Source organism: Desulfogranum marinum (assembly GCF_016918565.1).
GTDB classification, from domain to species: Bacteria; Desulfobacterota; Desulfobulbia; order Desulfobulbales; family Desulfobulbaceae; genus Desulfogranum; species Desulfogranum marinum.
In genome coordinates this window covers 1-57,671 of the sequence record NZ_JAFFQD010000032.1, presented here as the reverse complement: position 1 = coordinate 57,671, position 57,671 = coordinate 1, and the positions used below count along the sequence as shown (strand labels likewise).

At 45.4% G+C, this 57,671-nt stretch carries 43 protein-coding genes and 3 pseudogenes (1 of these 46 running past the window's edge); 15 read left to right on the top strand and 31 right to left on the bottom strand.

Translation table 11 applies throughout. The annotated features are described in order from the left end of the window. The 3 genes from JWH17_RS16590 to JWH17_RS16580 all read right to left on the bottom strand — a co-directional run. Positions 1-1,531 carry the 5' portion of a chemotaxis protein CheB gene (locus JWH17_RS16590; protein WP_205223757.1) on the bottom strand. 1,466 nt of this gene lie to the left of the window's left edge, so the window shows 1,531 of its 2,997 coding nt (coding positions 1-1,531); it begins with the start codon at positions 1,529-1,531; its stop codon lies beyond the left edge, outside the window. Between the two features lie 1,352 nt (positions 1,532-2,883). Further along, on the bottom strand, positions 2,884-5,202 hold the full coding sequence (cysS, locus tag JWH17_RS16585) for a cysteine--tRNA ligase (RefSeq protein WP_205223755.1): 2,319 nt from the start codon (positions 5,200-5,202) through the stop codon (positions 2,884-2,886). 220 nt (positions 5,203-5,422) lie between these two features. After that, positions 5,423-5,875 carry a DciA family protein gene (locus tag JWH17_RS16580; RefSeq protein ID WP_205223753.1) on the bottom strand — a complete coding sequence of 151 codons (453 nt, stop codon included), beginning with the start codon at positions 5,873-5,875 and terminating at the stop codon, positions 5,423-5,425. Between the two features lie 184 nt (positions 5,876-6,059). Here JWH17_RS16580 and JWH17_RS16575 point away from each other — a divergent pair. Further along, positions 6,060-6,290, top strand: a pseudogene (locus JWH17_RS16575) (aldehyde dehydrogenase family protein); the annotation flags it as partial. 400 nt (positions 6,291-6,690) lie between these two features. Here the strand turns inward: JWH17_RS16575 and JWH17_RS16570 are convergent. The 4 genes from JWH17_RS16570 to JWH17_RS16555 all read right to left on the bottom strand — a co-directional run bounded on the left by JWH17_RS16570 (position 6,691) and on the right by JWH17_RS16555 (position 12,621). Next, positions 6,691-7,908, bottom strand: a complete 1,218-nt coding sequence (locus JWH17_RS16570) for a glycosyltransferase family 2 protein (protein WP_205223752.1) — start codon at positions 7,906-7,908, stop codon at positions 6,691-6,693. A gap of 76 nt (positions 7,909-7,984) precedes the next feature. Further along, positions 7,985-9,400, bottom strand: coding sequence for a TackOD1 domain-containing metal-binding protein (locus tag JWH17_RS16565; RefSeq protein ID WP_205223750.1), 1,416 nt, complete (start codon positions 9,398-9,400; stop codon positions 7,985-7,987). Further along, the gene (locus tag JWH17_RS24410) at positions 9,397-10,212 is read right to left on the bottom strand and encodes an HlyD family secretion protein (RefSeq protein ID WP_205223749.1); all 816 of its coding nucleotides are present in this window, start codon (positions 10,210-10,212) and stop codon (positions 9,397-9,399) included. Before JWH17_RS24410 ends, JWH17_RS16565 begins: the two co-directional genes overlap by 4 nt. A gap of 303 nt (positions 10,213-10,515) precedes the next feature. After that, positions 10,516-12,621 (bottom strand): hypothetical protein, encoded by a 2,106-nt coding sequence (locus JWH17_RS16555; RefSeq protein ID WP_205223748.1) that lies wholly within the window; start codon positions 12,619-12,621, stop codon positions 10,516-10,518. A gap of 848 nt (positions 12,622-13,469) precedes the next feature. Here JWH17_RS16555 and JWH17_RS16550 point away from each other — a divergent pair. After that, positions 13,470-14,243: a PEP-CTERM sorting domain-containing protein gene (locus JWH17_RS16550; protein ID WP_205223747.1), complete on the top strand. Its 774-nt coding sequence runs from the start codon at positions 13,470-13,472 to the stop codon at positions 14,241-14,243. Positions 14,244-14,549: 306 nt separating this feature from the next. On the opposite strand, the gene glnA is transcribed toward JWH17_RS16550, so the two are convergent. From glnA to JWH17_RS16530, 4 genes are all read right to left on the bottom strand, one after another. Continuing rightward, positions 14,550-15,878, bottom strand: a complete 1,329-nt coding sequence (gene glnA, locus JWH17_RS16545) for a type I glutamate--ammonia ligase (RefSeq protein WP_205223746.1) — start codon at positions 15,876-15,878, stop codon at positions 14,550-14,552. A 252-nt stretch (positions 15,879-16,130) separates the two neighbouring features. Then, entirely contained in the window at positions 16,131-18,719 is a 2,589-nt protein-coding gene (gene glnD, locus JWH17_RS16540) for a [protein-PII] uridylyltransferase (RefSeq protein ID WP_232371146.1), read from the bottom strand. Then, entirely contained in the window at positions 18,716-19,054 is a 339-nt protein-coding gene (locus JWH17_RS16535) for a P-II family nitrogen regulator (protein WP_205223745.1), read from the bottom strand. Before JWH17_RS16535 ends, glnD begins: the two co-directional genes overlap by 4 nt. A 70-nt stretch (positions 19,055-19,124) precedes the next feature. Next, on the bottom strand, positions 19,125-20,345 hold the full coding sequence (locus tag JWH17_RS16530; protein WP_232371145.1) for an ammonium transporter: 1,221 nt from the start codon (positions 20,343-20,345) through the stop codon (positions 19,125-19,127). 601 nt (positions 20,346-20,946) lie between these two features. Here JWH17_RS16530 and JWH17_RS16525 point away from each other — a divergent pair. Further along, positions 20,947-21,336 (top strand): PilZ domain-containing protein, encoded by a 390-nt coding sequence (locus JWH17_RS16525; RefSeq protein ID WP_205223744.1) that lies wholly within the window; start codon positions 20,947-20,949, stop codon positions 21,334-21,336. A gap of 64 nt (positions 21,337-21,400) precedes the next feature. Here the strand turns inward: JWH17_RS16525 and JWH17_RS16520 are convergent, their stop codons facing one another. Further along, complete coding sequence (locus JWH17_RS16520; RefSeq protein WP_332468425.1) at positions 21,401-22,801, bottom strand: mannose-1-phosphate guanylyltransferase/mannose-6-phosphate isomerase; 1,401 nt, start codon at positions 22,799-22,801, stop codon at positions 21,401-21,403. A gap of 38 nt (positions 22,802-22,839) precedes the next feature. Then, the gene (locus tag JWH17_RS16515; RefSeq protein ID WP_232371144.1) at positions 22,840-24,213 is read right to left on the bottom strand and encodes a phosphohexomutase domain-containing protein; all 1,374 of its coding nucleotides are present in this window, start codon (positions 24,211-24,213) and stop codon (positions 22,840-22,842) included. A gap of 438 nt (positions 24,214-24,651) precedes the next feature. Here JWH17_RS16515 and rfbA point away from each other — a divergent pair, with 438 nt between their 5' ends. Next, on the top strand, positions 24,652-25,524 hold the full coding sequence (rfbA, locus tag JWH17_RS16510; protein ID WP_205223742.1) for a glucose-1-phosphate thymidylyltransferase RfbA: 873 nt from the start codon (positions 24,652-24,654) through the stop codon (positions 25,522-25,524). A gap of 11 nt (positions 25,525-25,535) precedes the next feature. After that, positions 25,536-26,420 carry a dTDP-4-dehydrorhamnose reductase gene (rfbD, locus tag JWH17_RS16505; RefSeq protein WP_205223741.1) on the top strand — a complete coding sequence of 295 codons (885 nt, stop codon included), beginning with the start codon at positions 25,536-25,538 and terminating at the stop codon, positions 26,418-26,420. A gap of 1 nt (position 26,421) precedes the next feature. Here the strand turns inward: rfbD and JWH17_RS16500 are convergent, their stop codons facing one another. Beyond that, a complete protein-coding gene (locus tag JWH17_RS16500; RefSeq protein ID WP_205223740.1) occupies positions 26,422-27,006 on the bottom strand; it encodes a CvpA family protein in 585 nt (194 codons plus the stop codon). A 493-nt stretch (positions 27,007-27,499) separates the two neighbouring features. Between JWH17_RS16500 and JWH17_RS16495 the strand changes: the two genes are divergently transcribed. Both JWH17_RS16495 and mutM read left to right on the top strand, forming a co-directional pair. Continuing rightward, positions 27,500-28,264 (top strand): 4'-phosphopantetheinyl transferase family protein, encoded by a 765-nt coding sequence (locus JWH17_RS16495; RefSeq protein ID WP_205223739.1) that lies wholly within the window; start codon positions 27,500-27,502, stop codon positions 28,262-28,264. After that, a complete protein-coding gene (gene mutM / locus JWH17_RS16490) occupies positions 28,257-29,129 on the top strand; it encodes a bifunctional DNA-formamidopyrimidine glycosylase/DNA-(apurinic or apyrimidinic site) lyase (protein WP_205223738.1) in 873 nt (290 codons plus the stop codon). Before JWH17_RS16495 ends, mutM begins: the two co-directional genes overlap by 8 nt. A gap of 331 nt (positions 29,130-29,460) precedes the next feature. Here the strand turns inward: mutM and JWH17_RS16485 are convergent, their stop codons facing one another. The 7 genes from JWH17_RS16485 to JWH17_RS16455 all read right to left on the bottom strand — a co-directional run bounded on the left by JWH17_RS16485 (position 29,461) and on the right by JWH17_RS16455 (position 36,602). Continuing rightward, complete coding sequence (locus JWH17_RS16485; protein ID WP_205223737.1) at positions 29,461-30,813, bottom strand: sigma 54-interacting transcriptional regulator; 1,353 nt, start codon at positions 30,811-30,813, stop codon at positions 29,461-29,463. A gap of 30 nt (positions 30,814-30,843) precedes the next feature. After that, entirely contained in the window at positions 30,844-31,437 is a 594-nt protein-coding gene (locus tag JWH17_RS16480; protein WP_205223736.1) for a hypothetical protein, read from the bottom strand. Then, complete coding sequence (locus JWH17_RS24405; RefSeq protein ID WP_205223735.1) at positions 31,434-32,885, bottom strand: sensor histidine kinase; 1,452 nt, start codon at positions 32,883-32,885, stop codon at positions 31,434-31,436. The genes JWH17_RS16480 and JWH17_RS24405 overlap by 4 nt, the downstream gene beginning before the upstream one ends. 296 nt (positions 32,886-33,181) lie before the next feature. Next, positions 33,182-34,120 (bottom strand): VanZ family protein, encoded by a 939-nt coding sequence (locus tag JWH17_RS16470; protein WP_205223734.1) that lies wholly within the window; start codon positions 34,118-34,120, stop codon positions 33,182-33,184. Between the two features lie 32 nt (positions 34,121-34,152). Next, a complete protein-coding gene (locus tag JWH17_RS16465; RefSeq protein WP_205223733.1) occupies positions 34,153-35,859 on the bottom strand; it encodes a bifunctional sulfate adenylyltransferase/adenylylsulfate kinase in 1,707 nt (568 codons plus the stop codon). Positions 35,860-36,083: 224 nt separating this feature from the next. Beyond that, on the bottom strand, positions 36,084-36,347 hold the full coding sequence (locus JWH17_RS24675) for a type II toxin-antitoxin system RelE family toxin (RefSeq protein ID WP_205223732.1): 264 nt from the start codon (positions 36,345-36,347) through the stop codon (positions 36,084-36,086). 3 nt (positions 36,348-36,350) lie between these two features. Next, entirely contained in the window at positions 36,351-36,602 is a 252-nt protein-coding gene (locus JWH17_RS16455; protein ID WP_205223731.1) for a type II toxin-antitoxin system Phd/YefM family antitoxin, read from the bottom strand. A 344-nt stretch (positions 36,603-36,946) separates the two neighbouring features. Here JWH17_RS16455 and JWH17_RS16450 point away from each other — a divergent pair, with 344 nt between their 5' ends. The 6 genes from JWH17_RS16450 to JWH17_RS16425 all read left to right on the top strand — a co-directional run bounded on the left by JWH17_RS16450 (position 36,947) and on the right by JWH17_RS16425 (position 45,440). Further along, a complete protein-coding gene (locus JWH17_RS16450; protein WP_205223730.1) occupies positions 36,947-37,201 on the top strand; it encodes a ComEA family DNA-binding protein in 255 nt (84 codons plus the stop codon). Between the two features lie 678 nt (positions 37,202-37,879). Next, on the top strand, positions 37,880-39,145 hold the full coding sequence (locus JWH17_RS16445) for a hypothetical protein (protein ID WP_205223729.1): 1,266 nt from the start codon (positions 37,880-37,882) through the stop codon (positions 39,143-39,145). A gap of 226 nt (positions 39,146-39,371) precedes the next feature. Continuing rightward, positions 39,372-40,160 (top strand): cyclic di-GMP-binding domain-containing protein, MshE-related, encoded by a 789-nt coding sequence (locus JWH17_RS16440; protein ID WP_205223728.1) that lies wholly within the window; start codon positions 39,372-39,374, stop codon positions 40,158-40,160. A gap of 210 nt (positions 40,161-40,370) precedes the next feature. Continuing rightward, positions 40,371-43,049, top strand: coding sequence for a PKD domain-containing protein (locus JWH17_RS16435; RefSeq protein ID WP_205223727.1), 2,679 nt, complete (start codon positions 40,371-40,373; stop codon positions 43,047-43,049). Between the two features lie 37 nt (positions 43,050-43,086). Continuing rightward, complete coding sequence (locus tag JWH17_RS16430; RefSeq protein ID WP_205223726.1) at positions 43,087-43,995, top strand: PKD domain-containing protein; 909 nt, start codon at positions 43,087-43,089, stop codon at positions 43,993-43,995. Then, complete coding sequence (locus JWH17_RS16425) at positions 43,986-45,440, top strand: hypothetical protein (RefSeq protein WP_205223725.1); 1,455 nt, start codon at positions 43,986-43,988, stop codon at positions 45,438-45,440. Before JWH17_RS16430 ends, JWH17_RS16425 begins: the two co-directional genes overlap by 10 nt. A gap of 99 nt (positions 45,441-45,539) precedes the next feature. Here the strand turns inward: JWH17_RS16425 and JWH17_RS16420 are convergent, their stop codons facing one another. From JWH17_RS16420 to JWH17_RS16400, 5 genes are all read right to left on the bottom strand, one after another. Then, the gene (locus JWH17_RS16420; protein WP_205223724.1) at positions 45,540-45,731 is read right to left on the bottom strand and encodes a hypothetical protein; all 192 of its coding nucleotides are present in this window, start codon (positions 45,729-45,731) and stop codon (positions 45,540-45,542) included. Further along, positions 45,728-45,901, bottom strand: coding sequence for a hypothetical protein (locus JWH17_RS16415; RefSeq protein ID WP_205223723.1), 174 nt, complete (start codon positions 45,899-45,901; stop codon positions 45,728-45,730). Before JWH17_RS16415 ends, JWH17_RS16420 begins: the two co-directional genes overlap by 4 nt. Before the next feature lie 212 nt (positions 45,902-46,113). Next, on the bottom strand, positions 46,114-46,770 hold the full coding sequence (locus JWH17_RS16410) for a hypothetical protein (protein ID WP_205223722.1): 657 nt from the start codon (positions 46,768-46,770) through the stop codon (positions 46,114-46,116). 39 nt (positions 46,771-46,809) lie between these two features. Further along, positions 46,810-48,630, bottom strand: a complete 1,821-nt coding sequence (locus JWH17_RS23870; RefSeq protein ID WP_232371143.1) for an IS1634 family transposase — start codon at positions 48,628-48,630, stop codon at positions 46,810-46,812. A 354-nt stretch (positions 48,631-48,984) separates the two neighbouring features. Then, positions 48,985-50,105, bottom strand: a protein-coding gene (locus JWH17_RS16400) for an IS3 family transposase (protein WP_438941067.1) whose coding sequence is annotated in 2 segments (ribosomal slippage) — positions 48,985-49,839 and positions 49,842-50,105 — 1,119 coding nt in all. Because the reading frame shifts where the segments join, the coding sequence is not laid out codon by codon here. Between the two features lie 191 nt (positions 50,106-50,296). Between JWH17_RS16400 and JWH17_RS16395 the strand changes: the two genes are divergently transcribed. Then, the gene (locus tag JWH17_RS16395) at positions 50,297-50,500 is read left to right on the top strand and encodes a hypothetical protein (RefSeq protein WP_205223720.1); all 204 of its coding nucleotides are present in this window, start codon (positions 50,297-50,299) and stop codon (positions 50,498-50,500) included. Between the two features lie 424 nt (positions 50,501-50,924). On the opposite strand, the gene JWH17_RS16390 is transcribed toward JWH17_RS16395, so the two are convergent. Beyond that, entirely contained in the window at positions 50,925-51,845 is a 921-nt protein-coding gene (locus JWH17_RS16390) for a sulfotransferase (protein ID WP_205223719.1), read from the bottom strand. Between the two features lie 140 nt (positions 51,846-51,985). Here JWH17_RS16390 and JWH17_RS16385 point away from each other — a divergent pair. Then, positions 51,986-53,101: pseudogene (locus tag JWH17_RS16385) on the top strand (IS4 family transposase). A gap of 35 nt (positions 53,102-53,136) precedes the next feature. Here JWH17_RS16385 and JWH17_RS16380 read toward each other — a convergent pair. The 4 genes and pseudogenes from JWH17_RS16380 to JWH17_RS16365 form a co-directional block, all read right to left on the bottom strand. Further along, on the bottom strand, positions 53,137-54,321 hold the full coding sequence (locus JWH17_RS16380; protein WP_205223718.1) for a glycosyltransferase family 4 protein: 1,185 nt from the start codon (positions 54,319-54,321) through the stop codon (positions 53,137-53,139). 906 nt (positions 54,322-55,227) lie between these two features. Beyond that, positions 55,228-56,241: a glycosyltransferase family 4 protein gene (locus tag JWH17_RS16375; RefSeq protein ID WP_205223717.1), complete on the bottom strand. Its 1,014-nt coding sequence runs from the start codon at positions 56,239-56,241 to the stop codon at positions 55,228-55,230. After that, positions 56,226-56,975: a class I SAM-dependent methyltransferase gene (locus JWH17_RS16370; protein ID WP_205223716.1), complete on the bottom strand. Its 750-nt coding sequence runs from the start codon at positions 56,973-56,975 to the stop codon at positions 56,226-56,228. Before JWH17_RS16370 ends, JWH17_RS16375 begins: the two co-directional genes overlap by 16 nt. Before the next feature lie 452 nt (positions 56,976-57,427). Continuing rightward, a pseudogene (locus JWH17_RS16365) lies at positions 57,428-57,671 on the bottom strand (ISNCY-like element ISDol1 family transposase); the annotation flags it as partial.

Genomic DNA, 57,671 nt, shown 5'->3' with positions numbered 1-57,671 from the left:
GCGGTACAGCCTGGGGTGAATTTGCAGAGGCGATCGGCGTAAAGAATTTCCATTTTTTATCGAGGCAGGTGAATAAATTACTGGCATAACCGGTTGTTTCTGAAGACCCAAGAAAAAGAATGCCATCTTTTTTTAGACTGTAGTGAAAGATGGGGAAAAGTAGTTTCTGCAGATCCTGAGTAAAATATATTAAAAGATTTCTGCAGCAAAGCATGTCCAATCTGGTAAACGGTGGATCTTTGATAATATTTTGCGTAGCAAATACCACCATCTCACGAATCACTTTTTTAATTTGGTAAGTATGTTCATCTTTGATGAAAAAAGACTTGAGACGTTCAGGGCTGACATCTGCGACAATAGAATCTGGATAGATGCCTGCACGTGCGATATTTATTGCCTCTTCATCAATATCAGTCCCAAAAATTTGTATGTTATAATGATGGTCCATCATCTCCATACACTCCCGGGCAATCATGGCAATTGAGTAGACCTCTTCGCCACTACTACATCCCGGCACCCAGATTCTCACTTGATATTCATCGGGCTTGCCTTCAAAAAGAACTGGCAGATACTTTTCCTTGAGCAACTCAAAGGCAGTTCCATCTCGAAAAAAACTGGTAACACCGATCAAAAGATCTTTAAAAAGGATGTGTCGCTCTCTTTCACTCTCCTGGAGATAACGGACGTAGCTTGTAATATCTACGATTTGGTGCACATGCATCCGTCTTTCGATTCGTCGAAAGATAGTATTTTTTTTGTACTGTGAAAAATCATGATTGGTGCTGCTTCGCAACAGAATGAATATTTTTTGAAGGGCGTTTTGAATTTTATCATCTTCATCGTGTATTTTATCTCCAGAGCCCTTCATCATATAGGAGGAAAAACTTATCAACTGTTCAGGCATTTTTGCTGGCGGCAGGATATAATCGACCAGGCCCGTGGCAATAGCATTTCGTGGCATACCATCATATTTTGCAGATTTTTCATCCTGGACCATGGCCATTCCAGCTTCACCCTTAATAGCTCTTAGACCTAGAGTTCCGTCTGTACCGGTACCGGAAAAAATTATGCAAACCGCATTGCTTCTCTGATCCTGAGCAAGAGAACGAAAAAAACTATCAATGGGCAGGGCTGTCCCACGTGATCCCGACACCTCCATTAACTTAAGATAACCGTTCAAAATGGCCATTTCTTTACCGGGCGGGATAACGTATACATGATCAGGTTGCACTTGCATGTGGTCGGCAACATGCAAGACATTCATGCTGGTTTTTTTTTGAATGAGTTCAGGCAAGATGCTGGTATGGCTTGGATCGAGATGAGAAACCAAAATGAATGCCATACCTGAATCTGGAGGCATGGCCTCAAAAAACAACTCAAAGGCTTCTAATCCTCCTGCTGATGCGCCTATACCAACAATGGGAAAAGTTGTTTTTTTATTGAAAAGAGAAAAATCGCTTGTCGCAGATTGCTTGTTTATTTGATCGGGAGAGCTTCTTTTGATTACCTTCTTTTTATTTCTGATTGTCATTTGAAATTTTCCCCAAAAAAAAAAGCGACATCAATCAATCCATAGGAGCTGAATCTTCAAAGAAAATGCTAGTCCATTTTATGTCATTTTTAAACCATCTTAAGGTAAATATATCTCACAATGAATGGAATTTATATCTCACAATGAATGGAATTACTACGCTTGCAAGAGAATTGCCGCTATCGATACTGACACAAAAGGAATTTCACCTGGAAAATATATCCAGTTGTAGGCCTCAGTTGAAAGTTGCACACATAATTTGACTTGATCAGGTAATTACAGAAACTGGTCATTGAATTTAACATTGCCGGGACGAAGATAATAAATCTTGTCACTTACTCTAACGAAAGGTGTTTCCTGTGAAGGTAGACCTGGCTTTTTGCTAAAATCGATCAGAAATGGAGCAACTGGAAGGTGTAGTTTACCAAAAAACTTCTCAAAAATGTGACAGCACTCCAACCTAAGGCGCCTATGATGCCATTCTATGAGCATATGGGTAAAAATCCTAACAAACAAATTTCAATTCGCAAATTTCAGAAACGATCCCCACTCTTCTCTGTTTTTTTAATCGTTAGGATCCGTGATCACTACTCCATAAGATGAAAAAAAAAGCCACCCTCATTTCTGAAGGTGGCTTTTTTCTTTATATGGTACGCCAACCAGGATTCGAACCTGGGACCTACGGCTTAGCTTACCACTTCGGATTTCCCCGCCTTGCCTGATTGCAAGTTCGTGGTCTGGACTATCCCTTCATCATATTCAGCGAATTGCTGAACTTAGATGCCAACCGTCTAGTCTCTACACCTTCCCATCATTTCTGGTGGGCTTGGCTCGGGATTGCCATTCTACTTTTGAGCAGTGAAGGTTTCCCCGAATTTGGCTGGTTCTACTCTTGAGGTTTCCCCCAAGGCACTCCAATTGAAGGCCGTTGCTCTATCCAGCTGAGCTATTGGCGCATATTTAACTCTTTTTTTGTTTTATACCTTATAGTTCCCTACTTGTCCCGCTAAAAAGTTACCTAATGGTTACTTGTCTTTTTCCAACCTCTCCAACCCCTTAGCATCACTGTTAAACTACTGATATCACTCGGGATTAGAAGGCCGTTGCTCTATCCAGCTGAGCTACTGGCGCACGTATTTTCGCGAGCAATGTACAGGGGAAGCCCAAAGAAAGCAAGCACAAACGTAACTATCCAGCAGCGCCCCACCTGCGCACGATCAAGCAGGAAAATAGAGCACTACTGTACGTATCCAGCCTGCTTGTACGCATCTGGAGTACTACTGAGCAGTTACGCAGAAACGACCATTACGTCCTCACTCTTTTCCAAAGTATGCTTTGCCCAGATGGTGTTCCTATTCGCAATCCGTTTTTTCCCAAACCGTTCCGGTTGCACTATCCTGGACAGTAACTCCTTTCTCTAAAAGTTGCTCTCGTACAGAATCGGCAGCGGTCCAGTCCTTTAATTGCCGTGCCCGTTCTCGTAGCCGTATGAGACGGTCAATTTCCGGAGTTATCGGGCACTGCTCAAGCTCCAGCACCCCCAGAACGTTATTGATTGAGCGCAGAATTTCCAAAATATCGTTTTTCTGTTCTTTATCAATATGGCTGGTATGGAGAATTGGGTTTACCTTTTTGATAAAATCAAAAAGGCCACCGATAGCACCAGAGACATTCAAATCATCATCCATGGATTCTGAAAAGCGTTGCTCAAGTGCTGTAATATAGGTGGCAACCTGGGGATGTGGCAAACCTGCAGGCAGACACAGTAACTTACGAATAAAGGCATCTATTCGTTTTAAGGCTGATGCGGCACTCTCCAGACGCTTAAATGAAAACTGCATCGGCTTGCGGTAATGCACACTCAACAGGAGAAAACGCAGTTCCCTGCCACTGTACCCTTTGTCCATTACATCTTGAAAAGTGACCACATTACCGGCGTCTTCAGACATTTTTTTCCCATCGCGAAGCAGCAACCCGGAATGCACCCAGTAATTCGCCAGGGGCTTTCCGGTAAGTGATTCGGCAATGGCAATCTCATTTTCATGATGGGGAAACACAAGATCCTGACTTGCGGTGTGAATGTCCATGGTCTCGCCCAGATAACGAGTGGACATGGCAGTGCACTCTATATGCCATCCAGGACGGACATTCCCCCAGTCTGTCTCAAAAAAGATCCCCTTTTTCAACTCTGCCAGGGTTGAACGTTTCAACAGAGTAAAATCACGGGGATTATCTTTTTCGTAGTTGTCCAGATCTACAGTTGTGCCGACCTTTATTTTCGTGAGATCCGCCCCGGATAATTTCCCGTAATTTTTAAATTTTGAAATATCAAAATAAATAGAACCATGCTTTTCATAGGCATAGCCTTTATGGATCAATTCATGGGCTATCTCTATCATATCGCCGACATGGTCTGATGCCAGTGGATATCCGGATGCTTTTTCCACGCCCAGGGCATCTGCAGCCTGAAGAAACTGATCTATATATTGTGAGGTATAGGATTTTAAATCCATCCCTGCCTTCTCGGCACCGGCAATGGTGTTATCATCCAGGTCGGTAAAATTCATATATGAATCCACCGTATAATCCCGGTACCTGAGATAACGAGCCATCATGTCTGAAACCACAAAACGCCGCAAATGAGCAACATTAGGTTGCTCGTAAGCAGTGGGGCCACACGCATACATGGTCACGCGCTCTTTATTAACAGGTTCAAACACCTCTTTTTTACGCGACATGGTATTAAAAAACTTGAGCTGGGATGCCTTTTCAGGAGTTTTTTTCTGCTGCACAAAAAGTGGCGTACTCAGATACCGCTCTCCGCCATCGGGTAAAATAACAACAATATACCCCTTGCCGATTTTCTTAGCCCATTCAATGGCGGCAAAAGCTGCAGCGCCACTGCTCATGCCTGCAAAAATCCCCTCTTCAGCAGCCAAACGGCGCACAGTGGAAAAGGCGTCTTCATCTTCCACATTGACGATGGCATGCGGCAATTTTTTATCAAAAATACCGGGCTTATATGATTCCTTCATATTTTTCAGCCCTTGTATCTTGTGTCCCAGGTAGGGCTCAACCGCAACCACATTGACTTCCGGATGATGGTCTCTAAAGTATTTTGACAAGCCCATTGCAGTGCCGGAGGTGCCCAATGTAACGATGATGTCGGTAACCTGTCCGTTGGTCTGTTCCCATATCTCGGGACCGGTCGAGTTGTAATGCGCCTGCCAGTTGGCGGGATTATTAAACTGATCCGCCAGGTAGTAGATATCTGGATGTTCTCTGGCCAGGGCATACGCCTTTTCAATGGCACCGTCGGTTTTTCTCTTAGCCGGCGTAAGTATAATTTCCGCACCGTAGGCCTGCATAATCATTCTCCGCTCAATGGAGGCCGATTCAGGCATTATCAATTGACAACGATACTTCTTGGCAGCACAGACCATGGACATACCGATCCCGGTATTGCCACTGGTTGCTTCCAAAAGAATTTTATCTTTGGTCAGCTCGCCACTTTTTTCAGCAGCCTCTACCATTGACAGGGCAACTCGATCTTTTATTGAACCGCCTGGGTTACACGATTCCAGTTTGCCGAAAATTTTTACCCCTTCAACAGGAGAAAACCCTGTCAATTCAGCCAAGGGGGTATTACCGATCAATTCTGTTATTTTCATTTTACTCTAACCTTAGGAGTTGTCCTGAAATACCTTGCACATATCGCATCACATCTTCAAATCGTCTTTGGCTATTCTTCAATCACAAAGTCCTCAACGTAGCACAACCCACCCATGCGGCTTTGTTCAATGAGATTATCCGAATCTAAACTTAAATATGAGCGCTATATGGTTCAACTTATTTACGGACAGTTCCTTAATAAACAACGTAAAGGCAACTCTACTTGCTAGTCCCTTTCCCGGCACTTCCGGCAGATGCTCGCCATAACTTATAGAGGGATTGTCGACACTGCTCATTGGATACGTTTGATACCATGTCCACAAACCGCTTTTCTTTTTGTTTGTCAATGGGCTTCTTGGGAGGTGGGGCAGACGGTGCTTCCTCTTCCTGGATCGCAGGGTGCACCGCAAACCGTAAATCGTTGACCACAGCGGTGGGCACGGCCTTCTGAATGGCATCCAGCAAATCCATCTTCACATACTGCATCTGCTGCATCCATGCCGAATTATCCACATAGATCCACAACACATCACCACGAAAAAAGGCAGGATAAGTTACTTTACCTAGCGGATAACCAAGAATATTTTCCCAGTTTCGCACAAAATAAAACAACGCCCATTGGTTGTGCCAATTCTTGGTGCTATAAATTTTTTTCAGGTCCTTTGTTCGCAACGATTCGGTTCCCTTGAGTTAGAACTGTGTACTGAACCACATAAACCTTTCCGGCAGCACCTTATTTCCCACACAATGGTGAATATAACCGCTTCTTCACTGTAATTACAATGCCTACCATTATAAATGCTCTAAACAATCAAAGGCTCCAGGCCAACGGACCATTTCACAAGGACTTATATATACCGAGTGTGCCCTGGCAGCCTATTTTTATTCTCGGGATATTGGACGCGCCTGGCGGGTCAGCGAAGCGCTCGAATACGGTATCGTTGGTATTAACGATGGTGCAATTTCCAACGAAATGGCACCATTTGGCGGGGTAAAGGAGTCAGGCAACGGACGCGAAGGTTCAAAATATGGAATGGATGATTACCTTGAGATAAAATATCTCTGCATGGGTGGAATCGACAGCTAGCCAGTGTTAATATGTAAACGATAGTGCGCTTTGACGTCTTCAAAGCGCACTGTTGCTTCTTGCTTATTCCTTGAAAGAGTACAGATTTGATTTAAAAATTAGATTACGTACAATACTCAGCCAATTTATCTACATAAGCGGACAGGGGACTGATTTTATTTCTCTTTTAAACCCGGGAGACTGATCGAAGTCTTCGCTATCTAATTTTCATATAAAGCCATAAAAAAAAGATAGCGTAGACTTCGATCAGTCCCCTAGCTCTGGTACTGAGAAATTTAGGTAAGCGAAGACTCCGATCTGTCTCCCGATACCAAAAAAATGGCTGCGTTTCATGGGTAATCAGATTTAAAAATAAAAGATTGGCAGAGTTTTACTCTGCACTTGAAAGGCTAAAGGAAAATTATTCAAGATTTCTTACAACATTCGAGACCTTCCAGGGATTCCATTTGTCAAAATAGGAAACCCGGCAGACGAACTCCAGCAGGTACGCCAGGCTCCTGATACTTCTAATATAAAATCCGGTATACAAAGGAATTAAAGGCAGGTAGACAAAAAGGGCCAGCTCCCTCCAGTACATAGTTCCTGCAAGAAGAGCAACTGCAATGCCAAACTCCAAGATATTGGCGACCCCATACAATACCAGATTGATGAGCATGATAATTTCAATATGGCCGGGATCAATAATGAGAAGTTGAGCAAGGTACAACCACCACTTCATATTAAGGAATAAATTGAAGAAAATATTATCGAAAGAGGCAAGGAAATTGCTTAAGTTGAAATTTTTTGAAGGGAGGAGGATGTCTCTATGTTTTCTGATTCGAAACCTTACCAGGGACCTGTTCCAGCGGAACCTCTGTCTGGCCAGTTTCCTGAAAGAATCGGGAACATTAGTGTAGCATACCGCAAATGGCTCATGGACAACTTTGTACCCAAGTTTTCTGATTTTCATCGTAATGTCGCCATCGAGCCCCGGGCCTACATCCCATCCATACAGACGTTGCAGAATGTCTGTCCGAAAGGCTCCAAAAGCGCCGCCAATAATTCGTAGTATACCGAGTTCTGAGCTGACCGTTCTCCCGGTTGATATGGTTTTGAAGTATTCGATGGTCTGAAATCGGGTAGCCAGAGTACTGTTTACATTGGCAACGCGAATGTCGCCGCCGACAGCACCGATACGGTCATCCATATAAAAGGGAAGCAGCACTTTTTCAATGGCATCAGGTGACAAATGGCTGTCTGCATCAAGATGAATTACATATTTACCACGTACGTATCTCAGGGCCGTGTTGGCTGCTGAAGCTTTACCACCCCGTATTTCATTTCTAAAAAAACGGGTGATTTTCCCCTGCCGCAACAAACGACGGCATATCAAAGGCGTTTCATCATCAGAACCGTCATCTACAATAATGGATTCAATGTTTTTGTAGGATTGGAGGGTCAGGGTACGGGCAAGCTGGGCAAGGTGCTTGCCTTCGTTTTTGCCTGGTACAATAACGGAAATTAAAGGCCGTTCTCGGAAAAGACGACGTCGGGCCGCAGCATAGGCGTGTCTTTTACGATATCTCTTGGGGATATAAAAAATCAGGACTATAAAGTCCAAGAGCAGATAACGGCTCATATCTATCAGAAAAAAAGGCCAGAAATATGCGAGAGCTTTTAACAGGGTGAGATCAGATAAAAATTCTGAAAAAGAATCAAGCAGCATTGGTGCGAAGTAAATGTTCGATTTCCTGGTCTAGAACGATGTCGCTGGAAACGGCTTTGATCGTTTTGTGGATAGTACAATCTATATTGAGATTGGTTGTAAGCAGTGAAACTATGCGATCATTCAGGCGTGAAATTGCAAGATCTGCACTCTGTACCGGAGTCTCCGGCATGAGTATCAAAAAAATATTTTCATCGCGGACCGAAAAAACATCAGCACTGCGAAGCTGTTCCTGCAAAGCTTTGCTTATTTCGTTGAAAACTTCCGAAGATCGTCTCCCCAGTTTTTCATAAATAGTCTCGATTCCAGCGAGCCTCATGATGACGATGCTGCTTGTGCTTATCTTATAGCGTGCTATCCGTTCGCTTTCCAATTTGAGAATTTTTTTGAAAATGGAGTGGCTGATAACATTCAGCTTGGATTCTAATATCGATTGCAGCAGTGAATCCATGCCATACCTGGCGGCATTCATACCTATGGCAGTAATCGAGTATGCTTGAATTTGTCGGCTTACCTGGTTTTCAGGTTCTGTTTCACGCCAGCAATTATAACAAGATGTCATAATCTTAGGTTCCTGAAAGATACTGCTGCAGGCATTGCAATGAAAAACAACCGATGCTTTGTCGTGATCAACCCCAAGCTGCTTCAGGCGGGTTTCGCATTTTGGACAAACAAGGTGCTCCCCCTGGATAAAGTCGGAAAGCTCACCAACATATGCACACTTAAAGTGGTGAACAAGCTCTTCTGAGCGGAGGTCGTTGGAACCGCAATCCGGACATGTTTCAAAAAAATTGAGAAACGCACAATCGCAGTGCGTACATGAATAGGAACGACTGACAAAGGTTGCGGTGAGTAGTCGCTGGCTTTCTAAATAGTCCAGGACTTGAAATGGACTGATGTCATCTTTTGGAAAGAGTGGCAGGAGTGGTGGGTAGACAAATCCTTTTTGTTCTCTAGCAGATGCAATGGGCTTGAACTCGGTATCTCGTGTTTCGATGAAGCGAAGCACTTTGAAAGCCAGGCTTGAATCTCCTGCATCAGACAAAATTTTCAATTGTTCAATTCGAGCATTAACAGGTTCGAGTCTGGCAGCCCATGTGTTGCATTCTTTTGTCAGTTGCTCCGAATCTGCAAATACATAACCGTCTGCGGCCTGTAATATTTCAGGCGGTATATTTTTCTTGCTCAGCAAAAACAAAACTGGGCAGAGGTATATTTTAAAGTCAACATGTCTTCTGATGCGCTGAAGATCCGCATAGCCCTGCTGCCAATCAGCTTCAAGCGGAATAATGAGAAATGAAACAGCAGCAATATCAACGGCTCCAAGTTCTGCAAAGGAACAAACCGCCATATCATGGGGAAAGTGCTCAGGTGCCGTTGCCGAAACAATGAGAGGCTTTCTCATTTTCGTTCTCCTTTTACCTTTACATCCATCCTGTCAAACATGCGCCATTTCCGTGCATCTTGCTCTGTAAGCGGTTTTAAAGTTACTCTTAACTCCGTTGATACCGGAACATAGTCGTTCTTAACGAGGTAGGCTTGAGAGCGGGCACTGGAGACAAATTCCGTAATTTCACCAACGCCTGCGGATTTATCCGGGAATTGAATGGTCATCTGTTTTCCCTTGTCCAGGAAATGGAGATTTTTTGTATCAATATATGCTGCAACTGCAACAGAATCACTTTCCGGAATAACCATGAATAAAGGCTCACCCCTTTTCAGGTATTCAGAGGTTCGACGTGTTACGTGGTCAATGGTACCGGAAAAAGTTGCCACAATATCCTCAAACTCGCATTGAGATTTCTTGACCGATGCATATTCCTGGTCCAGCAATGCCAGCTCAGCCTCCTTGATTTTTATTTCAGCCAATAGTTTGTCCGCGGATTGCTGCTTATTCATCAAATCGCGCAACATAAGCTCTTCAGCTTTTCGCCTCGATGAAACATCCCCAATTTCCAGAGCTCGACGAAGGATTGTCGTGTCTTGGCTTGCTTCCAGGTTGGTTTCCAGCTGGTAGAGCTGGTCTAGGATCAATTTATGTTCGTATTGTTGTTGTTTAATCTCATATTTGAGCCGAATTAATCGTATATTGGGTGTTACCTCTGTGCATGATTGGCCTTTCCATATCTGCGCCAGTACATCACCTTTTACAAACGACTCACCTGTCGTTTTGTTCAACAGGCGAACAACGCCGTCACTGGTGGTGCTGATATTCACTCTCGCAACCTCGACATGGCCCTCCCCTGTAAAATACAAAAAGCGCTTGATGAAAATTGAGCAAAGAGCACCGACAACACAAAGTAACACCAGAAAATACATGAGTCTCAGTATTTTAGGCAGCAACTTTGCCGGCGGAGTCCCTTCCGGGAGGTTCTGAAAATGACTTTTTTGGCTTCTTAATCTCATGGGTTACATATAGCGGCGCATAATCCGCATCTGCAGGAATATAGAGCATGGAACTGGTCCATGCTTCGAAAAGGAATGATTTGCAATTTCATGTTTCCATCAGCAACATGGACTTCATTGCCCCTCTTCCAAAATAACAAGCGGTTGAACCATCACACCTCCGTCGGCTCCCTCCATATCCCATTTCCTTATAAAACGGCCCAGGTCATGGATGCCAAAGTTCATCACCCCAGTTTCGTCGACGATTCTCTCGATCATTTGTTCCATTTTCCATTCGTCTGCAAAATCGTTTATACGCAAAACGACCACAATTTTTTGATGGGGAACATTTTGCAGAATGGGTCTGATCCTCCGCAGCAGAATATCCGGCTCGGTCGTGCCGTATGCCATCACATACAAAGAGTCGGCCATTTCACCAAGTTTTCTGTAGGTTTCCTGCGGCCAATGAAAAGGCACGGCAAGGCTCAATTTTCGATCCAGTAACCCTTTATCTATTTTGCCGATTAGGTTGGTATAGAGAGCGATGTACTCTTCTCGCCTGGCTTGGTAGTCCGGCAAAGCCTGCGGCTCAATGTCGAGATGCAGGGTTCCTGTTTTCTCGGCGGTCAGCAGGCTTTGCCGTACCGCTTTTTCATGATTTTTCTCCTCAACCCAGCTGTTGTCACCTGTAATCATGGCAACGGCGACCTGTCGCTTTTCCAGTTGTTCCAAGAACTCCGCTTGCTTTATTCTGTCTATCGACCGCCCATCGGATAAAAGAACAGTTGAGATGTTTTTTGCTCCAAGAAAGATGGATAGATCTTGATTGCTGATGTTGTTGAAATCACGCGACCATAGATAAATAGAGCGGTTTCCGTATCGCGCCCGTTGCCTTTCCGGGGACAAAACAACTTTTTGTACGAGATGAGGTGTAAACGGAATGCGCGCTGTAAGAAACATTTCATTGACGCGCCGGTATAATTCCTCTAGCGCCCGTACAAACTCTGCATGCGCCTCAATCGACGTCCTCATTCTTGTGATGGCAGCGGTCAGGAGGTTCTCCTCTCCGTTTTTCAGCATCAACAAGGTCCGCTTTACCCGCTCTTGGGCACGCATGGTCCGGTAATGCTGGCGCACGGTTCGACGAAGCTGTTCCTGCAATTCAGTGTAACGAATGCGTGTCTGGTTTAATCTGTCACGGAGGAGCTTGTTCTTTTTTCGCTCAACCTGGCGGAGTTGCAATTGCAGCACATCATTGTTTCTGGAATAAAGTGGAACTCGAAATCGCACGCCTGCGACCAGATCATCATCCTGATTATCTGCATTGATTCCAAATTCCTGACGGAGGTAGAGGCGCAGTGAGTCATGGACGACAGCTTCTTGTTGAGCCGTTAACCATTCTTTTTCAGTGGAAAAGAGTGCGGAGTAGCTATCATCCTGTCTGATTGCAGCAAGGAGCCCAGCCAAGTTTATGTCTATTATGGCCGGGTACTCAGAACGTGCAGAACCTTTATCAAAATAGGGATCAGCAAGCAGTCCTTCAAGCGAATGACGCGTCAGTAGTAAATCTTCTTCTGAGACCAGGTAATCGTCCCAAAAACTCCATTGTTTCAAATAGGCACGCCGTTCAACATCGTAAACCGGTTGGAGAAAATCGAGTTTAAGGTGGAGGAGTTGAATCAGCAACTCGCTGAATTCTTTTTTGACCTGGTATCTTCTGCAAAGGTAGGATTCTTTTAATTTCTCCAAATTGTATTCCAGGTCTGCCTTGCGTGCCTCAATCTCAAGAGCATCGGCTCGCCTTGCATTATGGACAAATCCGTTTTTTAAAATATCCCAGGAAAGTTCAATGTTGGCTGTACCACGTTCTAAACTTCCTTCATCGTCCTCATAATCTGTTAAGGAGTTGCTCCTATAGGCTCCACGAAGTTCCAGACCTGAAATTTTATCTGTCTGGTACCCCTGTTCCCGAATTATATCCCCTTGTGAAAAATTATCGCCTGCTATACTGCATTCAGCGGCCAGTATATCAGCGGATCGTGCTAGATTAGAGGAAACATGCAGCATGTCCAGTCTGTCATGCAGACGGGAGAGCAGTGTTGTAAATTCTTCTTGCTCTGTTGCTGCAGACGCCGGTTCAGCTGGGCAGCAAAGCAAACAACCCAAAAACGACAACCACATAAAAAAAAGAAGAGAACGTTTCTTCTCTCTTGTGGGCCATGGATAGAGGGGCAGGTTCATGAGCGATGTATTCCAAAATAAGTTGAGCGCGGTATGTTTTACCATCACGCCCTTGGTATCATTAAAGTCTTTCCAGGGGGCAATCATATATTTATTTAGTTATAGTGCATTGAAAAGATAATGTACAATGCGTTAAATTTAATTTTTAGTCACCATAACTCGGCACAACATTGCTGGTGCAACTGAGCAGGTGCACTCTCTCCTGTAAATTTACGGGAGTCTAATGCGCATAACGTACTGAACTGTATAAATAAATCAATTGAATTTGTAGCGTTACGTTTGTCTTCCAGGTGGGTTGAGTTTTTTTCTGCAGTGCAGGTATCCCATTGATGCGGGTACCTGATAGAAAGACCAAGGGGGAGCTATAAAAGAAACTGTGACCAAGAGCTGAAATGAAAGTTCAAAATAATGGAATTATTTCTAGAAAATGTCTCTTTTTACACGAAAAATTTTTTTATTTTTACTTGCTTTTCTGCCAAATTTGAGTTTAAGAACCTGTCCTTTCGTCTTTATTTCACCTTTTTCACTGTGAATGGGCAGGATTTGCAGAACCTTGCATCCTGTCGTACATTAGAAACAGGGTAGATATAACGGGGTGAGGTAACAGGAAATACAGGTCGTTCTTTTCTTACAACTCTAGGAGCCTGTCGGATTGAACAGAAAGACTTACCAGAACTTTACTCCCCCCAACAATACTTTGTTGTATATTGTCATTACAAGATAGGAATAATTATCGATAACTGATTTTACATACAATGATGATATGCAAAATAGAAAGATACAACGACCAGATAACCGTACATTTCCAAAACGGATAGCCAAAGAAATTTAGATATAAGAGAGATACTATGCAATACCGACAATTATTTTTTTACCTTTTTACCGCCCTTGTACTTTTTCCGGTAACCTCTTTTGCGTTGTCAGTAGATTATAATGACTCCGGCGCTGTATGGTATACGGATGGCATTTCCAATGTTGGCACAGACGGTGCCGGTATGGCGGGGATGACGGTAAAAGTTACTCTTTCCGATGGAACAGTTCAGACAGAAACATGGAAAAAAACAGTAGACCCTGTTGATGTAGCTACAGCAGGCGGAGACACACCCGGATCGGGCGAAGCTGCACGTACTGAAGATGGAGAAACTCTGTGGAGCCTGGCGGTCAATCTAGGCTCTACTTACCTGAACGCCGATAAATTTAAACCATGGGTTTTCACTATCGATGCAGGGGTATCCGTTTCCCAACTTTTTATTGACGCCGGTACAGGTAATACCTTGTTTGATACAGTGTTGCCCAACACTGAGCCGAGTACCGATGGTTCAGAAAGCGGCAATCCTTTTGCCTATTACGGAATGGCCGATCCGGGCGACACTACTGCAATATACAGCGGCCCCGTTGCTTTGACAGGACAAACAGCAGTGGGCGACCTTTACCGATACCTGACCATTAATTTTGGTGATACTGGTACGGCAGTGAGTGATGTGGAGACGGTTATCACTTTCACCGCTGACACAGACACCGTCAAGTCTGCCCTGGTTGTTCCGGAACCGACAACCCTCGTGCTCTTTGGTATTGGATTAGCTGGTCTTGCCGGGGTAGCATCGAGAAAAAGACAAACCTGAGCAGGCTGGGTTTGTCCTCCCCTACCTTAAATAAAAATGTGATTACCACTAATCTTCAGCTTGACGTAGAGCACACATATTAACTGGCTGTTATTCCAGTTTAAATTTATTATATCAACTTGTGTGACAAGTAAGAGCCAGAGTTCCCGCAAATTTTCAGGTGAAAAAATGACGGAATTTCAACTTGGTATCATCGAGGCTGTAACTTAGGCTGAGTTTCGATGGTAATCACTAATAAAAAAGGCGGCCCATTGCAGGCCGCCTTTTGTCAACTATGAAAAAATAAAAGGTCTATAGAAGAACGACCTAGTAGTTATCCAGATAGTTCTGCAATTCCCAGTCAGTGACCGCGGTTCGGTACGCATCCCACTCTTTTTCCTTGCCTTCAACATACTTCTCGAAGATATGTTCGCCAAGGGCTTCCTTGGAAATAGGATTAGCCTTAAATTCTTCAATAGCTTCCTGAAGGTTTGCAGGTAAACTATCAATACCAGCGGCTTCCTTTTCTGCAGGAGTCATTTCAAAGATATCAAGATCAACTGAATCCGGTGCCGGCAAATCATTTTTAACACCATCAAGACCGGAACTGAGCATCATTGCAAAGGCAAGGTATGGATTACAGGTAGGATCAGGACAACGAACCTCTGTTCTTGTTCCCATGCCACGGGATGCTGGAATACGAATAAGGGCGGAACGGTTGGAAGCAGACCAGGCAACATATACCGGTGCTTCATAACCAGCTACAAGCCGCTTATAAGAGTTGACTAAAGGATTGGTTACAGCAACAAAACCTTTCGCATTTTTGGCGATACCGGCAATATACTTATAAGCTACTTCACTCAATTGCAGGGGACCATTTTCATCATAGAAAGCATTGGTTCCATCCAGGTTAAAAAGAGACTGGTTGGTATGCATCCCGGAACCGTTTATACCAAAAATAGGCTTGGGCATAAAGGTGGCATGGTATCCGAACTCATCAGCAATAGATCGAACAACCCATTTATATGTCAAGGTATTGTCTGCGGCTTCCAGCGCATCGGCATACTTGAAGTTAATTTCGTGCTGTCCTTCTGCAACTTCATGGTGAGAGGCTTCAATTTCAAAGCCCATCTCTTCCAGAGTTTCAATAATCTTACGACGACAATTGATACCGGTATCTTCAGGGTCTACATCAAAGTAGCCGGCAACATCATTCGTATCGGTGGTGGAAAAACCCTCTTCATCCTTATCAAACAGAAAGAATTCACATTCTGTCCCGACGTTCATCGTATAGCCCAACTCTTTGGCTTCAGCCAGTACGCGCTTCAAGTTCACTCGAGGGCAACCCTCAAAAGGCGTTCCATCTGATTTATACACGTCGCAGATGATTCGAGCCGCGTTACTCCCTTGTGCGTTACGCCAAGGAAGAACGGTAAAAGTGTCATAATCAGGCTTCAAATACATGTCAGACTCATTAATGCGAACAAACCCATCAATGGAAGAACCGTCAAACATCATTTGACCATCAAGAGCCTTTTCTATCTGACTCCTTGGAATGGCAACATTTTTCATAAACCCAAAAATGTCTACAAATTGAAGGCGGAAAAAATTTACATTTTTTTCCTCAATAATTTTCATTATCTCATCGCGGGTCATAACTCATCTCCTTAAATTTAGGTAATTAAGTAATTATATCCGGAATACACCGGATTTTTTCCAATATATTAAAAACTGATGGACTCGTAAAAAGTCCATCACACACTAAAGATGGATAAGTACAAAAGTTCGATATACAAGGCGCAGTGTTTTGCTCGAGGCTTTGACTATACATATGGTATGTCAAAGCCTCGGGCAAAACCTGCAACACCGTAGATCGGACTTTTTACGACGCCATCAAAAACTGCACGTTCATACAGCAGATGATACCTCTTCCTCGTCCACACCTACACAATCATGCAAGGCCGCTCTGACCTTTCCAAGAACCAGCGGATCAAGCAATTTTGAACCGTCTGCGGTTGTCACATAAAAAATATCAATCAATTGTTCAATTTCCGTTGCAATACGAGCCCTGCCGATAGTCAACTTAAAGTCAGACAGAATCTGAGTTAACAGATAAAGGGCAAGGGGGGTGTCGCTCCCATACACCTCAATGATGGTAAAATTTTGAGAGGTGTCATTATCGATAACCACCTTATGTTCCAACTGCTGCACGTTTCCCGGCCGCCCCATACCAAAGGGTTGCTTTTTATTTTGCAACCGAGCGCCAAGATCCAGCCGGTAATTGATTGCCAAATTAAAATCCCGCTCAACAGCAGGCCAGTCATGTTCTTCAAAATCATTCCCTACCGACGAAGTCACCTCCAGCACATCAACAACCGTATTATCAGGCCAAGTAAAGATATGGGCTGCTAAAACGGAAAGGTTATGCAAAGCAAGTACACCGAACAGCTTAGTCAGCAGCCCTGCCCTGTCTCTGCCCATCACCAATAACGACCAGGAAGGGCCTTCATTTGAAGAAAAAAGTAATACCTGCTGCTGCAGACGGTTAAAGTACTTTTGATGAGTCTGCAAATGCCGGCTCACTTGTTCCGGCGTAAACGCCAACAGGTAATCATCAGGCAATGTCTCAATATGCAGACCTGCGATATCGGAATCAACAAGTTTTTCACTCAACTGTTCTCTTAACCAGGCTGCGCCCTGCTCTTCACTCTCTCCACTGCCATCTCCTTGATCACACCCTGCATCGAGACATGTCTTCACCCCAAAATACAGGTCCGAAAGCAAACTCGATTTCCAACTGGACCATGCCGAGGGACCGGTCGCTTTAGAATCGGCAATGGTTAGGAGATACAGCATGGTAAGCCGATGGGTATCACCTATCATCTCCGCTGTCTGTTGGATGAAATCCTGATCACTTAGATCTCTGCGCAGTGCATTTTCCGGCATAAAAAGATGGTAGCGAACGAGAAAAGCAAGTGTGGCAAGCTGCTCCTGATTCAACTGCAGCCTCTTGCCCACGGCTTCGATCATTACCGCTCCCCGTTCGCTATGATCAGCCTGCTTACCTTTGCCGATATCATGTAGCAAGGCGGCCAGATAAAGCAGGTGGGGCTCCGGCAAAGAAGCAAAAAGCTCACCCATTTCTTCCCGTAATTGATGCAACTCCGCCACCGTCTGCAGGAGGTGCCTGTCTACAGTGTATACGTGATAAAGATCATGCTGCGCCAGCGACTCTACCGATCCGAATTCAGGGATGTACAATGGAAGCAACCCTGAAACAAGCATGCTCTCCAGCACGGAAAAAACGTTCTTACTCTCAGTTAAAATTGCAAAAAATATGCGCCCTACCCGCTTAGAGGCCCTGAACCGGTCATCAACCAGATGGAGATGACTGGTTATCGATCGTCTGGCGAGATGATGGAGTGGTTTTCCTGTGCGTCCGGACTGGAGAAAAATTCGCATCAGCAGATATGGGTGCTCCGTCAAATCCGCTTCAGCAAAACGCACATAGCCACCGCGGAGCACAATAAATTTTTCCAGCTGCTTTTCTTGCCCTTTTTTCTCTACAACCCCGAGGAGCTCCTGGACATGTTCAAAAAAGAGATCCGTCACCACCGCAATTGTTTGCAAATGACCATACACATCACCCATAAAATGTTCCACGGCGAGCATTCCATCTGCTTCCCGGTAACCAAAGGCATCAGCCATTTCTTCCTGATAGTCAAAAATCAACTGATCGTCCTTACGACGTCTAAGGTAATGCAACCTGTTGCGAATTTTTGTCAGCATATTCCAGGATGCTTCAAGGGACCGACGATCTTCAGGGCTAATCATTGCAGAGGCCTCGATTGCATCAAGATCCGTCAACCCATACACAGCTTTCGCAACCCACAGCATGGCTTGAATATCACGCATCCCCCCCTTACCCTCTTTAATATTGGGCTCCAGGTGATAGGCATGGCTGCCGAATTTATCATGCCTCTCTTTGCAGAACTGCTCCATTGTGCCCACAAAGGCGGAACGCTTTCCTTCAAGAATTTTTTTCCCGTACGCCTGCTTAAGCTCATCAAAGAGCGGTACTGATCCGGTTATCAAACGCGCATCAAGCAGGGCCACCTGAAAAATAAAATCTTCCCTGGCAAACTGAAGAGTATCTTTAATCGTTCGCACGCTGTGGCCGACATCCAACCCTTCATCCCATAACGGGTAAAGAACCGATTCCGACAAGGACTGGATTTGTTTTTTAGAGCGTCGGTCATGCAACAAGAGAAGATCTATATCGGAGAATGGATACAACTCGCTTCTGCCATACCCCCCAAGCGCAATAACAGCGACCTGGCCCTTCAGTTTAAGAAGAGCCGATGCCTCCTGGAAACACTCAGTAATAAACGCATCAACTCGTTCAGTATACTGCCGAAGCAACGTATTACCGCTGAGCCCTTGCCGCCAGAGTTCTTCCAACGCATCCTGATGTGACCGAAGAGATGTCACCATCATACAGCCTCGTTATCAACCTCGCCGGTTCTGACCCGTATAACTTGTTCTATGGGCAGCACAAAAATTTTCCCATCACCAATTTTTCCAGTACGAGCTGCCTTGACAATAACCTTAACCACGTCATCTACCGCGTCGTCCCGCACAATAACTTCCAACTTTACCTTAGGTATAAAATCGACAACATACTCGGCACCTCTGTAGACTTCGGTATGCCCTTTTTGGCGGCCATATCCCTTCACATCCGTAATCGTCATCCCTGTAATGTCGATAGCGGTTAATGCCTCTTTGACCTCATCGAGTTTGAAAGTCTTAATAATGGCTTCTATTTTTTTCATAAGCGTACCTTTTTCCCCTCTTGCAGCTGGTTCTCAGCGTATTAGCAATCAAACGTAATTTTGATGGGTGTTAATTATATGCGGTTTCTGAGTGTTCGGAAAAATCAAGTCCTTGCGTTTCTTCTTCCGTGCTTACACGAAGACCTATCAACATATCTACAACTTTCAAGATAATCCAACTCACAACAAAAGCGTACCCACAAACAACCAGAATACCAAGCATTTGAATAAAGAGCTGAGTGAAAGATCCCGCGATAACCCCGTCAACCCCTCCCGGGTTTACCGAGGTGGAAGCAAAAATACCTAAAAGCAAGGTTCCGGTAACACCTCCCACCCCATGGATACCTACCACATCGAGAGAGTCATCAAATTTCATCTTCGCTTTAAAATTAACAGCATAATAACACACTACTCCTGCAATCAGCCCAATAAAAATAGCACTGTTGGGACCGACAAAACCTGCAGCAGGGGTTATTGTAGCCAAGCCTGATATAGCTCCGGAAGCAGCACCAAGCGTGGTTGGTTTTCCTATTTTCACCCATTCCATAAGCGTCCACATAGCCATGCCTGCCATGCCTGCCAAATGGGTTGCCACAAAAGCAGTGGCCGCGACACCATCTGCCGCAAGAGCACTTCCACCGTTGAAACCAAACCAGCCAAACCATAACAGGCCGGTGCCGAGCATGGTCATAGGGAGACTGTGCGGCATAAAATGGGTGTGACCATAGCCTTTTCGCGGGCCGATAACCATAACAGCTGCAAGAGCTGCCATGCCGCAAGTTGCGTGCACAACCAGGCCACCAGCAAAATCCAAAACTCCGATTTGACCAAGCCAGCCACCACTTCCCCAAATCCAATGGCAAACAGGATTATAAACAAAAATTGCCCACAAAACGCTAAAGCCAACAAAAGGAGCAAAGCGAACACGCTCGGCAAAAGCACCGGTAATCAGCGCCGGTGTGATTACCGCAAACATGCACTGATAGATCATAAAAACTGTTTGCGGTATGGTTGTCGCATATTCACTGCTTGGTGCATTAGTGACCCCTTTGAGCGCAAAATGGGAAAAATTTCCAATAACCCCACCCACATCGGGCCCAAAAGACATCGTATAACCTATATAGACCCATTCTAAAGAGATAAGGGAAATCATGATCAAACTTTGCATGATGGTGGCTAACACATTTTCCGTTCTCACCATACCAGCATAAAATAGAGCCAGCCCCGGCGTCATCAACAAAACCAGACCAGCAGCAGCCAAAATAAAAGCTGTATCAGCAGCGTTAATCATTACTCCCCCCTTAACAAATTTCAACAAACTTGTAATTTATTTTCTATTTTTCCACACAAAACAGGTCGTTTTCCCAGCCGAAAGGCCGTCTTTCACTGGATCGGCCCACCGACTTTCTAGAAAAACTCTCCACCCAACAGCCTAAAAACAGGTACAAAAAAGGAGAAAACCCCCATTTCCTCCATCCTCAAAACACAAACAAAGTAGCTTCACAAAAGCAAGCTCCACGCTGTCTACCCTTGTATGCGCTTCCTTACACTTATCAAACAACATGCCAAAACGGCCAATAAACACTTAAAATACCGTAAACATTGCACAATCAAACAAAAAGCACCAAACCAGCTACATAAAAATTGTACATTTATGTATAACAAAAACCACAAACATACATTTTCGTAACATTTAGCATCGTTCAGCAATGATACAAGAAGGATCTTCTCTATTTTTAGGACTGGAAAAAAAAAGGGATACTTACTATTGTTGAAACAGTATTTTATTGAATAATCAGAGTGATGAGACGCTAAAGCAAGGTACCATCAGGCAACCTGCTCTCTACCGCCTCATCTTCGCAAGACTGAAAACACCTCGAAAAGGCCGCTCCATGAGTAATGAACGAAGGCATCACATCAGACCGGAATCATTAAATCTGCTCGATTATCTTGTGGTTGACCAACAGGGCCGCCAAGGCGAGTACTCCATGGCGCGGACACTTAATGTCAGCGAAGGAGGCATCCTCATGGAAACCCACATCCCACTGCCTCAAGGGCAGCAGGTCATGATTACCCTGGGGCTTGGAGAAAATCTGGTGAATATTATGGGAAGAATCATTTATACGACATTTGATTCAGAGCGCCACCAGAATGGGATTGAATTTTTCCATGTTGCAGAAAACGACCGGGCCATACTCAATGAATATGTGCACGCTTTCCATGAACATTACAAGGGCTCCCAGCAACCAGATCTTGAGCCGGAAGATGGCGTTACCAACTAACCGGGCTAACCTGGATTTCTTACTCGAAACCCAGGTTAAGCTCCACCCTTTCTGACCCGAAGAGCTAACGACCGTATTCGTCGTCAAACCTGACGATATCGTCTTCACCAAGATAGCTGCCGACCTGCACCTCAATGAGTTCCAGCGGAATAACGCCGGGATTCCCCAACCGATGTCTAGTGCCACTGGGTATATAGGTGGACTGATCTTCATGGAGCAAGATCGACTCATCACCATTTACGATCTCTGCCGTCCCCGATACAACAACCCAGTGTTCATGGCGATGATGGTGCATCTGTAACGAAAGTTTTGCTCCCGGGTTAACAGTAATGCGCTTAATCTGAAACCTGTCGTGCAGCTCCAGAGTAGTATAAGAACCCCAGGGACGGTAAACGGTTTTATGAACCTGAAATTCTCCCCGCTTTTCCTTTTTCAATCGATCAACAATCTTTTTCACATCCTGAGAACGATCCATGGGGGCGACAAGAACGGCATCAGCCGTTTCAATCACCATGGTGTCTTTTAATCCTACGGCGGCAACCAGCGTGTGTTCAGAGCGTATCAATGAATTTTCAACATCTTCAAGAATAACATCGCCGCTGGCGACATTTCCCTGCTCATCTTTCCCTGCAACCTCCCACAGAGTGCGCCAGGAACCAATATCGCTCCATCCGATGTCTGCTTTCACCACTGCAGCATTACTGGTTTTCTCCATCAGCGCATAGTCAATGGAATCTGCAGGGCAATCTGCCATTAATTTTTTATCAAATCGAAAAAAAACTCCGTCAAACTTGCCCTCGGAAACGGCTGCCTCCATGCACGCAACAACATCGCCGGCATGGAGGCCCATTTCTTCAATAAGGGCGTGCGCAGTAAAGGCAAACATGCCGCTGTTCCACAGATAGTTGCCCCTGGCTATATATTCCTCAGCCTTTGCAAGATCCGGCTTTTCCACAAAACGTTCAACCTCTGCCCCTTGCCCTTGAGCAATATAGCCATACCCGGTCTCCGGATGGTCGGGTACGATACCAAAAGTGACCAATTTACCCTGCCCAGCGAGCTCCACCGCCGCCGCCACGGCCTCGACAAAAGCGTCCAGCTTGGTGACCAGATGATCGGCAGGCAGAACCAAAAGAACATCATCTGCAGCACCCTTTTGGGCGGCAAACCTGGCAGCTCCGCATATAGCCGGGGCTGTATTCTTACCAACCGGCTCAAGTACAATATGGTACTCGGGAAAAACACCAAGCTCTTCCACCTGGGTTTTCGTCATAAAACGGTGTTCTTCCCCCACAACCACCACCGGTGGCAAGATATCGGGAAGCTCGGCCACCCTCTTCAGGGTATTCTGCAACAAGGACAGCTCGCCGGTAAGATTAATTACCTGCTTTGGATATAATTCACGGGACAGGGGCCACAGCCTGGAGCCTGTGCCCCCTGCAAGAATAATGGGTTGAATAGCCACAATATACCTCTAATATTTGTATGTTAACTGCGTATACATCAACCGCGGATAAGCTGCAGCAACTCTTGGGTTATCTTTTCAAGTAATTCCGCATCGCCACGTGTTTCCACATTTAAACGAAGCACCGGCTCAGTGTTTGATTTTCTCACATTGAAGCGATACAAAGGATAACTGATGGAAATCCCGTCAGTGTAATCAACCTCTCCATCGGCATATTTCTTTTCGATGGCTGTTATCACCTGGTCAGGATCCGCCACGGTCGAATTTATTTCCCCACTCACCGGGAATGCGGCCATTGCGCTGTCTACCATTGCGGACAGCTTTTGCTGCTGCGTACTCATCAACTCGCACACCAGAAGCCATGGAATCATGCCTGAATCACAATAGCCGAAATCACGAAAGTAATGATGGGCAGACATCTCTCCCCCATACACAGCATCAGAGGCACGCATTTTTTCTTTGATAAAGGCATGGCCGGTACGAGTCATGACCGGAACCCCGCCGGCGGCCTCAACAACCTCTATGGTATTCCATATCAACCTGGGGTCATGAAGAATCGTTGCCCCTGGATGCTGTTGAAGCAGAGCTGCTGCCAGCAAACCAACAATGTAATACCCCTCAACAAATCGTCCATTTTCATCATAAAAAAAGCACCGGTCAAAGTCACCATCCCACGCAATGCCGAGATCGGCTCCATGTGCACGGACCGCATCGGCAGTAGCGGCTCTTTTTTCAGGCAGGAGCGGATTGGGCACACCATTGGGAAATGTACCATCCGGTGTTTCGTTCATTCGGATAAAGGTAAAAGGCAGCGACGACTCAAGCAGATCAATGATCGGCCCGGCACATCCATTGCCAGGATTAACAACTATTTTCATGGGCTGCAGACGATCAACAGCAATTGAGCCCAACAGGTGATCTATATACGGTTGCTTATCCTCCCTCCGGACATATGTGCCAATGCGGCCGGGCTCAGTCCGTAAAATGGTATCTTTCCATTCTTGATCCATCACCCTGGCACCCATATCAACGAGCCCCGTATCTCCGGAAACCGGCCTTGCCCCCTTCTGAACGAGCTTCATGCCATTATAATCGGCAGGGTTATGACTGGCAGTGATCATAATCCCACCATCAATGCCGTCTTCCACCCCGCTAAACGCAGCGTGATACACTTCTTCGGTCCCGCACAGCCCAATATCGACCACATCTACCCCATATTTTTGCACAGCCTCACACAAAGCTGCAGACAAAAGAGGGCTGGACAATCGCATATCACGGCCGACTATTATTTTTTTAGCGGAAAATTGTTCAACAAAGGCAAGCCCGATAAAAGCTGCCAGCTTTTCGTCCAACTCGCTTGGCACTTTGCCGCGAATATCATAAGCAGTAAAACAGGTAGGCACGTTATTCAATGGAGTTACCCTTGGTAATGATATTTGAAAGAAACGAGAAAATACAGTATGTACCGACATAAAAGAGTCTGTTGATTTACTAGGATTTTCGTTCAAGGTCGAGGCATGCTGAAAAAATAACCACAGGCATATATTTGATATTCCGAGGATTATTTTTTCAGCATAACGAAGAGATTGGGCGAAAAGACAGTAAATCAACAGGCTCACAAAAGCATATCAAGCATATACTGCACGCTTAAAATAGAACGTATCACACTTCCGGCATTTATTGCAAAGCATAGATGAGTCCGTTGATTTACGAAAATTTTCGTTCAAAGTCAGGTAAGCGAAGACTCCGAGAGTTTGGGCGAAAAGGCAGTAAATCAATTGGCTCATAGATTAATAAGGAAAGCGTCCCCCAAAAATAGGGCGTACCCCTTAAAAACAGGAGAAAGCACGTTGAAAGGCATTATTCTGGCAGGAGGCTCTGGAACCCGCCTCTACCCTCTCACTCGGGTTATAAGTAAACAACTGATCCCGGTGTACGACAAGCCGATGATTTACTACCCGCTCTCGGTCCTGATGCTTGCGGGCATCAGAGATATCCTTATTATCTCCACCCCGCACGATCTCCCTCGCTTCAGCGAACTCTTTGGTGACGGCAGTCACCTTGGCGTAAACATTGAGTATGCCGAGCAGCCACGCCCGGAGGGACTTGCCCAGGCTTTTCTGATCGGGAAATCATTTATTGAAAATGATTCAGTCTGCCTTGTACTGGGCGACAACATCTTTTTCGGCCATGGATTTGCCGAAATTGTCACCAGGTGCAGTCACCTTAAGGAGGGGGGAACCATCTTCGGGTACCTGGTCAAAGATCCTCAGCGCTACGGGGTGGTCGAATTTGATAAAGACAACCGGGTTATAGGCATAGAAGAAAAGCCTGACCGACCAAAATCAAAACATGCGGTACCCGGCCTCTACTTTTACGACAATCAGGTTGTTGAAATTGCTGAATCCATCAAGCCCTCTGCCCGGGGCGAGCTGGAAATCACGGACATTAACAACCACTATCTCAAGCAAAAGAAGCTCACCGTCGAGCTCCTCGGCAGAGGCTTTTGCTGGCTGGATACCGGCACCCACGAATCCCTGCAGCAGGCCTCCAGCTATGTCCAGGCAGTTCAGGATCGACAAGGGTTAAAAATAGCGTGCCTGGAAGAAATTGCATACCGCCTCGGCTACATTGACAGCAGCCAGGTAGAACAGCTCGCAGCATCTATGATGAAAAACCAATACGGCCAATACCTGATGGATATTGTGGCCGATCTCCAATAAGGATACCTTCCATGAAACTTCTCATAATCGGCGCCAACGGACAACTTGGCCAAGACTGCCTGCAAACACTTACGCCTCAGCACACTGTTTTGTGCTGTGATGTGCAGGACGTCGACATTACCGATGCGCCCCAAGTAGCAAGCCTTTTTGCCACCCACCAGCCCGAGGCTGTTATCAACTGTGCAGCCTACACCGCTGTTGACGCCTGCGAAACCGACCAGCAACGCTGCATGGAGGTGAATGCCCACGGACCGCAACTGCTGGCAGAGCAATGCGACAAGTACAACAGCCGTATCATCCAGATCTCAACCGACTACGTCTACGATGGAAAACGTCCGGCACCGCAACCATACCTTGAAGACGCCGAGACTACGCCCCTTTCAATGTATGGCAAAAGCAAACTCAAAGGCGATGAGGCTGTCCAAAACGTGCCCAACCACCTGATCGTTCGCACAGCATGGCTCTATGGTTTTGGCGGACCAAATTTTCTCAAGACCATGCTGCGCCTGGCTATTGCAGATCCCAAACGTACCATGCGGGTAGTCAATGACCAATACGGCTCATTAACCTGGTCGCACCGCCTTGCCGCTCAGATTAAAGTCCTGCTTGAAAACGAGATAACGGGCATTGTCCATGCCAGTGCGGAAAACTACTCCACCTGGTATGAGGGAGCACGCTTCTTTTTAGACTGCATGGATGTTCCCTACTCCATGGAACCATGTACCACAGCCGATTACCCAACCCCTGCAGCAAGGCCTGCGAACTCTATACTGGAAAACAATCGACTCAAGCAGGCAGGCATCAATGTAATGGCAGACTGGAAAGAGGACGTCCAGCAGTTTGCAAACCAGCACAGGGACGCCCTGATCCAAGAGGCTGAAGCCGCCTGTAAATAATTTACTTTTCTTTACCGTTGCTGCTTTTCTTGGCAGAAGAGGTGCCTTGCTTGTGAGGCGCCTCTATGGCAGGTTTTTTCGGTTTAAAATAGTCGCGCAGCCGCGGGTCATTGATAAATGCCTGCAGCTGAGCAGCACCCAACTCAAGATACGGTGCACTTATGGACTTTCGCAGCACATCATTTGAACCGGAAAGACTTGAGGCAAGAAACATATACAAAAGCGAGGTGACAACAGCCCCCTTGACCAAACCGAGCCCACCACCAAGCAGTCGGTCAAACCAGCCCATCAAAGTAATCTCCATTACGCGGCGAAGCAATTTGCCCAACAGGCCAAAGGCCATTGCCGCAACAAGAAAGATACAGACAAAGCTGACAATAAAAATCAATTTTGGATTTTCCAGAAACCGTGCCGCAAAAGGTGCGATTTCGCCGTGGTAATGTGCTGCCAGCCAGTACCCACCAACCAACGCACAAAACGCAGCCAACTGACGGACAAAACCTATCCACAGCCCCCGCACCAAAAAAAACAACAAAATCACACCAACAATCGTATCAAACAAAGAAAAATCGGTAAAAACAGGCATAGTAGACAGGGTTGATTATATTTTAATATCTGATTACGTACAAAACTCAGCCAATTATCTACTGAAAAAGACAGGGGACTGATTTTATTTCTCTTTTAAACCCGGGAGACAGATCGAAGTCTTCGCTATCTAATTTTCATAAAAAACCATGAAAAAAAATCAGTCCCCTACCTCAGTACTAAAAAATTTAGGTAAGCGAAGACTCCGATCTGTCTCCCGAGTCCCAAAAAAAATGGCTGAGTTTCAGGGGCAATCAGATTAAAAAAAGTTTCTTGCCGAGGAGAATACGTAGGGTGGATAAGCATAGCGCATCCACGCTGATTCCAATACTTCCCATTGGTGGATGCGCTGCGCTTATCCACCCTACACAGCCATTGTTCTCTGGTGTAAAAGAGAAATGAAATCAATCCTCTGGCTACACGGAGAGACAACAAGCTGAGTATTGTACGTAATCAACCTATAATTTGCAATCTATAAGCATAAACAAAGGGATATGTCAGCAAAAAGTCAGGTGCGGTTTTTCCAAAAAATGGAGCAACTTAGCAACCAATATACATCGCTCGCAGCAGACAATGCAACCATTGCCCTGGCAGATCTTTCCCTGCTGGACGACCTGCACCCCGAGGAAAAACTTCCGGCCTTGTTTGCAGCAAACCTCTCTTCTGCTGAAATGCACAAGCTGGCAAATTTCTCCTACAAGAAACGATACGCCGAGTGGCTTGGCGGCAGACTGGCTGCTAAATATGGCCTTGAGCTCTTCCGAAAAAAAACAAAACAAACACCTCTTGCCCCAAACACCTTCTCAATATTAGCAGACGAACATGGGCGGCCTTATCTGGAAACGGAATTTTCCACCCCTCTCTCTATTTCCATCAGCCACAGCAAAGGGTATGCTGCGGCATATGTTTCACCCAGGCAATCCTGCGGTATTGATATCCAACAGGTCACCTCAAAAATGTTGAATGTTGCCGAAAAATTCACCACCGAAACCGAAAAGTCGCTTTTCCGCGACTCGGAAAAGCACCTCCTCACCCTTACCATCATCTGGGTTGCTAAGGAGGCGGTGAAAAAAAGCTTACTCCATGACCAACCCATAACCTTCACAGGCACAAAGGTGGTGAAAGTTGAACCAACAGGCGCAGGGGCGTGGAAACTACACTGCGATGTTACTGGGAATTGCCACTCGTCCACCACAGTGAAAATCGCAACCTTTAACGACTTTGTAATCGGATGCACGGAGGGACAACCTCATGCCTGAACTGCCGGAAGTAGAAGTTACCAGGCTCGGCCTCCTGCCCCATCTACCCACCCTGAAAATCATCAACATATGGTGGAGCGGAAAAAAATTACGCACCCCCATGCCGCTTCAACTGCTCCAACGCAGCATCAAGCAACAGGAAATATCGACCATCGACCGCAGGGCGAAATACCTTCTTTTCAGAATGACAAACAAGGCAGTGTTGGTCGTCCACCTTGGGATGACCGGCAAACTGAGCCTTCTGCAACAAGATATCCCTAAAGCGAAGCATGACCATTTGGCGCTGTCGCTGAGCAATGGCAAAGAATTACGATTTAACGATAGCAGAAGATTTGGCAGCGTAACGGTCTGGCCGCCGGATAGAGCCGAGGAAATGGAACGCGATTTTTCTGCCAAAGAAGGGATGGAACCACTAGGAAAAGAATTTACACCTCAATCTCTCTTAGCACTGGCAAGCAACAAAAAACTAGCAATAAAACCCTTTCTGATGAACAGCAAATACGTTGCCGGGATTGGTAATATTTACGCCAATGAAACCCTTTTTAAAGCAGGCATCCACCCCAACACCCCAGCGCAGCACATCACCAAAAAACAGTGGCAAAAGATTGTAGCAGCAGCCAAGTCTACCCTTAAACAAGCAATTGCAGCCGGCGGCACAACCATTTCAGACTTTCTAGGGTCAAGCGGACAACCCGGGTACTTCCAACTTCAGCTCAATGTATATGGAAAAAAAGATACCCCTTGCCCTCAGTGCCAAAGCCTTGTCCTCAAAACCGAACTGGCAGGAAGAGCGACATTCTGCTGCCCCCGGTGCCAACCAAAGCAGCAGCCGGCAAAAAAACCTTGTCGCAAAAAAAAGACATAACAAGTTACTGATGTTGTGTCTCTTTTAAAACCACAGCCCCATAGTGTCGCAAAAAAGATACGTAAAACACTTCACATCGGGTTTCCCTCGCAGCATTACCAGCAATAACGACGCAACTGTTCAGCAGTGCTCCAGATGTGCACGATTAGGTTTGAGAACCATAGTAAAGCTATGTTCTCAGGCCTAATCGTGTGCAGAGGTAAGCGCAGACTCCGTGGAGTGCTGCTGAACACCTTTAAGTCGTCAAAGGTGCCCAGATTTGAGTGGTTACGCATGACCGCTATAGCTGTCCTATGCGGTCATGCGTAACCGCGTGAAGATGGGGTGCCTTTTACGACTTAAAAAGTGAGGGCACTATATGATGCCTATTAAGCAACTTATAAAAATCCGTCCTATTCCGATGGGCAAGCCGAGCAGCCTGCGAAACATTACCACGCGTTGTCTGCAATAACTGGATCAAATACTGCTGCTCAAACTGCCGCCTGGCCTCTGCCAACGGAACGATTTTCTTCTGATTTGTTTTAATGGCATCATAGAGCAACTCTTCGGTAATAAACGAAGAAGTCGCCAGGGCCACGGCATTCTCCACCACATTATACAGCTGCCTGATATTACCAGGCCACGAGGCATCGAGCAGGGTCTGCATGGCCTCCGGGGTAAACTTTTTCAACTGCCCATCGCCCCTGGCAGTTAAAATACTCACAAAATGCTCTGCAAGGAGCGGGATATCCTCCTTACGCTTATGCAGAGGCGGCAGCTCTAAACTCACCACATTTAAACGATAGAACAGATCTTCACGAAACTGGTTTTCCTGAATCGCCTCTTCCAGGTTCCTATGCGTCGCGGAAATAATGCGTACATTGACCGGCACCGGCTGAGCACTCCCAACAGGGCGAATTTGACGATCCTGCAGAACCCGCAATAATTTAACCTGGATATGCAGCGGCATATCGCCGATCTCATCAAGAAACAGGGTTCCCTCATGGGCAGACTGGAACAGCCCGGCATAACTTTTCGATGCACCGGTAAAAGACCCTTTTACATGACCGAACAGCTCGGATTCCAGTAAACTTTCGGGGATCGCCGTACAATTTACAGGGATAAACGGCCCGTTACGGTAATTACTGGCCCTATGCAAAGCGATGGCGAGTAACTCCTTGCCGGTCCCGCTTTCCCCGCGGATAAGGATAGTTGAATCTGTTTCCGCCACCAGTTTCGCCCTGGACAGCAACTCTTCCATAACCGTACTACGGGAAATAATATCCTGTCGCCACTCCTCCCGCTCTCCCCGCACCTCACTGCGAGGGCCGGCTGTACTTTCAATAGCTTTTTCAATTTCCTCAACCAGTTCTTTCCCATCAATGGGTTTGGTCAAAAAAGAAAAAACACCCTGACGGGTCGCCTCAACCGCTTCAGGAATAGAACCGTGAGCAGTAATAATGATCACAGGGATCGATTTATTTTGCTTTCGAATTTCCTCGAACAGGGCCATGCCGTCGATACCCGGCATACGTAAATCCGTTAAAACCACATCGGGCTTTATCGCTGCAAATGTTGCCAACGCCTCTTCTGCGCATTCTGCTACAGAGACGTCATACCCGTTGGACTGAATCCTTAATTTCCATAACCGGAGCAGATCGGCCTCATCATCAACTAACAGGACCTTATATTGTTTATCACTCATTTCTTCTTGCCTTGCAGATGTAAAGAGGTCTCATAACTCTCTGTTTTTAATTATATTCTCTATATTCTTGAGCTGTTCTATCTGTTTTTCCAGCTCACTGATGCGTTTGCTATCCTGTTCAATTTGCTTCTCGAGAGCAGCACCAGTGTCAAAGAGTTCGCGATTTTCCTCCTCCAGCGTCTCTTTTTCATCCATCAACCGGTTACGCTGGGACCAACGATTAATCTTTTCCTGATTAATACGCTCCACCAAGCGATACAGCCCCTGCAGACTCTGCCTTTCCTCAGGATGCAATTCGATATATTCCTCGATCATGCCCATTCCGCGCTTAAACTGCTTGTAGCTTGCATAATGGTGCAGACTCAAGCAGATAAGCTGCAACTGGCTGCCGGATACATCTTTGTCCACCTCCAGAGCAACACGCTTGTAGTAGGCCTTAAAATCATTACGGGAAAGCTCACGAGACTCCTCAAGGCATGCCAGCAGGCTGTCACAGTCTGTTGGCGAAAAAATAACCGTTGCCGCTTGCTGCCCCTTGGGGGCTGACGAATGAGGAGACAACCCCGCACACCCGGCAAGCAACAGACAAAGAAAAAAAAGACTGAAAAATTTCCACCATTTCATACAGCTACACCTTTAACACAGGGTAAAGTTACAGAAAATCGAGCTCCGGAACTACTCGGGAGCAAGCGGAGCGTACCACCGCATCCTTGAATATATTCTTTACTGATTGCAAGTCCCAGACCAGAACCCTTAACCGTAGACTGCTGAGGTGGTTTTCCCTGAAAAAAGGGAAGGAATATCTGGGGGCGGTCCTCCTCGTCTATCCCCGGGCCGGTGTCCTCGACAATCACATTAATTTTATCGTTTTTTTTCCGCATATAGATATGGATCGCCCCATTATCCGGGGTAAATTTAATGGCATTGGCCACCAGATTATCAAACACGGTTTTTATCTGCTTGGGGTTACAGGAAACCTTCACAGGTTCCAGGGCAAGATCAAGCGCTATATTGCGGGCAAGCATGGGGTTGTGATGGTCAACAACCACCTCGTTTATAAGCATGCCGAGGTCGGTCTCAACCAGATCAATCGGCGCCTCCCTGGCTTCAGCCATATTAAAATCCAGGATATTCTCAATCAATCGCTGCAACTTATGGCAGTTATTATCTAAAATAGTGACCACTTCTTCCTGGCTGGAACTCAATGGCCCGACCAGCCCGTCTTTCAACAATCCAGCCCCTTCTTTAATGGATGCCAGGGGGGTCTTCAACTCATGGGAAATATGCGCTATCATCTTGACCTTTTCCTTGTCAAGGGTATCCAGGCGCTTGCGCAGCCAGTCCAGTTTCTCACCCAGCGCCTCCAAATCCCGAGATCCGGACACGACTATCGGGGTTGAGAAATCTCCCCCTCCCAAGCGATCAATCCCCTTGTCGATCTGGGCGACCGGTTTGACAATCAGAGCAATAAAAAGGACAATGAGCAAAACACTAAACCCAATCATTCCAGATACCTGCGATATCAACGCTGTTTTATTGCGCTGAACATTCTCCTTAATACTGTCCACCTCACTGCCCATTAACGCATTGCTGAGCTCTTCCAGCTGCCCGGCCACAGCAACCACTTCGCTGTAGAGCAAAAGGGCTGCCTCCTGTGTTTTGTTTCTCAGTTCCGGCCCGCCGGTAGACAAATTTAAAGTAGCAACCAGGTGTTGAGCCTTTGCCTGGAGACTTTGGATAAGAAATTGCAAGTCATCATCCTTATTACTTGCAGAAAACTGACGGAGTACTTTCTCCAGTTCAGCCTCAACCGCATTCACATTTTGCAGGTGGCTGGCCTCGCCAAGCACATTATACAGACGTGCAGAACGTTCTTGATCATGCAATAAATCAATGAGTTGACGTGATTTCTCCACCCGGTTGACAGAGCGAAAAACAGCGACCGCACTCTGCTGAACCAAACCGTCTAGAATCTGTACCGAACTAAACAGGGCAACAAGCAATGGCAAGGAGACCAGAATAAAGCCGAGCAAAAGAAGGGAAAAAAAGGACCGAGGTCGATAAAAACGCACTAGGGGGTTCTCCGAGAATAATATTTTTTATTCAGATATGGGGAAAAAGGGCATTCTCGGATGGCCTCCTAGCCTGCATTTCTCATCAGTTCAGGCGGCGACAGGTTCAAAGTTTTTGGCCGTGAATTATAGTAGGCTATGTTCACTGCCAAAATACTGCCGAAGATGGCGTCGCCTGGGCTGACCCTTGGTGAACATTGAGAAAAATTGGCGCCTTTGTTCGCTGAGTCCATCCATTTGCTTTGAAACAGTATTTTTGAATTTTGAAAAATGTTCATGAGAAGTGTGGGCTAGTATTACCTGCTGAGATATATATGATCCAAATACATCAAACGAGGCTCCGGTTGGCGGACAACAAAAAAGCCGAGATTTTCAATCTGCCCCATATCCATATTTCTTGATTTGGGTGCTTGCTCTACTTCCTTCAGCGACACCTGCAAATCATTCCACCCCTGATGCAGGGTAAATTTTTGGTGAAATCGATCAGAAAAGACCGAACCGCTCTCCTTGTGCCGTGTGTCGTGAATGCGGCAGTGAAGTTTAAGTGGCTGCTCTAGAGGATTATAAACACTAAAATGTAATATGCTGTAATCGTGCCAGTTATGTGGGAAATTAAACAAGGTGGTGCCGGAATAGGTTGCGGTGGTCAACCGGACCTGGGCCGCTCGCTTACCATGCCGCACAATTTTTTCCTGAACTTCGAGTTGCCTGGAATTCATCCAGCGCATCCGTTCCAGAGGTGTTTCAAAATCTGCAAGCACCGGAAACTGCTTTCGTGCAACATGTTCATCAACAAGGCTGCGGGTAAGCGGCCACAGGGCAAAAAGCAGGCAAGCACAAACAAAACAGCGAAATGGCCATACCCACCATCTTGCCGCTGCTGCTTTATACTTGAAAGTGATAAGAGTATACCCTACCAGGCAGCCAAGCTGATTACGCAGTATATCATACACATCAGGGGATCTGTGACTGCTGTACATTTGCAAGAATTCGACCAGCACGCCCGCCACCAGCACAAGAAAAAACACCACCGAAAGGTGTTGTAATTCATGCCACTGCCTTTTCCAGCGAATTAAATAGGGAAACAAGAGGATGGTGACAACACTGAAAAAAAAGATATGGCCAAGGTTCCAAGCGGCCTTGTACGATTGGGGTGAATGATAGCCGGGACCACCGAAAAAAAAGAAAGGAGCCACCCCGCCAAGGATGACGCATAAAAAAAGGGATACTTTCATTCAGCAAGTCTAGCGTTCATCGTGTCAGCATATCAGCGCGTATACCCCTGTTCTTCCAAATACAGCATAATTTCCTGCACCGCCTCTGCCGGGGTCAATTGGCTGGTGTCAATGGTCAGCTCAGGGTTCTCCGGAACAATATAAGGATCAGACACACCGGTTACACCCTTTATTATCCCCTTGCGCGCTTTGGCATAGAGCCCTTTCCTGTCTCTCTGCTCACACACCTCCAGCGGCGTGGCCACATGCACCTCTATATACCCGCCATACCGACTGATGAGCTCGCGATTAGCAGTACGAGGGGCCTCGTAAGGCGCAATCGGTGCACAAAGAGCTATCCCGCCGTTTTTGGTAATTTCACTGGCAACAAACCCAATACGGGTCACATTAAGATCACGATGCTCTTTGGAAAACGTCAACTCGGATGACAAATTTTTACGGACGATATCACCATCCAGCAAGGTCACCGGACGATCTCTCATCTCCATAAAACGAACCATCAACACCTTGGCAATGGTCGATTTTCCGGAACCGGAAAGCCCCGTCAAAAAGACGGTAAATCCCTGGCTGGATCTGGGCGGGAAGGCTTTCTGCAGCTCTTTAACGACATTGGCATAGGAATACCATTCAGGTACCTCGCGCCCCCACTCCAGCCTTCTTTTCAACTCTTCCGAGGTGATGGTTTTTACGGATTCATCATCCTTCACATCTGTGAGAAAAACGTACTGCGCCTTGTCTTCCACATAGCCCATGGCCCGTTCAGGCACCATGGCAATGCCCGTCTCAGGAGCCATCTCCTCTACCAGTTCCTGCGCCGCGTATTTCGGGTAAAAAGGCTCATGATCAGAACCGGCAAAAGGGTCGCCATGGGTATCGGCAACCATAAAATGGCTGCATCCAAAATTTTTCCGAATCATGGCATGCCACAATGCTTCCCGCGGCCCGGCAAAACGTTCAGCCATTGGTGTAATGCCAAAGAGTATCATATTGGCTGGAAAATGTTGTACAAACTCCTGGTAACAGTGGACCTGGGTATAATGGTCTCTTTTTCCAGGATGCTCCAGCCCTACCACGGGATGGAGAAACAGGGTGGCACTGATATCGCGGGCTGCAGCTAAAACCATTTCACGGTGGGCACAATGCAAATACTCCCGGGTGTGGAAGCCGAGCACCCTTCGCCAACCGTATTGTGTAAAACGACGATGGGTTTCAGAAGGCGTTAGCCGCAGCTCCTGAAAATCATAATGAATCGGCAACGTAACCCCTTCAACCGTCCCGCTGACGTACCACTCCCCGGTCTGTTGCAGCAACGATTTCACTCCTGGATGCTGCTGACCATCAGCCGTCCCATACACCGCCTCTGCTTCATGTATTTTATCCGGCTGCCACACGTCACCAACCGTTAATATCGCTAGTAAAAAACCTTCCTGATCATTAAGGGCAATCTGTTGGCCACCGACCAACTTTGCAGCAGTGGCAGCATCAACATCCAAACAGACGGGAATGGGCCAAATATCGCCATTGGACAGGCGCATCCCTTTAATTACATTTTCGTAATCCTGCTGATTCAAATAGCCGTTTAAAGGATAAAAACCCCGGTTAAGCAACAGCTCCAAATCACACAACTGACGCATGTTCAAATCAAGCGAAAACAGGTCAACAGCTTGTTTACGCAGCTGCTCAGCTCTTCTAAAATGAACGATCAAGCTCTCAGAGAATTCCGACGATAAACTATCCACAGCCCCTCCTTAACAAGGACGTTAAAATAATAGCCAAACAAATCAGAAACTGATTAGCCATGAAACTCAGCCAATTATCTACCGAAACAGACAGGGGACTGATTTTTTTTCATGGTTTTTTATGAAAATTAATCTGTCTCCCGGGCCGAAAAAAATTGGCTGAGTTTTGTACGTAATCAGAAATCAGAAAGATAGACTAACCACTGATGTGCAAAAATTGGTCCTTACAAATTGCGGTAAACATCCTTTCTATAACCTGCCTTTACAATTAAAATCACTAGACAATCTTCATGGATTTCATAAATTATTCGATAATTACCATACCTTATTTTATGAAAAGCATTATTACCGCTCATTTTGGTGGTTGTCGGATCCGGCAAGCTCGAACACATTTCATCGATCTTACTTTTAATTTTTACCAAATCCTTCTTGGGTATATTTTTTACATTTTTCCAAACCGAAGGACGAAACTCTACAGTGTATACCACGTGTCAAAGACCCAGTTTCTTCCAAAAAGCATCTGCAGAAATGTTCTCACCAGGGGCTTCAAGAGCTTTTTTAGCGGCTTCAATGTCAATATGGTCCTCAATTTTTTGAAGCAACTGAAGCTCTTCAATAGAGATCAAAGCAGCTATTTCTTGTCCTCGTCTAGTCAAAACCACAGGTTCTTTTCCGTAAGCAACGGTATTAACAATAGCCGCAAAATTTTTTCTAGCATCAGCGGTTGTAATAGTTTTATTCATAGCTTGTCCCTTTATGTACGTTTTGTACACATTGTACAAGAAGGATTTTTAAAATCAATCAAATAAAAGGTATAGCACAATCAGCGAGTGAGGCATTCGTAGATTTCACTAAATAGCTACCGAGCACATTTGCACCCCAAAAAAAATGTCATAGCACATTTTTTTTTGCACCACACCAATCCAGAAAAACGCCTAGTCCTGCAACGCAAATCCCAACATCACTACGCCCTAACTCACTGTAACTGCGATTTTTAAATTTGACAACACACTTTTCCATACCATACGATTATTCGAAGCAGGAAGCTAATAAGTCGTTTTATCCATCATTTCATCAGGAGGTTTACATGAAAAAAATCACCCTAACACTTTTCTTTGTTCTCTTTTTTGCTGTGGCAGCTCTTGCCAAGGTAAATATCAACACCGCAACGGTGGACGAGCTCACTTCCCTCCCTGGTATCGGCCAGGCTAAAGCCGAAGCCATAGTCAAATACCGCGACCAGGCCGGAAAGTTTAAAACAGTGGAAGATGTCACCAATGTTAAAGGTATTGGCGACAAAATGCTCAAAAAAATAAAATCCGAAATCACTGTCGGTTCGTAAAATTTGCTTCCCATGCTCGGCCCAGAGCATGGGAACATTCTCCCCCTCGACTAACCAACTAAAAAAACATAACTTCAGCCGCACCCCTCGGAATCTGCGCTTACCTGGAGTCTATATTCATTGCCAAAATACTGAAGAAAATGATGCCGGATGGACTGATTCTTGGTGAACATTGTGCAATTTTGCAAACCCACGAGACACTCGTTTAACACACAGAAATTGTTTAAAAAATTATCTAATTACGTACAAAACTCAGTCAATTATCTACCGAAACAGACAGGGGACTGATTTTTTTCTCTTTTAAACCAACCCGGGCGAAGGATTATATTTTTCAGTACTTAGGTAGGGGACTGATTTTTTTTCATGGTTTTTTATGAAAATTAGATAGCGTAGACTTCGATCTCTCTCCCGGTTCCCAAAACAAATGGCTAAGTTTCATAAAAATCAGTCCTCACCAAGACACATAAAATAACAGCTAGTAGTTCCCCTCTTTCACCAACGCCCCATCCACCACGCAGAATCCACACTCCAGTATCCTTGCCAACAACACCCACACACCTTCACTCGTTCAACCATCATTTTCAAAATCACCTGGCACACATCATGCTATGTTAAAAAGCGTTGCCTGACGCCCATATAAAAACCCAATAATAACCTTCTACCTCTCCAGCCCTCATCATGTTCTACAATCCAGCCCAAATTCTCACCACGCTTATCTGCTGCCTTTTCGCCACCATGGCAGCAGCCGCCGACCATTCCATCCATATCGAATGGGGCTACACCCCGCCCAGCGAGCCATCACTTTCAGGATATAATCTCTACCAGGAAGGCACATTAGCCTGTTCCACCCGCAACCCTGAACTCACAGCCATGGATTGCCAAGTGTCGCTGGAAAAAGACACCACCAATTTCACCCTCACAGCCACCTTTAGCGATGGTTCGGAGAGCCCACACTCTACCCCTTTTCCCTTTACAATTGCTGACGATGCAGTTGCAGCAGGCGATACCCCATCAACCACTGAAACGTCCACTTCTGATACCACAGAAGAAATAACGCAGACCGTTACTTCCGATAGTTCAGGTTCCAGTGCCACTTCAGCCACCGATACATACACAAGCACAACAACCAGCAGTACCCTTGGGGCGAACAATGTATCCTTTGCCATTGAAATTGGTGAAGTAGAAGTGAATCACAACTGGAAGCGAGTCGAACTTGAGCACTCCTTTACCAACCCGATCATCATCGCAGGCCCCCCAAGCTATAATGGCAATCAACCGGGAGTAATACGCCTGCGTAATATAGATTCCACTGGATTTGAAATTCAATTTGCGGAATGGGACTATCTTGACGGCTACCACGCCACAGAAACCGTGAGCTACCTGGCCGTGGAAAAAGGCCACCACACTGTGGATGGCACCACCATAGAAGCGGGCACCTTAACCGGCACAACCAGCTTTAAAACAACCAGTTTTCAAAAGACGTTTTCCAATACACCCATAGTAATGACAACCATTGCCTCAATCAACGAACCGGAAACAATAGCCGGCCGCATCCGTAATGTATCATCATCCGGCTTTCAATATTACTTCACAGAGCAGGAAGCCAATGCCAATACCCATACAAACGAAACCGTAAACTACCTGGCCTGGGAGGAAGGTAACGGCTTAATAGATGCAATCAACGTTGAAGCCTCTTACACTGCCAACGCAATCACCCATGATTGGGAATATATAAACTTTCAAAACACAACCGAACAACTCCCCTTCCTTTTTGCAGACCTGCAGACCACCAATGGCAGCGACGTCTCTGCAACGAGAATGACGAATCCAACAGAGACACGATTTCAAGTAAAAGTAGAAGAAGAGCAATCAAAAGACAGCGAGGTTAATCACCTAACAGAAGCAATAGGGTATCTGATATTTACAAGTGAAGCACAACGTTGAAATTGAGCAAAAAGGCCATTTATGGACGGGCACTTGTTAACAAACTGTGCACCAGTTCCTCCTGTCCCCATCCAACTGTAACGCTCAGGAAAAAACGATTTTCTATCTTGTAATAGCCACTCGCCATACCATATACTGAAAAAGCAAAGGGGATGGGTACCACCCTCCTTTCCCATTGCTTTACCAACCGAACACTTAAACTCCCGCTTTCTTTAGGAGAATCATTATGGTTACTAAACAACGTCTCGGCGAGTTTCTCATCCAAGCCAGCCTCATTACTGAAGAAGAACTCGCCCAAGCCTTAAAAATGCAGGTCGGCGGCAATCGCAGACTTGGTAGAATCCTGGTGCAGATGGGTGCAATAACAAGTGACCAGTTGCTGGAGACCCTTTCAGATCAATTTGCCCTTCCCATACTTGATTTAAATCAAAATTTTTCAGAAAAGGCCAAAACCATTTTACCGCGCTACCTCTGCAAAAAATATGAAGTTATTCCACTTGGTACCATCAAGGAAAAAATCCTCAAACTGGCCATGGCAGACCCTTCAGACAGCGAAGCCATAGTGGACATAGAAAACTTCACAGGCAAAGCAGTACAACCATGCCTGGCAAGACAAAACGACATTAACCAGGCAATAAAAAAACACATCCCCGTTTCTGTCCGTGACATCTTCAACCCCCAAAGTTATGCCCAATGGGCAAAAATAGCCTCCACCGTTGCTCTGGTAATGATTGTAGCAGTGGCAGGATTCACCTATCGTTTCTACAGCGAAACCAAATACGGCACCATCACCCAAACTGCAGACAGTGTTATTTACAAAAACCATGACCTCATGGTCGGCATAGAGCACACCGGCAGCACCACCCTCCTTGGCCGCGGTGCCTATACAACGGGCTACTACTCCATCTCTTTTGATTCACCAGAAGCACTTGCCAAGTTTATTGATCATAAAAAAGACGACCTCTCCACTGTCCAGTATGAATGGATAAAGTGGGCGGTCTCACACCCCCACTGACCGACAGACGACAGAATAAAATGTAACCAAGAAGGTTACTCAATTACGATACCGTAACCAAAAAAGTAACCCCAAAACCACCTAACCATCTAATACAAAAACACTTTTTCTACAAAATACAATTGGCACGCTACATGCTTCCTGACCACAGAAAACTTTTTTCATAGCCCCAATTACAGGTGACTACCTTCTCTGAGTACAGGAAGCCCGATGCTAAAAAAACTATTGCAAATACTCCTCACTTTCGCCTGCTGCACTTTTGCCACCATGGCTGCAGCTGCAGACCATTCCATTCACATCGAATGGGGTTATACGCCACCCAGTGAACCTGCTGTAACCGGTTACCGACTCTACAAAGAAGGCACCTTTTCCTGTGAAACACAAAACCCCCTTGCTACAAGCATGGATTGCTCCGTGTCTCTCGAACAAGACACAACCAACTTCACCCTCACAGCCCTTTTCGACGATGGTTCAGAAAGCCCCCATTCAGCATCGTTCCCCTTCACCGTTGCCGATGAGACAACACCACCTGACGAGACTCCTGAGCCTGAGACAAGCGGCAGCCATGCTTTCACCTTCACCTGGGAAACCAACACTTCAACCGACACAATCAGTGAACACCGCGTCTACCTGAATGACGAATTCCTCTGTGCTTCAAGCGAACCCACAGCCACAAGCCTTACATGTAACGCAGATTTAGTAAACGGCTTAATGACCTTTTCCATGACCACGGTTGACACCAACGGTCTCGAAAGCGCACCGTCTAACATCCTTACCTTTGACCCGACCGAATACCCCACCCTGTTTAACCCCAAACAGGTCGCCTTTAGCTGGGAATACCCCGACGCAACGGACCTGGCCGGATTTAAAATATACCACAACAGCAGTTTCCTTTGCGAAACAACCAACCCAGAAGACAGAACACTCACCTGCACCGCTAACTTTACCAGCTCCGCCAATACCTTTGCCATCGCCGCAGTGGATATAAACGGTACAGAAACAACCCTTTCCAACACACTCACTTACACAGAAGACAGCACCTCTGCTACTACCCAACTCCTGGCAGCAATAACTTCAAATGCCACTGAAGGTACAGCACCACTGACCGTGGCTTTTGATGGTTCGTCTTCAACCGGCGACATAACTTCCTACGCATGGTCTTTCGGTGACGGAGACACTGCAGACGCAAACAATATCAACCACACCTTTACCCTCCCCGGCACCTACACTGCAAAACTGACCATTACCGACAGCAACGGCAACACAAGCAGTGACACCGCAACAATTACGGTAACCGAAGCCGTCGTAGCCAATACCCCACCAATCGCCGCAATAAACCCCTCTGCAACCACAGGGGAAGCACCATTAACCATTACTTTTGACGGATCAGGTTCCACTGACAGTGACGGCACCATCAGCAGCTACACATGGAACTTTGGTGACGGTTCTTCTGCGACCGGTAAGCAGGTAAGCCATACCTTCACCGATGCAGGCACATTTACTGCAGGCCTCCTAGTGGCAGACGACCAAGGGTTGACCAGCACGACCAGTGTCCCGATTATCGCGACCGCCCCTGTCCAAGAGACAAACCAACCGCCAGTGGCAGCCATAGGTATAACAACATCAACCGGCAAAGCTCCGTTAACGGTAAGCTTCAGTGCATCCAGCTCCACTGACCCAGACGGAACAATTGAAAACTACACCTGGAATTTCGGCGACGGATCCTCAGCCAGTGGTGTTTCTGCAACCCATACCTATACAACGGAGGCGGATTATATAGCCACGCTCCAGGTAATGGACGACAAAGGAATGACGGCGACAGCAAGGACAACTATCGCAGTCGACCCCGCTGAGGAAAATACACCGTTTGCCATAGAGATCGGCGAGGTAGTAGTTAACTCAACCTGGAAGCGAGTTGAACTGGAGAAATCCTTTACTGATCCAATCATAATTGTAGGTCCCCCGAGCTTTAACGACAGTGAACCTGGAGTATTACGCTTACGCAATATTGACACAACTGGCTTTGAAATTAGATTTACAGAATGGGACTATCTTGATGACAAACATGTCGACGAAATCGTGAGCTACCTGGTCGTTGAAAAAGGACACCACACTTATGATGGAACAACCATTGAAGCAGGTTCCATCAGGGGCACAACCAACTTCACAACTTACAATTTCGAAACATCCTTTGCTGGCATTCCAGTCGTAATGACAACCGTTGCATCTGCAAACGAAACCGACACCATCGCCGGAAGGTTAAAAAATATTAGCGACTCAGGCTTTGAATACTACTTCCGCGAACAGGAAAAAAACAAGGATACCCATATAGCCGAAACTGTGCATTACATTGCTTGGCAACAAGGTAGCGGCAACATAGATACCATTAATTTTGAGGCAGCTACAACAGCCGATGCAATCACTCAGGAATGGACAAACATTGCATACTCAAGCAAGGGGGAGACCACCCCTTACCTCCTGGCCGATATGCAAACTACAGACGGCAAGGACTCCTCAGCCTTGAGGGCGAAAGACCATTCCACCGCAGGTTTTGATATAAAAGTGGAAGAAGAGCAATCCAGCAACACCGAAATAAGCCATACATCAGAGGTCGTTGGCTACCTTGCACTGACAAGCAACCTGGTACCGCAAACTCCCCCTACCAAGCTTGTCACCTTTAACTGGGTTTTTCCGACTGAATCTGAAAACACAATAACCAGCTTCAGAATGTACGTTAACGGAGAAGTTATTTGTGAAGAACCAGATGTTTCAGCCAGGACTATAAGTTGCGAAACTCAAGAAGAGGATACGTATACATTTCAAATGACGGCTGTAACTATACTAGGTGAAGAGACGAACCTCTCCAACCAACTTCAATTGACACAATAAATGAATGCCTAAAAAAAACAGCGAAAACGAGGGCAAGATGAAATACAGAATCAACAAATTAAAAAAACACTTAGGCCTGAAAAAGAATAGCCTCTCCTACCTAATAGGAAGTTTGCTATCCACATGTATTTTAGCTGCACCAGTAACCACGCCAGCCGCAGAGAACTTGCAAGGGAATCTCACAGGTGTTTCGATAACTGACGCAGATGGAGCAAACATCCCCCCTGTGGCTAAAATAACCTATATACAAGATGATGACACGTTTACTTTTGATGCTAGTGATTCGTATGACCCTGATGGAGAGATTCTAGAATACAAGTGGGATTTTGGTGACGGTAACAACGGGACAGGTATATCAGTATCTCATAAATATACAGATATTACCCCTGATTTTGTTTCATTGACAATACTGGATAACAGTAAAGGTGTTACGATTTCTCAACAGCAAATAGCTACTGGTAATTGTCAGTCTGCAGACATTTCATATATTACCACTGATGCCACCACACCAGATATATATTCCGACACCGATAATGATCCTAAAACAGTCTCTGGTCAATCATTTACGCCTGTCTCAACAGGAGAAATATATGCTATCAAGGTAGCCCTAAGTTATGTAGGAACCACACCGGGGACATTAAAAATGAGAGTAGGGAATACCGCAGATCTCTCAACGATATATGACACAGAAGAGACTGTCGATATCAGTGGATATAAGGCAGGAGACACAGTAGAGGTCGTGTTTGCATCTCCACCATCAATGGCAACATCAAAGCTTAAGTATTTTATGGTGTTTAATGACGGAAACTATAATACACGATTTAAACTCAATAGAGACAACTATGGTGGATACGCTAAAGGAGATAGGTACTTAAGCTCAACGGGATTAGCTAATGTCGATACAACTTTCGGTGACCTGAGTTTTGAGGTAATGGTATGCGATTAACAATATTGCTAGTCACAGCACTCATATCTCTTTCCTACACTTCTGCAACTGCCAAGACATTAGTTTCGTCTTGGTTTGATTTTACTCTGGTTGGCGGTTTTAAGGTTCCAGCAACGCTTATAGACGGTTACAACACGCGGTATGCCTCTGGATCGTTTGACAAAAGACCTGGAACAAACAAGTGGATAGCACATCACGGTGTAAGCGGCCGAATCATTGAATACATAGAACCAAGTGATCCTGACATGACATTCCCGACTTTAATAGCGGGGAGAAATGGTCGCCCTTTCACTACTGTTGAATATATGGAAGCTCAAGGCGTCCAGTGGATAGATGCGAATCAGGTACTCTGCTCTGGTCGGTTAACATATAGCCATCCTGGTACTTATAATTGGGTATCAATTTGGAATCTTAACACAGGAGTCGAAACACTTCAATCAGTCGGACGCGTAGATGATACCGCAGATTGGATTGACGGAATCAATTATAATAAGCTCTTCCACTTGCATCAAGCACTTGGTGGTGGATTTACCCGCATCCCATCAGATTGGGCAGCAGCAAACGGGTTAGCAGGTAAAAATATAGGCATGGCAGCAGGGGGGTACGATGCACTGAACTCACCAATGGGGCCAGCGCTAGGAGCATTTGCTATTGGTGATACGGTTCCAACATACCTGATGGACTACCCGACATCAAACTTTGCTTCAGATGGACAAAACCATTACGAGATACGGGACAAGAACTATGCATTCCCCACTTATATTAATGGTAATACTCAAAGCTCAAGTTGCCCTAGTGGCTCTGATTATTCAGCCTGTAACAATCCCATTCCTATTTTTGCAAGTCAACCAGATTTTGGAACAATCCAAGAAAATCCAAGGTTATCTGGCCCCACCGGAGATATAGGCTATTTTCTTGCAGACTCGGTTAGTAACGGCGCAGGGTGGATTGATGATTCTAACTATAAAGGAGTTGTGTACGGTATTACATCTCCTAATGGTTATCTCGACTACGATGCACAAACATCTACATTTCTGGTATATAACCCATCTGACTTTTATGACGGTTCAACAGCACATTACCTACATCCTACTGATTATGCTGATGGTCCAACAGGTTCATTTACAAAAAACCTATATGTATATAATCCAGATTGTTTGGCTCAAGTAGCATCTGGCGATATAAACGAGTGGGAATGTACACCTACGATTATAACTCCAGATTTCAGTGAACTACCTGTTACTCCTGTAGACAGGAATAAGCTACCTACAAGAATTGGAGGTGTTTATTGGGATAATGACAGGGGGTATTTATGGCTTGTACTAACACAGATGAGTGGAGGTAATTTGTACCCGATGTTAGTCGCATACGAGCTGAAAGCTGACCGGGTCGCAGACGACTTGGAAACTGTTCGACCCACAATATTAAAAATAAACCTTAAATGAAACCTGATTATTGTGGTCCCAAAAACTGCAGTCATCAGCTATACGTTCATCATAGCTGATGACTGCAGCATCTAGATTATCTCAAGTTCCTGACTTGTTTTAACTTTTTAAAATACTGCGATTAAAAGGTGATAACTTCCGACTCTTTTGTATCGTGTCAACAGCAACACTCATGATTGTATCTACCAGCATGAGCACAACATCTTTAGTCACGATGCCCGCTGCGCGAACCTTCTCCATGGCAATACTGGTCAACCTTTGCAGCGCTTCGATCAGGTTAAGATCTCTCATTTCGCTGCTGCAGGCGTAAAAAGAGATCCCAGGGTTCTTGGATCGTCATGACAGCGTTGCTCAAACGACAGAAATATGTAGCGGGACATAGCGATGTTGATATGAGCTACCATTCCGTCATAATCACGCAGTTGAGTCTCTCGCTCAAGGTTTAGGTAGTGCTTCATCATTTTGAAAAACACCTCAATGAGCCATCGGCGTTTCCTCTGTAAGACTGTATGCTTGTGTTTCTCAAAATTATCCCCCTGTTCAGGTTCTATGCTGAGTAACAAAAAAATCCTAAAAATTGATAAGAATGGTACTCACTTGTTAATGTTCAACAACTCTGCCGGAATCAAATTCCTTATTTTGCTTCTCCATAACATTAATATGCTTTGGCCAACTACGAGGCTGTTTTCTCAGTGACCGAAAGCCTATCAAGTTCAGCTGCATCCGCATGGATGAGCCAGGGTAATTTCCCGGATTTCTCAACACGTCGCGCTTTTAACCTTCCTTTTCTCGCCCATGAATAAAGCCTTGGTCCAGGAATCTTGAGATTGAATGATAGTTCTTGGAGAGTCCATTCATTCTTTTCTTTGGGAATATCGTCAGTTGGCCGTTTCCGTCTAGTGGTAGGTCTTAACCCTTGGCGAGACAGGAGCGTCTGAACCATCGAAGCATTGAAGGTATCTCTTAGTTTTGCCGGGCGCCATCCTTCTTCGTTTAATATTTGCGCAATGATATGTCGGCCTTTTTTCTTTGCATGCAATTGAGCTGCACGATGTAATAAATCCTGGTAGTAACTCAACTGCTCCAATCGGGCAACCGGACGAACTAACTCAGCCTGCGATTGATGTCCTCCTATCCAGTGAAATTGAACAGAGACTCTTTCTGTTTCGCCTTCCACCGTTACAACTATTTTGTCGATTAATTGACGAACAATAGCTTGCCGTTCTGAGGGTGTTGTTTCTGGTGCATTCCAAATATCAGGTACACAAGCAGCCAAATTTCTTATCCCAACTTCGTGATAGAGAAACAAAATATCGTTTAATTTGAGCATGTTACCCGTACTCGACCGCTCAGTACGGCACCACATCTTTCATTTTGCTGCAATGGTTGTTTTTTCCACATTTCCCGGATGATTTTTCAGACCCAATGCTGAATATATTTTATGCTGCTCAGAATCAGGCCGCACACTTTTTCTAACATGTACGGTGTCCCCATTTTTGCATTGCATCGAAACGGTGACCCGATTGTGAGGGAGGAGGGTATTACGTAACGTTGTCCATGAATCGTGGATACCTGCATGACTAAGTCGGTACCGTATTGTGTGCACAAGATGATATGCCAACAACGTAATAAAAAGATGACCTGAAACCCTGTCAGCTATCTGGTGATGTACCGGACACAGTCCAAGCTCAGATTTCAGGGAGCGAAAGACGGCTTCCAGATCAGTCAGCATGGTATACGTTTTCCATAATGTGGCTTCATCCCAATCAGCATGACTGGTGCGCAGGCAATACACGCCGGGATACGTATCGGTTGTGTCCGGTGCTGGCTTGCGATGCCAAGTTACCTTAGCGGCATTACCGCTCTTGTCATCTTTCTCCACTGATACGGTATACAGTTTCGCTGCCTTTGAAAACTGCTGCTTAATACGGCCGATTTTCTCAACCACCTTATCATATTTTTTCAGTCGTCCCTTTATGCTCAGTCCATTGTTGAGGTGTTGCAGGGCATCCTCAAATCGTGTTGAAAAACGGTTGCCAATGGCCCGCTCTTTCTTCTCACGTTGGCTGGAATGGCAGTATAAAAGTGTTTCCCCACTTTCTTCATCAATCACCTTCTGGACTTTTACAGTGCATTCTGCATCCTGTTTGACAATGGTCGATTCAGAATCATCAAATTCACGATGTTTTTTCCGACTGACAACCAGATATGGATAGAAGTGTTCCTTTAACCAGGCAATATTATCTTGGGTGGCGATACCAGCATCCATGACTACCGTAGGTTTCAATAGAGGTGCAATTGTGGACTGAAGCTCCTGAATCATCTCAGCCAACGTTGAGGGTTCACTGACATTTCCTTCGAAGACATGACTAGGTTTTGGAAAACCACTGCCGTCGAGCACCAATGCCAACGTAACCAATCGACAATCCGACCTTTTTTCTTTGGAGTGTCCACGTTTGGCGAGATTGTTACTAGGGCACTGCCCTTCAAAATACGTATTGGTCAAATCATAGAGAGTGATCGTCTCCTGCAGGGAAAACAAATCCCGTTCCTTTTGGTACAGGTGGTTTTCAATGGCTGTTTTCTTTTTGAGCAGATGGTCAGATACCTGGTACATCTTATACAAGCTGGCCTCTTCAAAATTATGGCCAACCAGTTCGCCGAGACCTGACTGCTCTTGAAGCCAGCGGTGTGTCTCCCGTTCACTTGCCGGGTGACATGCACGACCAACTAAAGTACCGATCGCCAAGGCTGCCTGAGGACCGGTAAAGCCTAACTTATCAAGCGTGGTGTCGAGTTCCAGCAAACGCAATGCCTCCAGGGTAACATGCTCACACCCAATACTGCGCGGCCTGCTCATTTCAAGGCTATCTACATTAATTTCTCGATAATCCACACCAGAACAATCGCTTTCATCCTGTTGCCTGGCAATAATTCTTGCCGCATACCTGTTTGCCCACTTATCAATGTCACTATCAATTTCCACAAGAGAGTGTTGTCCGTGAAGTACTTCCTCAATTCTTTTTGTTAATATGGGCCATTGTTCTTCAGAAAAAGAGAAGTCCGCACCTAAATTGAGCAGAGTACGCTGACTAACCTTTGCTCCAATACGCTGTGACTCAACAATTCGATAGGTGTAGTAAAAACCGCCAGCCTTCTTTTTCTGGATTTGTGTTTTTCGAATATACATGCAAGTAGAGTTGCATAATAATCACCTTCTGTCAATGGCTCTAGCGCACTTCATGGCACTACAAAAGGCGTGAAATTTTTATAGTGCTGTAATTCGGTGCTTTAAATTTTCGTAGCCGACGAAAAACCTTCGTCACAGAGGTTTTTGAGAATCAATATTACGAAGTTGGACTAGCGTTATTCTGCTCATCTGGAGGATAGGGCAACGCTGAGGAGCGACCCGAGCGCCGTGATGAGTGACTCGAGAATGGGAGGCTGGGTGAGTTATTTGCCTAGCCTTTCTTCCTCTCCACCATTCTTGGGTCTTTAATGCGTTAAACCTACCTCCGGCGAGCGAAGCTAGCCGCCACTTGTTTCAATCTATTACCGCACCGTGTGAGAATACCTCAAAAGGTGTTTGCTTGTCTAGCGCCGAGTTTTTTCGTACCTTGTTGTAATAATTGAAATAACGACTCAACCCACGATATAAGGCATGTCCATTAGAATAAGATCTAGGGTAGATGTCTTCATACTTGACCGTCCACCACAAACGTTCGATAAATACGTTGTCCAGGGCTCGGCCACGCCCATCCATGCTAATCGCGATATCCTTATCCAGCAGCACCTCAGTAAAAGCTTCAGAGGTGAATTGTGAGCCTTGGTCAGTGTTGAATATCCCAGGGTTTCCCTTCGTTAGAGCTAGCTTCAAAGCATCTACACAGAATAGGCTTTCCATGGTATTCGACAATTCCCAGGCCAATACATAACGACTATACCAATCAATCACTGCTGCCAGATACATGAAACCGTGTCTCATCGGAATGTAAGTAATGTCCGTACTCCATACCTGATTGACGTTCTCAATATCCACGTTCCGTAAAAGATATGGATAAATTTTGTGCCCTGGTCCAGGCTTGCTTGTATGTGGTCCCGGTGTTATGGCCTGAAGTCCCATAAGCTGCATCAGGCGGGCTACTCGCTTACGGTTAACTGCATATCCATTTTCTCGTAGCCAATCTGTCATCCGTGGATAACCGAACTCTGGGTGCAGTAGGTATTGTTCATCAATCAGCCGCATTAAGAAAAGATTCTCTTCTGTTTCACGGGCAGGTTCGTAATAGATACTGGACCTGGAGATGCCTGCCAACCTACATTGACGCCGGATCGAATATACAGGGTCCGACCCCACCCAACTTCTCCGTGTTGCTACTGGCAGGCTCATAGCTTTTTTTCAAGCCACTTGATGTCCATCTTGAGACGCCCAATCTCCTCGTAAAGTGGAGAAGTAAGCTCATCTTCAGTCTTAGCCTTTTGTTTCTTTCCAGTAGCAAAAAGCTCTTGGGCATTTGACTGCACCTGCTTTTTCCAGTCAGAAATCTGGTTCGGGTGAACCTTGTACTCTGTTGCCAACTCAGCCAAAGTCTTTACACCCCTGATGGCTTCGATTGCCACCTTGGCTTTAAATTGGTCTGAAAATGTTCTTCTTTTTTTTCTCATCTGCATTCTCCTGTAATAACATTTTAGGAATGCAGATTCCACTTAAGGTGGTGGTCTTAAAATCGGGGGTAAGCGCATCTTCCCCCAGGGGGGGCAAATTTAAAACAGAAATACAAGTTGTTAATTGGCACTCGCTGATATTGTAAAAACTGTCGAGGCCCGGTGTTCTGATATTATTCCAAAGTGCAATCTTGGCATACAACACTGTGCGCTGGATGGCCTTGTTGAGCGGAAACAAGTTGCTGCGGCGTTGGGAACCAGCGACTATAAGAGCTTTTCTTGTTCGAATGGCAGCAAAGTTTACAACAGGTAGTCGCCAGCAGAAGGTAACGGCTCCAGAAAGAATGCTCTATTCTAGACAATGGGATGAATGGGTGGCTGTAGGAGAAAGCTGACCCTTTCTTCGCGGTTTTGGAAAATGCATTTTAACGAAGTGAGGGGAAAGGTGCGCCTTGAGTCGAAAAAATAAGCCTTACTTCAGGGCAACCTGAGCGATGTTACACAAAAAATATCGTGTTAAGTCACTTCCTGAACACATTTCTGCATAAATTTGTTCAATGTGGCAGCGAGTGCGACCAAAAAGTGGCGTTTCTTGCATGGGTGACCCGCTCTAAAGATTAATTGCAGGATTTAGGTAATAAGTATTTCAAGCTATACCTGCCTGATGACCTCCATACTTCTTGGTCCGCGTAGAACCTTTTTCACGACGAAGAGGATCTACAAGCGCCATTCCGATGTTAATGAAATATGCTGGCTAGCGGAGAGTTGAACTCAATGACCAAAAAATCAAAAAGAATTGGTTAATGTAACTCGTCAGTATTAATAACCGTATTTTCTATTAATACGTCCTGCTTTTGCTTCAAAAAGGGCCAGGTTTTCTTTGCTTAATTCACTTCGCCAAGCTTCATCAGGCTTCTTTATTGTCCCATCAAAAAAGTGCCTCATTCGGTTCCCTACGATATGCCGTTTTGCCTGACTATAATCAAATTCAACATCATCTACCTCCACCCCAACAAATTTCAAAAGTTCGGTTAATTTCAGCTCGGGTTGCTGGCATAATTCTTCCAATTTCAAAAAATATACTTGTGAACTACCAACATAATGGCGCTGAGCACGTTCCATATTTCTGATTCCCCACAACCACGAATCAACCGCAGATTCAGGGGTATATGTTCTCTCCTTTGTTAAGAGCGAATTCATAACTCCACGACCATCGCGTACAAGGCAGATAACCTTTAAATCAACCTGCTGATGCTGGGCCAGAAACCCAGCTTGCAAAGGATTTTTGGTGGTATCCAGAAATACAGACGCCCCAGCAGCATCACAAAGTATTTTTGCCAGCCTGACACTCCTGTCAATTTTAGCCTGAGCCGCCTTATTTCGCTGGGGCAATAATAAATATAAAGTATCACGAATGCGATCAACGATTTTCAGGGGAAATTGATAATAGAACAAATCTTCCCAAAAACCGCCGGCAGGATCTGGTAAAATATTAATATCAAAGTTCCCCAGTTCGAAAGGCACACTATTCTGCTCAGCCAGTTCAGCCCATTTCTGCCAGAATGCGCAATCTTGGTAAATCGCACCGCAAGAGCAGTTACCATTTTTGGGGAAAGGGGTGCCAAATTCACCAACGGTCATAACCTGCGGATGGCCGCCCAACAAGCAAGCGATCAGGGTTGAACCGCTATGCTCTACGGAAGTTAAATAGACCATTCTAATTTTTTCAACGTTCACCATAGAAATACCTCAAACCACTTGATAGCAATCAGTGCTGTCTCATAAATTTGTAAGGAGAAACAGATAAATAAAGGCCCGGAGAGCTTCTTGTGTTATCATGAATGTGCGAAAAACAACATAACAGCAAGGAGATCCGAGCCATGGCACATTATAACACAATCCTTCAACAAATTACTGCATTTATCACTCGACATGTTTTCTACTATCATGCCGCTATTCACCATGTGGGCCAGAAATTTCGCTCGTACAACCGCTGGAGCCAGTTCATGGCGATGCTAATTGGGCAACTCTCCGGTCGCAAAAGCCTTCGAGACATTACCCATAATTTGAAGGCTCAGCAAAACCGGCTCTATCACCTTGGTATGAGACCAACTTCTCGAGCTACTTTGGCTCGAGTCAACGAACAGCAACCTGCGAGTCTCTATCAACTTATTTTCAGCGAGCTCCTCACAAAATGTCAAAGAGTTGCTCCCGGCCACAAATTTTCATTTAGCGGTAAACTCTACCTTCTTGATACGACTACCATTAAACTTTGTCTTAACGCCTTTCCATGGGCTGAGTTCCGTAGCCGTAGAGGAGCGATTAAATTACACACCGGCCTGGATGCAGGAGGTTATCTTCCGGCGTTTATGGACATGACCAACGGCAAGTTCATGAGATCAACTGGGCCAGGACACTCACATTGCCCAAAGGCTCTTTTCTCTGTTTCGATAGAGGGATCACTGATTATGACTGGTATTCAAAACTCACACAAAACGGATTGTTCTTCGTAACCCGCCTCAAAAGCAATGCCGATGTGGAATACCTTTTCAAACGGTCTGGCCGCAAAGGCAAGGGGATTAACGATGATCAGCAAATTCGGCTAAAGGGTGTCGAGCAACCATTTCGCCTCGTGGTGTACATTGACCCAGGGACAGGCAAGCAATACCGATATGTTACCAACGCCCAGCACCTGAAAGCCACTGAGGTGACTGATATCTATAAAGAACGCTGGCAGATCGAGCAATTTTTCAAGTGAATAAAACAAAACCTTCTTGGGCACATCAGAAAATGCCTTACTCTCTCAAGTCTGGATTGCGCTGTGCGTTTACCTTCTTGCCGCTTTTCTGAAATTCAAAGCAAAATTGAGCTGTTCAATGACACAAATACTCCGGATTTTACAACTCAACCTCATTGCTCGAAGTGATTTCAACAGACTTTTTAAGCCGCCAGACAGGCAGCCTGTTGATTCTCCGCAACTTTCATTCTGGGGCTAAACGATAAGACAGCACTGGATAGCAATCAAATAGCTTCATATGTGCACCAGGAGTAGCTCGGTTTGCTCTGCTATATGATTCCAATCATTTTTTCGGGCCCAGGTACGACCTGCGAGCCCCATTTGCTTTCTCAATTCAGATGACTCTGCAAACCTCTTAATTGCTTCAGTGAGTTGTTTCTGATCTGTACCGTCAATCACAAAACCGGTTTTGCCATCCAGCACCGCCTCAGCCTGCCCTCCGCTATTCCCGGCTATTGAAGGGATCCCAGCCGCTGCCGCTTCAATAAAAACGATTCCGTATCCCTCGATCATTGAACCGGATTGAATCGACGGTTGCACATGAATATCTGCCGCGGCAAAACTCAATACACGCTCCCGATCATTAATATAGCCAGGAAAACGGACAAACTCAGCAATCCCTAAATCATGGGCCTGCTGCTGAAGTTTCGGCTTCTCCCCACCATCACTGGCCATCACACTGACGACCTGCAACCCCAGGCTCCGTAATTCAGCAACAGACTTTAAAACTCGTGCATGGTTCTTGCGGGGTTCCATGCGTGAGATTGAGACAAGCACAATATCATCCTCGCTGACCCCCCACTGCTGACGTTGTGCTTGAACGTCCACATCTTCGTATACAAACGAATCGATATCTACACCTGGATGAATAATATTAATATTAGGGTGACCACAAAAATCGTTGATTAAATTTTGGGTCGACAGGCTGTTGGCAATGATGCAGTTGGATGACTTGTAGGCAAATTTAGCGGCCCAAGTCAGTTGACGGCTAGTTCGGGCCGTGACCACCTCTTCACCATGGGCGTAAGTGACAAGTCTTGTTTTGTTGCCATGAAGCCGCTTGTACAGAGCGGCAACAAAACCCTCTGGATATGCTCGGAGGCAATGGAGTGTCACATTTCTCTGGATACTGAGTTGACAAATTAACTTATGGACCTGCCTTGTTTTGATATAAAACTGGAGGCTAAAAAGATCAAGATCGTCAATGAGGTGGCTATGTCGAACTATGGACAAGCTCCAATGATCCAATTGATCAAAAGCGATTTGGCGTTCAGCAAAGGTGAACTGTGATGAATAGTCAGCAACAAGTGCAACCACATGTTCAGGCCATCTTTTATAAACCTCGTACAACCAGTGGTGTGCTCCGCCAACAGCAGGGAAGAAATCTTGGCATAAGATTATATCTCGGCATTCAGGCATCACCACTCCCCACCAAAAAACAACTGCATTTCCTCTTCAAACCGAGCTCCTATACCCATAAACCAACTTTCCGGTGCGTAATTGTAATCAGCGCTCTACTCCCCAGCTAAAATTACCTGGGTAGAAGTAAGCCACAATAATCGGCGATATTCCAGCCACTGCTCAGTTTCTTTCCTTTTTCATAAAACCTGATAAATAAATATTAGGTTGATATTTATCGCTTTCTTTCTTTTGTATTTCTTTGTGTTTTTATTGTCCTTTAATTTCTTACTTCGATTAGCTAACCTGAAGTAAACCACAATAAAATAGAATCTTTACAGGAACATTCCTGGTATTTTTCACGTCACCGACTGACATGGAAAGGATTATCAAGCAGGCCCAAGGCTCGTTTTCCTTCACTCTGGGGTAGCTTATCCTGCTAACCTCCATGCAGTAGTGAAACTTGCGAAACGCTTGGAACTAGAGCCTGTGAAGCTGAACCAAGGAGATCTATCGGGTACCACGTCAAGCAGTATTTTTTTTCACCGAAAGTAAACCGCGTGGCTTTTTTTGATCAATTGTCCATGGATAAAGTAGTTTGCCCTTTTGAAAAAATGGCTGGTTTTTAATCGCTGATTTTGACTGGGTTTCACGCCGCTGATTAAACATAATTCTACCACTTATTTAATCCTTCTGAACACTGCTCTTTAGACAATATCAGGAGCTCATCAAGCTCATGAATTGAGTGCTCTTCATTCAGAAAAAATAAGTAGGGTGTATGCGCAGGGTTCGACAGAGCAATGTGGCCCCTGGACGTTGGGTCCCGGTAATAAAGATTGAAGGTTCGGTATTCACAAGACGATTCACACACATTATTCAATAGCATTGAGCAAAGATCTTTTTGCAAATCTGATTCATCCTGAGGCCCTAAAAAAGTTCATGATAAAGAGACTCATATTGCTTCAAAAAGACATATTGTGAAAAGTATGTTTCGGCACATTTTCGAGCATTTATTTGGTATTGTGCATAATTAGTACGTAATTCTTTGATAGCGGCTATCAAAGAATCTTTATTCGGTTTAAAGACCACCCCACACTGAGTTTCCTCTATAATATGAGCGATGCCGACTTTATCAGTAACAAGAACGGGCTTACCAGATGCAAGGCTTTCTATGACTGAATGAGGGCACGGTTTTGTCAGCTGTTGAGCTGTAAATGGCGCAATAACGGCATGGACGTTGTTGATGAGCGTGCTAATATTCTTGATATGTTCCACCTGTAATGTCACATTCTTTTTATCCTGTACCATCGGCTCTATCACGGGAATGGTATCGGCCCATTTCCTCCATAAAAGTGTAAAAGACACATTTTTGAATGCCTCAGTGGCGGAAAGCAATAAATTGACCCCCCTCGCCTCAAAATACTCTTTCGTAAAGGGACTGCTGGCAAACAGGATTGAGAAATCTCCTTCCGGTTCCTGATAGGAAAATTGATTAAGATCCAAGCCGGGATAAATGAGCGAGAGTTTTTCTTCTTGAATTCCAGCGGATTTTAGTCTCTCGAAATCGTATTCTGATTCCGCAACAATCTTGTCTATCCGCTCGTACACCTTTTTATCCAGGACATCTCCTCCTGTGGCTGCGGTCAAAATAATCGGCTTTTTATTAAGATTGTCCAGAAAATACCGATTGCTCATGGAATGGTAGATATGAGACAGATCAAATACTTTTTCAACAAAAGGAATCAATTTCGGAGCGAGCCGATAGGGCCTGTAATAATGGACAATATATCTCTCTCTGAAAGACCATTTGAGGTAATCGCTTGAAGAAATTCCATACACCACACTGCGAGGAAAATGCTTGTGCAGTAGAGAAATTTCTTTTGATACCGCCTCATGGGTAGGAGAATACACGCCAGTCCAATAAATTATCTTTTTCGACATACCACGACCCATTCCAGAGGATTTTCACTGTCCTCGTTTTCCAAAAGCCGTATCAAAAAATAGACAAGCGGATCAAGTTTGAATTTGATAAACTTATTCAGAAAGCGCTGGACAAGAAAACGGCACTGGACACTATACAATTTGAGCACATCAAAACCGTTCTCCTGTAATTCATTGATTAACTCTTCCCGCTTATACAATTTATCATACACAGGAAATACAGCAGGATTGGCCTGCCTGATAGGAGAGGACACATCAAAATTTACCGCATCGAAGATGAAGAGTCCCTCCTCTTTCAAAAAGCTGTGGATAGTGGCATACATTTTCATCCGTTTTGTATGTTCTAAATGCCTAATAAATCTATAAGAGTAAACAAGATGAAATGTTTGCTCTGTTGTAAAATCAAAAATATCCGAAAGTTGGAAAGACCACTTGTCATAATTCGCGGATGTACTCAGCCGCTTCTTCGCTAATTCAAGCATATTATCACTGGAATCAACCATGACGCCCTGCTGAAACCCTGTCACGTCAAGGCTAACCCGGCCTGGTCCCGGTGCAAGTTCTAAGACATCCTGTACGCCGTATGTTTGAATGGACTCATTGATCACTGTGACCTGAGTTTCATGCAAAATTCTTCCTAATGGATGCTTGAAACGTTCATCTATATAAGAATCCACCAGTTCTTTATCAAAATAATACTCTTTCAAATCTTTTCGTGATTCTATAGGTTTCATAATAATTATTCCTGACAATAATTTTGTGTCCGCTTTTTCCGACAGCCCACAAGAAAATAGATGTTTTTTCGTGCGGGTTGACGAAGGTGATAAATAATCGTTTTCTTAGCAATAGCTAGTGTCCGCATCCCGTCTTCCTGTTTCCTTTGAATATGATGTCGGTATGCATCTAGAAAACAGAGACGACTTTCTCTGACGCCTCATGTCTTATCCCAACTTTACAAAGCTTAAAGAATAAACGGGGTATGCACTTTACTCAACTAGTGTCTGTCCATAAATGGCATTTTTTTCAAAGGCGGTCGCTGCCAGTCGTACCAGCGAACACAATCGATTCATGGGACAAGCAAACTCTTGCTGTCTTTTTTAGCTTGTCATGTGCAAATTCCTTCAAAAACCGAAATCAAGGCGCACCTATCCAGTTTGTTTAGAGACTACCGCCAAACAACTGGCTGTTAAGCTAGTTGTTGACGCGCTATGGTAAGCAGGTTGGCTGAGACTATCGACGCCCACACATAACTCTTAAATCCCTCATATCCTTTCCAGGTGCAACGAGCCAGGTCAAGGCTTCCCTTCAACCAGGAGATACCGGATTCTATCCCTGCTCTAAAATTTCGTAATCCTTTATAAACATATCTGCTTCGGCACATGTCTTCTTCCTTGAGCCCGCGCCCCTTGGAAAAACAGACGTCTTTAACT

Bases quoted from the DNA above. Each gene is read 5' to 3' on its own strand.
- JWH17_RS16535 (WP_205223745.1), bottom strand. From the start codon at position 19,054: ATGAAAAAAATAGAAGCCATTATTAAGACTTTCAAACTCGATGAGGTC.
- JWH17_RS16370 (WP_205223716.1), bottom strand. From the start codon at position 56,975: ATGAAACCTATAGAATCACGAAAAGATTTGAAAGAGTATTATTTTGAT.
- JWH17_RS16430 (WP_205223726.1), top strand. From the start codon at position 43,087: ATGAAATACAGAATCAACAAATTAAAAAAACACTTAGGCCTGAAAAAG.
- JWH17_RS16425 (WP_205223725.1), top strand. From the start codon at position 43,986: ATGCGATTAACAATATTGCTAGTCACAGCACTCATATCTCTTTCCTAC.
- JWH17_RS16445 (WP_205223729.1), top strand. From the start codon at position 37,880: ATGTTCTACAATCCAGCCCAAATTCTCACCACGCTTATCTGCTGCCTT.
- JWH17_RS16550 (WP_205223747.1), top strand. From the start codon at position 13,470: ATGCAATACCGACAATTATTTTTTTACCTTTTTACCGCCCTTGTACTT.
- JWH17_RS16470 (WP_205223734.1), bottom strand. From the start codon at position 34,120: ATGAAAGTATCCCTTTTTTTATGCGTCATCCTTGGCGGGGTGGCTCCT.
- JWH17_RS16410 (WP_205223722.1), bottom strand. From the start codon at position 46,770: ATGCTCAAATTAAACGATATTTTGTTTCTCTATCACGAAGTTGGGATA.
- JWH17_RS16375 (WP_205223717.1), bottom strand. From the start codon at position 56,241: ATGTCGAAAAAGATAATTTATTGGACTGGCGTGTATTCTCCTACCCAT.
- JWH17_RS16525 (WP_205223744.1), top strand. From the start codon at position 20,947: ATGAGTAATGAACGAAGGCATCACATCAGACCGGAATCATTAAATCTG.
- JWH17_RS16455 (WP_205223731.1), bottom strand. From the start codon at position 36,602: ATGAATAAAACTATTACAACCGCTGATGCTAGAAAAAATTTTGCGGCT.
- JWH17_RS16555 (WP_205223748.1), bottom strand. From the start codon at position 12,621: ATGAACCTGCCCCTCTATCCATGGCCCACAAGAGAGAAGAAACGTTCT.
- cysS (WP_205223755.1), bottom strand. From the start codon at position 5,202: ATGAAAATAACAGAATTGATCGGTAATACCCCCTTGGCTGAATTGACA.
- JWH17_RS16390 (WP_205223719.1), bottom strand. From the start codon at position 51,845: ATGGTGAACGTTGAAAAAATTAGAATGGTCTATTTAACTTCCGTAGAG.
- JWH17_RS16380 (WP_205223718.1), bottom strand. From the start codon at position 54,321: ATGCCTGAATGCCGAGATATAATCTTATGCCAAGATTTCTTCCCTGCT.
- JWH17_RS16570 (WP_205223752.1), bottom strand. From the start codon at position 7,908: ATGAGCCGTTATCTGCTCTTGGACTTTATAGTCCTGATTTTTTATATC.
- glnA (WP_205223746.1), bottom strand. From the start codon at position 15,878: ATGACCCGCGATGAGATAATGAAAATTATTGAGGAAAAAAATGTAAAT.
- JWH17_RS16420 (WP_205223724.1), bottom strand. From the start codon at position 45,731: ATGAGAGATCTTAACCTGATCGAAGCGCTGCAAAGGTTGACCAGTATT.
- JWH17_RS16530 (WP_232371145.1), bottom strand. From the start codon at position 20,345: ATGATTAACGCTGCTGATACAGCTTTTATTTTGGCTGCTGCTGGTCTG.
- JWH17_RS16415 (WP_205223723.1), bottom strand. From the start codon at position 45,901: ATGATGAAGCACTACCTAAACCTTGAGCGAGAGACTCAACTGCGTGAT.
- glnD (WP_232371146.1), bottom strand. From the start codon at position 18,719: ATGATGGTGACATCTCTTCGGTCACATCAGGATGCGTTGGAAGAACTC.
- rfbD (WP_205223741.1), top strand. From the start codon at position 25,536: ATGAAACTTCTCATAATCGGCGCCAACGGACAACTTGGCCAAGACTGC.
- JWH17_RS16440 (WP_205223728.1), top strand. From the start codon at position 39,372: ATGGTTACTAAACAACGTCTCGGCGAGTTTCTCATCCAAGCCAGCCTC.
- JWH17_RS16485 (WP_205223737.1), bottom strand. From the start codon at position 30,813: ATGAGTGATAAACAATATAAGGTCCTGTTAGTTGATGATGAGGCCGAT.
- JWH17_RS16565 (WP_205223750.1), bottom strand. From the start codon at position 9,400: ATGAGAAAGCCTCTCATTGTTTCGGCAACGGCACCTGAGCACTTTCCC.
- JWH17_RS16480 (WP_205223736.1), bottom strand. From the start codon at position 31,437: ATGAAATGGTGGAAATTTTTCAGTCTTTTTTTTCTTTGTCTGTTGCTT.
- JWH17_RS16500 (WP_205223740.1), bottom strand. From the start codon at position 27,006: ATGCCTGTTTTTACCGATTTTTCTTTGTTTGATACGATTGTTGGTGTG.
- JWH17_RS16495 (WP_205223739.1), top strand. From the start codon at position 27,500: ATGTCAGCAAAAAGTCAGGTGCGGTTTTTCCAAAAAATGGAGCAACTT.
- JWH17_RS16435 (WP_205223727.1), top strand. From the start codon at position 40,371: ATGCTAAAAAAACTATTGCAAATACTCCTCACTTTCGCCTGCTGCACT.
- JWH17_RS16450 (WP_205223730.1), top strand. From the start codon at position 36,947: ATGAAAAAAATCACCCTAACACTTTTCTTTGTTCTCTTTTTTGCTGTG.
- mutM (WP_205223738.1), top strand. From the start codon at position 28,257: ATGCCTGAACTGCCGGAAGTAGAAGTTACCAGGCTCGGCCTCCTGCCC.
- JWH17_RS23870 (WP_232371143.1), bottom strand. From the start codon at position 48,630: ATGTATATTCGAAAAACACAAATCCAGAAAAAGAAGGCTGGCGGTTTT.